Source organism: Streptomyces sp. NPDC033270 (assembly GCF_055576575.1).
Genome location: NZ_JBVIRA010000014.1, coordinates 146,387 through 202,997, shown reverse-complemented (window position 1 = coordinate 202,997; position 56,611 = coordinate 146,387). Strand labels below are relative to the sequence as shown.

The window sequence follows — 56,611 nt, the reverse complement described above, 5'->3', positions numbered from 1 at the left end:
CCGCTCCGGGCTCAGTCCTCGTCGGCCGGCGCCGTGCCGGCCGTCAGCTCCGCGATCAGGTCCTCCTCGGTGGCGCCGCGTCGCCAGTAGCCGGTGAACTTGACGGCCCTGCGGTCGATTCCGCGCTCGCCGACCAGGTGCCGGCGCACCGCCTTGACGGTCCCCGCCTCCCCGGCGATCCAGGCGTACGGCGTGCCGTCGGGCAGCTCGGCGGCGCGCAGGGCCTCCAGTACCGGCTCGCCGTGCGCCGCGGCCGCCGGGTCGCCGACCAGCCAGGTGATCTCGGCGTCCGCGAAGGTCGGCAGCTGCTGACGGTCGTTCTCGTGGCCGATCTCGATCCAGACCTTGGCCCGGGTGCCGGGGGAGAGCCAGGACAGGATGCCGGCGATCGCGGGCAGCGCGGTCTCGTCGCCGGTGAGCAGGATCCAGTCGGTGCCGGCCGGCGGGCGGAAGTCGACGCCGCCGTTGTCCTCGACGACCGGGGCGAGGACGGTCAGCCGGTCGCCGGGGAGGGCCCGGGCGGCCCAGCGGGAGGCCGGGCCGCCGGCCGTGGCGACGGCCTCGGGACCGGCGCCGTGCAGGGCGAAGTCGACATCGAACTCCTCCGCGTCGGGGCGCTGTTCGCGGATCGTGTACGAGCGCATCACCGGGCGCTCGGCCGGGTCCTGCGCCCGCCAGGCGGTGTACCAGCCCTCGCTCATGTCCTCGAAGACCGGCCGGTCCTGGTGGGGCTGCGGCAGAAAGAGCTTGAAGCGCTGGTCACGACCGCCGGACGCCAGCTCGTGGAGCCGGTCGCCGCCGAAGGTGACCCGCACCATGGAGGGGCTGAGTCGCCGGGAGCGTACGACGTGCACCTCGAAGAAGCGGAACGGCGCGGTGGCGGGGGCGGCGGTCGTGGTCATACGGGAACCTCCCGGGACGGTGGTGGGGTGGGGGAGCGGCCGCGGTGGAACGCGGGGCCGGTGGGCGCCGGTCCACCGCGGCCGTACGTCAGTTGGCCTTCTTGGCGCCCTCGATCGCCTTGGTCAGCGATTCGAGCAGCGGCGCGGCGCCGGCGTAGGAGAAGCGCGGCTCGCTGGACCAGGGGGTGATCTGGCCGGCCTTGACGGCGGGGAGCTTGGCCCAGGAGGGCTTGGCGGCCAGGTCCTTGGGCTGGAGGGTGGCCGTCCGGTTGTCCAGCAGGAGCACGTCGGCCTTGTACTTGTCGGCGTTCTCCCAGCTCAGGCTCTCGAAGTAGCCGCCCTTGTCCAGGTGGTCGGGGACGACCAGGTCGACGCCGAGGGACTTGTAGTACATGAGGTCGGCGTTGATGCCGGGGTTGGAGGCGTAGAAGAGGCCGGGGCTGCCGGAGCAGGCGAGCACCTTGACCGGGTGGGACTTGGCGGCCCGGCGCAGCGCCTCGGAGGCCTTCTCGAAGCGGGCCTTGGCGTCGGCGACCTTCTTGGCCTTGAGGTCGGCGCCGAGCGACTCGGCCAGCTCGGCGTAGCGCTCGATGATCTTGACGAGCGGGACGCGGGCGGAGGTGATGGCGACGGACTCGGCCAGCTTGGCGATCTTGTCCTTGCTGGTGTCCGGCACGAACCACAGCGCGTTCGGCTCGTACATGTTGGTGACCAGTAGTTCGGGGCGCAGGGCCGCGTACTTCTCCACGTTGAACTGGTTGTAGGCGTTGCCGAGGACGGTGACCTTGTCGACGTCGAGGTCGCCGGCCTGCGGGTCGGGCTTGCCGTTCTTGAGCTTGGTGGGCCCGAAGACGCCGACTATCTGGTCGTCGATACCGAAGTCGTGCAGTGCGGCCGCGGTGCCGGTGAAGGCGACGATGCGCTGCGGGGTGCTCTTGAGGGAGACCTTCTGCCTGCGGTCGTCGGTGAAGGACCAGGGGCCGCCCTTGCCGCCGCCGGCACCCGCCGAGCCCTTGTCTCCACCGCACGCGGCGAGCAGGGCGCCGATGCCGACGGCACCGCCCGCGGCGAGGATGCCGCGGCGGGACAGGGTTACGCTTCGGGAGGTGCTCATGGTGGGTGTGCTTCTCTCTGGGAAGGGCCTGCGAGATGAGGGAAGGGCCTGCGAGTTGAATGTGAGGGTAGGCTAACCTAACCATCGTGTTGGTTGACAGTCCCCCCGAAGCAACAACGGCTCCCGCCTCCGCGGCACCCCGACGACCCCATGCCATGCGCTCCGCGGGCCTGCTCGCCTCCGTCGCCGTCCTGGCCGTCGTCACCGTCCTCGGCATCGCCGTCGGCGCCAAGGAGATCCCTCTCGACCAGGTGTGGCACGGGGTGTTCCACTACTCCGGCTCCGACACCGACGTGGTCGTCCGCGATGTGCGCCTGCCCCGCACCCTGCTGGGTCTGATCGTCGGCGCCGCCCTCGGCCTGGCCGGCACGGTCATGCAGGCGCTGACCCGGAACCCCCTGGCCGACCCGGGAGTTCTGGGCATCAACGCCGGAGCCTCGGCCGCCGTCGTCTCCGCCATCAGCTTCCTCGGCGTCAGCTCACTGATCGGCTATGTGTGGTTCGCGTTCGCCGGCGCCGCGCTGGTCTCCGTCGCGGTGTACGTCCTCGGCGGCACCCGCGGCGCCACCCCCGTACGCCTCGCCCTCGCCGGCACCGCGCTGACCGCGGTCCTCACCGGCTACCTCAACGCGGTCAACCTGATGGACACCGCGGCACTGGACAAGATGCGCTTTTGGACGGTGGGTTCGCTGGCCGCCGCCACCCTGCCCACCGTCACCCAGATCGCGCCGTTCCTCGCGGTCGGCGGCGTCCTGGCACTGCTGATCGCCCGGCCGCTGAACGCGATCGCGCTCGGCGACGACCAGGCGCGGGCGCTCGGCGCCCGGCTGACCCGCACCCGGGTGCTGGCGATGCTCGCCGTCACCCTGCTGTGCGGCGGGGCGACCGCCGCCTGCGGCCCGATCGTCTACGTCGGCCTGATGGTTCCGCATGTCGTACGGGCCATCACCGGGCCCGACATGCGCTGGATCCTGCCGTACTCCGCGGTGCTCTCACCGGTGCTGCTGCTCGGCGCGGACGTCCTGGGGCGGGTCGTGGCGCGGCCCGGAGAGCTGCAGGTCGGCATCGTCACGGCCGTCGTCGGCGGCCCGGTCTTCATCTATCTCGTACGGCGTCGGAGGATGGCCCAGCTGTGAGTACGACCGTCAAGCCCGGGCAGGGCCCCGGCAAGGGAAGCGGGACCGGGGCGGTCCGGACGGTGCGGGCCGTGCGTACGGCGGGCGGGCTCTCGCTGCGCCTGGACGTGCGCGCCGTCGTCGTCGGACTGCTGCTGCTGGCCCTCGCGCTGGCCGCCGGCATCGCGCTGATCGGCTCCGGCGACTACCCGATGAGCCCGGCCGAGGTGGTCGCCACGCTGGCCGGCGGCGGCGACGCCGGCCAGCAGTTCGTCGTCCAGGACCTGCGGCTGCCGCGGGTGCTGGTGGGACTGCTGGTGGGCGCCGCGTTCGGGGTCGCCGGGGCGGTCTTCCAGACCGTCACCCGCAACCCCCTGGGCAGCCCGGACGTCCTGGGCTTCGCCCAGGGCTCGTCCGTCGGCGCGCTGACCGCCATCGTCTACTTCCAGGCCGGGACCTTCGCGGTCGCCGCCGGTGCGGTCGCCGGCGGACTCGTCACCGGACTCGCCATCTTCCTGCTCGCCTGGAAGGGCGGCATCCACGGCTACCGCTTCGTGCTCGTCGGCATCGGAGCCGGCGCCATGCTCTACGCGATGGTGCTCTACCTCATGACCAAGGCGAACATCGTCGAGGCGACCCAGGCCACCACCTGGATGACCGGTTCCCTCAGCGGCCGCGACTGGGACCAGGTCTGGCCGCTGGCCGCCGTCTGCGCCGTCTGCCTGCCGCTGGTGCTGTGCTACGGGCGGCCGCTGCGGATGCTGGAGATGGGCGACGACGCCGCCTACGCGCTGGGCGTACGGGTCGGCCGGGTCCGCGTCGTGGTGCTGCTGGCCGCGGTCGTGCTCGTCGCCTCCGCCACCGCGGCGGCCGGGCCGATCTCCTTCGTCGCGCTCACCGCGCCCCAACTGGCGCGGCGGCTCACCCGCTCGCCCGGCCCCAACCTGGTGCCCGCCGCCCTGATGGGCGCCGTACTGCTGGTCGCGGCGGACTGGTCGTCACAGCAGCTCTTCGGCGCCGACCAGCTGCCGGTGGGCGTGCTCACCGGAGTCCTCGGCGGCGGCTATCTGCTGTGGCTGCTGGCCACGGAGCGCCGGGCGGGGCGGATATGACACGCGGCGGGGCGGGCAGGGCATGCGGCGGGGCGGGCACGGCACGCCCGAGGCGGCGCCTACGGGCCGGTGCCCGTCCACCGGCACCGGCACCGGACCGGCGGCAGCCGGGCAGCAGCAGCGACACGACAACCCCAGGAGTTTCGAAGTGAGCCGTCTCACGGCCGAGAACGTCACCCTCGCCTACGACCAGCGGGTCATCGCCGAGAACCTCTCGGTCGCCATCCCCGACCACTCCTTCACGGTCATCGTCGGCCCGAACGCCTGCGGCAAGTCCACGCTGCTGCGCGCCCTGTCGCGGATGCTCAAGCCGGCCGCCGGATCGGTGCTGCTGGACGGCTCCGCGATCTCCTCGCTCCCGGCCAAGAAGGTCGCACGGACCCTGGGGCTGCTGCCGCAGTCCTCGATCGCCCCGGACGGCATCACGGTCGCGGACCTGGTGGCGCGCGGCCGCTACCCGCACCAGGGACTGCTGCGGCAGTGGTCCGCCGACGACGAGCGGATCGTCCAGGAGTCGATGGCGGCGACCGGCGTCGGCGCGCTGGCCGACCGCTATGTCGACGAACTGTCCGGCGGGCAGCGGCAGCGGGTGTGGATCGCGATGGCGCTCGCCCAGCAGACGCCGCTGTTCCTTCTGGACGAGCCGACGACATACCTGGACATCCAGCACCAGATCGAGGTGCTGGACCTGTGCGCGGAGCTGCACGAGGAGCAGGGACGCACGCTGGTCGCGGTGCTGCACGACCTCAACCACGCCGCCCGCTACGCCACCCACCTCATCGCCATGAAGGACGGTGCGGTCATCGCCCAGGGCGCGCCGGCCGACATCGTCACGGCGGAGCTGGTTGAGCGGGTCTTCGGACTGACCTGCCAGGTCATCGACGATCCGGAGACCGGGACCCCGCTGGTGGTGCCGGCGGCGCGGAAGCCGCGCACGCCGCGTACGGGCGCCGGGGCGGCGACCGGCAGGAGCGCGGCGACTACAGCAGCGTCCTGAGGCGCAGCAGGTCGCGCAGGCCGGCCTCCAGCTTCACGCGACCGCTGCCCCAGGCCTTGGCGAAGTTCAGCTGCCCGTCGACCAGCGCGACCAGATCGTCGCCCGCCATCGTCAGGCGGATCTCGGCCTTGCTCGGCGGCGGGCCGGGGACGCAGGTCACGTCCTGGACGGTGCCGCCGGCCAGCCGTCCGAGGAACGTCACATCGAGGTCCGTGATGCGGCAGCTGAGCGAACGGTCGAGGGCGGCGGCGCTGCGGACACTGCCGTCGGCCGAGGACAGGTTCTGGGCCAGCCGGTCGAGCGCGGCACGGCACTGGTCGAGAGTTGCCATCGTGACCGACGATACGCCAGGTCGCGGGCGGCTCGTTCGTCCGTGACCCCGCTCGTCGAGGTAGCGTCGGGGCATGCAAGAGCCGACGTCCGGCCCGGAGCCGGAGGTCCCCGCGGGGGCCGTGGGGAGCGAGCCAGCGGAGCCCGTAACGCCTGGGCCGGCGGAGCCCGTATCGCCCGGGGAGTCCGAGACCCCGGCCGCGCCCGATGGGCCGCGGCCGCTGGGGGTGGGGGTGGTGCCCACCGGCCAGGCCGCGGTCGACGCCGGGCTGCGCCGACTCGCCGACGCCGACCACCTCCCGTCGAGCGGGCACCTTCAGGTGTACGAGGATGTCCACCGTGGGCTGCGCGATGTGCTGGCCGGTCTCGACCAGCACCCCGGGCCGCCCGCCCCTTCCTCGACGACGTACGACAACAGGAGCTGAACCACAGGTGGCAGGAGTGGCACGACGCCGACTCGACGCGGAGCTGGTGCGCCGCAAGCTGGCCCGTTCGCGCGAGCACGCGAGCCAGCTGATCGCCGCGGGCCGGGTGACCGTCGGCGGCGCGACCGCGACCAAGCCGGCCACCCAGGTGGAGACCAGCGCGGCCGTGGTCGTGCGCGCCGACGAGAGCGACCCCGACTACGTCTCGCGCGGGGGCCACAAGCTCGCGGGGGCGTTCGCCGCCTTCGTGCCGCTCGGCCTGAAGATCGAGGGCCGGCGGGCGCTGGACGCGGGCGCCTCGACGGGTGGCTTCACCGACGTTCTGCTGCGGGCCGGCGCCGGTCATGTCGTCGCCGTGGACGTCGGATACGGACAGCTCGCCTGGTCGCTGCAGAGCGATGAGCGGGTCACCGTGAAGGACCGCACCAACGTACGCGAGTTGACGCTCGAGCAGATCGACTCCCGGCCCGTCGACCTGATCGTCGGCGATCTCTCCTTCATCCCACTGGGGCTCGTACTGCCCGCGCTGGTGGGCTGCGCGGCGCCGGACGCGGACCTCGTGATGATGGTCAAGCCGCAGTTCGAGGTCGGCAAGGAGCGGCTGGGCAGCGGCGGAGTCGTGCGCAGCGCACAGCTGCGGGCGGAGGCGGTGTGCGCCGTCGCGAACCGGGCGGCCGAACTGGGACTTGGCGTACTTGGAGTAGTTGCCAGCCCGCTGCCTGGACCTTCCGGGAATGTCGAGTACTTTCTGTGGCTGCGCGCCGGGGCGCCTGCACTCGACCCGGCGGATGTCGACCGTGCAGTGGCGGAGGGGCCTCGTTGACCACAACCCAGGCAGTTGAAGGCAGCGCAGCACACGAGAACACCGGAGCCGAGCGGACGGTGTTCCTGCTCGCACACACCGGCCGCCCCGCGGCCATCCGCAGCGCCGAACTCGTCGTCCAAGGGCTGCTGCGCAGCGGGATCGGCGTACGGGTGCTGGCGGAGGAGGCCGCGGATCTGCCGCTGCCGCCGGAGGTCCAGCGCGTCGACTCCGAGCAGTGCGCCGCCGAGGGCTGCGAACTGCTGGTGGTCCTGGGCGGCGACGGCACGCTGCTGCGCGGCGCGGACTTCGCCCGGACGTCCGGGGTGCCGATGCTGGGCGTCAATCTCGGCCGGGTCGGCTTCCTCGCGGAAGCCGAACGCGATGACCTCGACAAGGTCGTCGACCGGGTCGTCACCCGTGCCTACGAGGTCGAGGAGCGGATGACGCTCGACGTCCTGGTCCGCAACAACGGCAGTGTCGTGCACACCGACTGGGCCCTCAACGAGGCATCGGTGGAGAAGGCCGCACGCGAGCGGATGCTGGAGGTGGTGACGGAGGTCGACGGGCGGCCCGTCTCGCGCTTCGGCGGTGACGGCGTGGTCTGCGCGACCCCGACCGGTTCGACCGCGTACGCCTTCTCGGCCGGCGGTCCGGTGGTCTGGCCCGAGGTCGAGGCCCTGCTGATGGTCCCGATCAGCGCGCACGCCCTCTTCGCCAAGCCGCTGGTCACCTCGCCCCGCTCCGTCCTCGCGGTCGAGGTGCAGCCCAAGACCCCGCACGGTGTGCTGTGGTGCGACGGCCGTCGCAGCGTCGAACTGCCCGCCGGCGCCCGCGTCGAGGTCCGCCGCGGCGCCGTCCCCGTGCGCCTGGCGCGTCTGCATCATGCCTCCTTCACAGATCGTCTGGTCGCCAAGTTCGCCCTCCCGGTGGCGGGGTGGCGGGGGGCGCCGCACTAGGGCACCGGGGCCCGCCCGGCGCGGGCCCCGCCCGGGGCGCCTCAGTGGCGGCCCCGTGGGGCCGGGTGTGCGAGGAGCTTCCTGGCGCGGGTGAGGGCGGAGTCCTGCCGGGCGGAGAGCTCCTCCTCGGTGAAGACCGGTGTGGGGACGGCCGGGGGTATGCCCGGGCCGTCGAAGGTGCGGCCGTCGGAGGTCAGGAACTCCTCGTTGGGCAGGCCGAAGGTCCAGCCGTTCGGGAGCCTGCGGTCCAGAATGTCGGAGAAGACGCCCTGGGTGTTCTCGCCGATGCGTGTGGGGGCCGGGGAGCGGCCCATCAGGGACTGGGTGAAGGTCTCCCCCGCGCTGATGGTCAGTCGGCCAGTGAGGACCGCTATCGGGCCGGTGTAGACCGGGCCGTGGTACGGGCGGATGCGGGCCGGCTGAGGGGTGGTGAACCTGCCCGGGTCGCGGGGGTCGTTCCGTGCCCGCTTGCGGTAGGCGGCATAGGGGCGGTCGGTCAGCCGTGAGGCGATGCGCAGGCCCAGCGGATCGGCACCGCCGCCGTTGAGCCGTACGTCGACGATCAGGCCGCGCAGGGCCGCCGGGCCCTTTGTGCGGGCCCTGGTGAACACCGAGTTCAGGGCGCGGTCCAGCTCGGCCACATCGCCGGCGTAGTCGCCCTTGTCGGTGTAGCCGGCGAACTGGGTGACACGGAAGTAGCCGATGCGGCCGGGGAGATCGGCGTAGGTCAGCTTGCCCTGGGCCCAGTGCCGCTGGACGGTACCCGGGCCGAGGTGCGCGGCGATCGCCTTGTCGATACGGGCGGTGGATTCGGGAGTGGGCAGGACGGTGCCGGGGCGTTTGCCCGCGAACCACCGGTCGGGGCCCGCCACGACCCGGGTGTGCGCGTCGTGCAGCGGCTCGATCATCTTCCGGAACACCGCGAGGAGTTCGCCGTCGGTGGTCCTGGCGGTGATGCGGGGGCGGTAGCGGTCGCGGACCGCCGCCCAGTCGATCTTCTTCGCGCCGAAGAAGGGGTAGTTCTCGGCATAGGTCTGCCACAGGACGTCGAAGGCCGCCCGGGGGTCGCGCGACGGGCGCTGTGCGCAGCGGGCCGGCAGCGCGTCGATGCGGTGCAGCGCCCGCCGGCCGACGGCGTCCTCCACGGTCAGCCGGGCCCGGCCGGCGCCCGCCGGGGCCACGGTGATCGGGGCCGAGTCCGGGACCGAGAAGCGGCTGCGGCCGGCCGCGTCCGGGGCGCCGGTGCGGGTGCCCTCGACGGCCCCGGGAAGGCAGCTCACCGCGGTGGTCTCGTACGTCCGCAGGCCGCGGCCCTTGATCGTGACGAGAGTGCCGTAGCCGTCCATCCGCCAGACGCCCTCCAGCGAGCCGGCCGCGGCGCGGGCGGACCGGTCGGCGGCGGGGTCTTGTGGGGCGGCGCCGGCCTCCGTGCCGGAGCGGTCCGCGCGGGCCGGGCCGGCACAGGCCGCGGTGGCGGTCAGCGTGGCGGCGACGGCCACCGCGGCGAGCGGCAGCAGCGGCGAGCGGCGGGGGCGGCCGAATCGGTGGTCGGTGCTGGATCGGTCGTTCATGGGGGCGTACCTCGTGGTGGGTTTCATGCCGAGGCCAGGGTTTCCGTGGCGCGGCGGCGCAGGACGATGTGGACGGGCAGGCCGGTCGCGAGCAGCGCGAGCAGCAGGGTGCCGCCGGCTATCGCGCCGGCCGTCGTCCAGGGCAGATACGGCAGCGCGTCGCCGAACGCCTTCTGCAGCAGCGGAGCGAGGGTGAACAGCGCGATGGCCGTACCGAGAACGAGGGCGGTGCCCGCGACGACGGCCGCTTCCCAGGCGGCCATCGCCCGCACCTGGCGCGGAGGCGAGCCGACCAGCCGCAGCAGCGCCAGATCGCGGCGGCGCTCGGCGGTGATCATGGCCAGGGTGTTGGCCGCGGCGATGGCGGCGAAGCCCGCGTACAGACCCGTACCGAGGTAGTCCAGCCACACCTCGCCGGCCGGGCCGGCGGATCCGGTCCGGTGCTGGGCGGTGGTGTGCACCGCGATCTTCGTCGTGCCGAACGCCACCACCAGGACCAGCGGGACGACGGCGGCGGAGAAGCGGCGGGACTGCGTCGTGACGTTCTGCATCGCCAGCCCGGCGGCGCTGCCGAACCGGCCGATAAGCCGGGACACCAGCCAGGCGGCCGGACCGATGAGGCGCGGCCCCAGCAGCCCCACACCCACGCAGAAGAGCAGCAGCACCAGGAAGGCCCCCTGGCCGGCCTCCTCGGCGGACTGGCCGGCGAGCAGCCGGGAGAGGAGCACGCCACCCGCCATCGCCGCGAGCCCCAGGGGCAGCCTCAGCAACCCCAGCTTCCGCCGGCCCGCCGCCGCCTCCTCGAGCGCCGGCGCGGGGCGCAGCGCCGCGAACCGGCTCGCCGCGAGCACTCCGGCGATCGCGGAGGTCACCACCGCCACCGCCAGGCACACCGGCAGCGCGGCCCAGCCGAACCGGAAGGGAACCTCATGGGGAACGAGGCCATGGTCGACCATGCCGTCGAACCACCAGCGCGCCAGCCCCGCGCCCAGTGCCCAGCCGACCAGCGCCGAAGGGGCGGCGGCCGCCACCGCCTGCGCGGCGGTCGCCCGCCGGATCTGCCAGGGGCGGGCTCCGATCGAACGCAGCATCGCGAACTCGCGATGCTGCTGGGCGACGGCCGTGCCCATCGTCGAGGCGACCACGAAAATCGACATATAGACCGAGCCGAGGAGGAGGACGAGAGCCATGTCCCCGACGCCGTGGGCCGCCATCGCCCGTCGCGCGGCGGGCGGGACGTCCTCCGCGCCCGTCGCGGTCAGCATCGTCATCGAGGCGCCGATCACGGTCGCGGCGAACAGCGTCGCCACCGCCGTCCCCGTGAATGCGGGCCGGTGACCCCGCAGCGCCGCCCGCGCCAATCCGCTGGACATGAGCACACCTTTCGTTTCGCACTGTGATCAGCGTGATGGCTGAGCGTGATCACGCACCATGAGGAATCCACCCGTCTTTGGGTGGGGTTTTCCGCAGTACGGGGCGAAGGAGGAAGGGGGAGGCCGTCGCGGGGCGGCCCCGGGACCTCGTAAGGTCTTACCCGTGTTGGAGGAGATGCGGATCCGGTCCCTGGGCGTCATTGACGACGCCGTTGTCGAGCTGTCCCCGGGCTTCACGGCGGTGACCGGCGAGACGGGCGCGGGCAAGACCATGGTCGTCACCAGCCTCGGCCTGCTGCTCGGCGGCCGCGCCGACCCCGCCCTGGTGCGGCTCGGCGCCAAATCGGCGGTGGTGGAGGGCAGGATCAGCGTCGGCGCCCAAGCCCCCGCCGCGGTACGGGCCGAGGAGGCCGGCGCCGAGCTGGACGACGGAGCGCTGCTGATCAGCCGTACGCTCTCCGCCGAGGGCCGGTCACGTGCCCACGTGGGGGGCCGCTCCGTACCGGTCGGGCTCCTGGGGGAGTTGGCCGACGACCTGGTCGCCGTGCACGGCCAGACCGACCAGCAGGGCCTGCTGCGGCCGGCCCGCCAGCGCCAGGCCCTGGACCGCTACGCCGGGGACGCGGTCGCCGTCCCGCTCGCCAAGTACACCGCCGCCCACCGCCGGCTGCGCGCCGTCGCCACCGAGCTGGAGGAGCTGACCACCCGGGCCCGGGAACGCTCCCAGGAGGCCGATCTGCTGCGCTTCGGTCTCGACGAGATCGCGGCGACCGAGCCGCAGCCCGGTGAGGACACCGACCTGGCCGCCGAGGCCGAGCGGCTCGGGCACGCCGAGGCGCTGGCCTCCGCCGCGACCGCCGCGCACGCCGCGCTGGCCGGCAACCCCGAGGACCCCGAGGGCGTCGACGCCACCACCCTGGTCGCCGGTGCGCACCGCGCGCTGGAGGCCGTACGAAGCCACGACCAGGAGCTTTCCGCGCTCGCCGAGCGGCTCGGCGAGATCGGGATCCTGATGGCGGACGTGGCGGGCGAGCTGGCCAGTTACGCCGACGGCCTGGACGCCGACCCGTTGCGGCTCGCCGCGGTCGAGGAGCGCCGCGCCGCCCTGAACCACCTGACCCGCAAATACGGCGAGGACATCGCGGCGGTTCTGGCGTGGTCGGAGCAGAGCGCCGGCCGGCTCGCCGAACTGGACGGCGACGACGACCGGATCGGTGAGCTGACCGCGGAGCGCGACGCGCTCCGGGCCGAACTGGGCGAGCTGGCCCAGGCGTTGACCGACGCCAGGACGGCTTCGGCGGAGCGCTTCGCGGCCGCGGTCACCGCCGAACTCGCCGAACTCGCGATGCCGCACGCCCGTGTGACCGTCGAGATCCGCCAGACCGAGGTAGCCGAGGACGCCGACGGGATCGAGGTGGGCGGCCGCACCGTGGCCTACGGACCGGCCGGTGCCGACGAGGTCGAACTGCTCCTCGCCCCGCACCCGGGCGCACCGCCCCGGCCGATCGCCAAGGGGGCGTCCGGCGGTGAGCTGTCCCGGGTGATGCTCGCCGTCGAGGTGGTCTTCGCCGGCTCCGACCCCGTACCGACGTACCTCTTCGACGAGGTCGACGCGGGCGTCGGCGGCAAGGCGGCCGTCGAGGTCGGCAGGCGGCTGGCCAGGCTCGCGAAGTCGGCGCAGGTCGTGGTCGTCACACACCTTCCGCAGGTCGCGGCGTTCGCGGACCGGCAGCTGTTGGTGGCCAAGACGAACGACGGGTCGGTCACCAGGAGCGGTGTCACCGTCCTGGAGGGCGAGGAGCGGGTCCGCGAACTCTCCCGGATGCTGGCCGGCCAGGAGGACTCCGAAACGGCTCGCGCCCATGCGGAGGAACTGCTCGAAACGGCGCGCAAGGGTAGCTAGCGGACACGCCCTGGGGTGGCGGCAGTTGAGGTCGGCACGGTGCCGGGCGAGGGGAGCGACATGGCGGCGGTGGCAGGCGGCAGGGTGCTGGGGCGGATCTCGGCGCTGCTCGGGGCGGCGGGGGCGACGCGGGCCGCATACGCAGTGCTGAGGAGCCGTCCGCCCGGTGGCGCCGTCCTGTGGGAGCGCAAGAACTACGCCGGCCGGACCGTGAACCTGCACGCGGGGCTCGCGACGACCGCCGGCACCGCGCTCGCCGCCGCCACCGCGCCGGGCCTGCCCGCCCGCACCCGGACCGCGACGGCGCTGGCCGTACTGGCCGCCGGGGGCTGCGGGGCGTACGACGACGTCTTCGGCGCGGACGACCCCCGGCGGGGCTTTCGGGCGCACCTTTCGGCGCTGCGGGAACGCGAGGTCACCAGTGGTGCGGTGAAGCTGTTCGGGATCGGTGCCGCCGGGCTCGCCGCCGGGGCTCTGCTGAAGGAACGCCCGGCCGACAAGCTGCTGGCGGGCGTGGTGATCGCGGGCTCGGCCCATCTGGTGAACCTCCTGGACGTCCGTCCGGGCCGGGCGGCCGGCGCCGTACTGGCCATCGGGGCGCCCGGACTGCTGCGGCGCGGGCCTGCGGGAGCGCTGTCCGCCGCTCCCATGGGCGCCGCGGCCGCCGTCGCCGGGGACGACCTGGGCGAGCGCACCATGCTCGGGGACGCCGGAGCGCACGCGCTCGGCGCGGCCCTCGGGCTCGCCATCGTGACGGCGAACGGCCGTCGCGGACTGGCCGCGCACGCCGCCGGGCTGATCGCCGCCGCGGCGGCCGGGGACCGCGTCAGCCGGGCGGCCGCGGCGCTCTGACGCCTCGCGCCTCGCGTCCCCTCCACCGGACCGTCGATCGGCCGTCGGCCCACCGACCGTCCCTACGGACCGGGGTCGGGCGCGCCCCGGGGAACGGCGTGCGCGCCCCGTATCGCCGCGGCCGGCGCACTCCGGAGGGGCGACTCACCCGAAGGGACCGTTGACCCGCGCGGGCGGTTTGTCGCCCATGTGGGTGATCCGGTGAGCGCTGGGGTGAGACTTCCCACCGGAACGGCGGGCGGACGGTGCCGAATTGACGGCGCCGGGCTGGCATCCTGGGGCGCGGTGCGCAGTTCCGCGTGCGTGCGCCGTGCCGCTGCCCGTCTGTCCGGGCGGGCCGGTGGTCGCCCGGCCGCGTGCCAGAGCGTCCCGCAGCAGGGGGCCGACCTGCCGGTACGGCCCCTCCCGCCCCCACCCCCGACCCAGGAGCCCCGACCACGTGATCAGTACCCCGACCTCGACGCACGGGCTGTCGCCGCTGCGCACGGTCCAGGTGCTGGGGCACGGCAGCGCAGGCAGCGCGGCACATGTCCGCTCACTGGCCGACGGGCTGGTCGCGCGCGGCGTACGGGTGACCGTCTGCGCCACACCGGAAGCCGAGGCAGCCTACGACTTCACCGGCGCCGGGGCGCGGTACGTGCACGTTCCCCCGCGGACGGATCCCGCGAGTGTGGCGTTGCTGCGCAGCGCGTGCTGGGATGCCGACCTGGTCCATGCGCACGGCCTGCGGGCCGGTCTGCGCGCCTCGATGGCACTGCGCGGACTGCGCGGCCCCAGGGTAGGGCGACGGGTCCCCCTGGTCATCACCTGGCACACCAAGGCGCACACCGAGGGCGCGCGAGCCGGGCTGGTGCATCTGATGGAACGGCGGGTGGCGCGGGCCGCCGCCGTGGTCCTGGGCGCCTGCTCCGACCTCGTGGACCGGGCGCGCGAGCGGGGCGCCCGCGACGCACGGCTCGCGCCGGTCGCGATTCCACGTCCCCGGTCCGATGGCGCGCCGCCCGAGCCGGAGGACCACGACCGCACGCGCCACAAGGAGCGCGCAGAACTGGGCGCGGTGGACCGCCCGTTGCTCCTCGCGGTCGGCCGCCTCGACCACAGCCAGGGCCATGACCTGCTGCTGGACGCGGCGCACGCGTGGTGCGCGCTCGATCCGCAGCCGCTGGTGGCCATCGCCGGGGAGGGCGACCAACGGGCCGCGCTGCAGCGGCGGATCGACACCGAGCAGCTGCCCGTCCAACTACTGGGCCGCCGCGACGACGTGCCCGGACTGCTCGCCGCCGCCGACCTGGTGGTGCTGCCCAGCAGGTGGGAGGCGCGCTCGCTGATCGCCCAGGAGGCGCTGCGCGCCGGGGTGCCACTGGTCGCCACCGACACCGGGGGCACCCGGGAACTGGTCGGCCGGGCCGCGGAACTGGTCCGCTACGGGGACGCCAGCGCCATGGGCCGTTCCGTTCTCGCGCTGCTCGGCGATCCCGCGCGCCGGGACGCGCTCGCGGCCGCGGGCCGTCTCCAGGCGGCCGGCTGGCCGAGCGAGAACGACACCGTCGCCCAGGTACTCAGCGTCTACGACGAGTTGACGCAGCCGATCCAGCCGCTCTAGCGCCTGCCCGAGGGGGCAGGGTCGGAAAGGCTAGGCGCGCCTTCCCGGGACGTTCACGACGGGCAGCAGCACACCTGGGTGCCCCTCAGGCCTTGTCCGTATGGCGCCGGGCGCGCAGCGCCAGCCGCAGGCCCAGAACCGTCTGCGGATCGTCCAGTTCGGTGCCCAGTAGTTGGGCGATGCGGGCCAGTCGGTCGTACAGGGTCTGGCGGTTGACGTTGAGGTCGCGGGCGGTCTCGGCCTTGCGGCCGGCGCTGGCCAGATAGGCCTCCAGGGTGGGCAGCAGCGGCTGGCGGGCACCGCGGTCGTGGGCGAGCAGGGGACCGATGGCGCGCTCCACGAAGTCGGTGAGCACACCCTGCTCGCCGTGTTCGCGCATCCGCCACAGCAGCAGTTCGATGTCGAGCCGGCGGGCGTCGTACCAGGGCTGCTCCGGCAGGCCCTGGGCCGCGGCCGCGGCCTGTGCCGCATGGCGCAGGCCGGGACCCGCCGCCGCCCAGTCGCCCGCAGTGCCGACGACGACCACCGGGCGGTGCGCGGTCGGCCGGTCCAGGCCCGCGCGGACGACACCGGCCCGCAGCGCCTCGGCGATCCGGTCGGCGAGCGCCTCGCGATCCTGGCCGGCGCGCAGCGCCACGAGCACCGGGACCCTGCCCTCCACGGGACGTACCCCGAGGAGCACCGGCGCCCCCGGGGCGGCGAGCTCCTCACGCAGGGCCTGGGCGAGCAGCGCCCAGCTGCCGGGGGTGGGCAGGCCGGCGGGCAGCCGCATGACGACCGGGAGGACGGGGTCCGAGCCGGGGCGGAATCCCAGCAGGCGGGCCTGTGCGGGCGCCTCGGCCGCGGAGATCCGGCCCTCGGCCAGGTCGGCGAGGAAGTCGCCGCGTCCCCGGGCGGCGAGCACCTCCTCCTGGCGGGACTGGAGCATGACGACGGCGAGCAGGTCGGCGGCGCGCTCGGCGGCGATCCGGTGCACCGGCGCCACGGGGGCGTTGACGGGCAGCAGGACGAGACGGGCGCGGACCGCGTCGGGGCCGTGGCCGCCGCCGGGCACATCGATGCGTACGCCGCGCTCGCGCAGGCCCTCCCAGGCCAGCAGGGGGTCGGCGTCCGCGGGCCCGCTGCCCTCGGTGCCGGTCTCCGGGCCCGCCGCGTACAGCGGGCTGCCGTCGGGGGCCTCCAGACAGAGCGGGTTGCCGGTGAAGACGGCCAGCAGCCGCAGCACCTCCGGGGCGCCGCCCCCGCGCAGCAGGACGTCCGTACAGCGGCGCAGGATCTCGTCGGCGCGCCGCAGCAGCGCGTAGTGGCTGTTGATGATCTCGGTGTGGATCGCCTCGGTCACCGTGACGTACGGGACCTCGCGGTGCAGCTGGATCAGCGGCAGGCCGCAGTCCCGGGCGGCGTCGACCAGCGCCGAGGGCAGCGATTCGAAACGGGAGCCCAGCTCCACGACGAGAGCGGCGATCTCGCGGTCCGCGAGTTTGCGGATGAAGGCCCGCTGCTCGGAGGGCCGGGCGCCCAGCCCCAGGCCGGTGGTCAGCAGCAGCTCGCCGCCCTTGAGCAGCGAGGCGATATGCGGGACCTCGCCCGCGTGCACCCATCGCACCGCGCGGTCCAGGCGGTCCCCGCCGGCCAGCACCTCCGGCAGCCCGCGCCGCAGTGCGGGCAGCTCCAGCGCCCTGCGTACCGTGATCTCGGCTTCGATCTGTGCTTCCGGCCCCATGGCGAGGAACGCTACCCGTAGTCCGCTATCCGGAGTCGCACGGTACGGCGCGTGGGCGGGCGCCCGGCGGCGTTCCTCGACCCGGCCGGGGGTGGTCCGGCCGCTGCGTCCCGCCACTCACCCCTTCACCCCGTCACGTCGACTCCCGCACCACCAGCCGCGCCTCCGTGATCACCGGCGCCAGCTCCGCCACGCCCGCCCCCTCCGCACCCGCCGCACCTTCGACCCCACCCGCCCTGCGCGGGTCCAGCAGCCGCAGCAGCAACCGGGCCATCAGCCGCCCCATCTCCTCCACGTCCTGGCGGACCGTGGTCAGCGGGGGATCCGCCCAGGCCGCCGGCTCCAGGTCGTCGTAGCCGACCACGGCCACATCGTCGGGGACCCGCCGCCCGCGCGCCCGCAGCGTGCGCAGGGCGCCGTTCGCCATCAGGTCGGAGCAGACGAAGACGGCGTCCAGGTCCGGTGCCGCGTCGAGGAGCCGGGCCATGGCGCGTTCGCCGCCCTGCGCGGTGAACCCGCCGTCCGCGATCAGCCGGGGGTCCGGCTCCGGCGCGCCCAGCGCCTCCCGGTAGCCGTCGAGCCGGTCCAGCGCCGAGGTCTGGTCGAGCGGCCCGGTGATCACCGCGATCCGGCGGCGGCCGCGGTCGAGCAGATGGCGTACGGCCTGGCGGGCCCCGTCGCGGTTGTCGGTGTCGACGTACAGCGGCCCTGGCGCCCGGTCGGCGCCCGCCCAGCCGGGCCGGCCACCGTAGACGGTGGGCAGGCCGGCGCGCTCGGCCATGGCGGGCAGCGGGTCGTCGTGGTGCAGCGAGAACATCAGCGCGCCGTCGACATGGCCGGCCGACAGATAGCGGCCGATGCGGTCGTAGTCGGCGCGGTGCTCGACGAACATCAGCAGGAGCTGGGTGTCGGCGGCGGCCAGCGCGCGGCTGATGCCGCGAAGTTGGCGGCCGAAGAAGGGGTCGGTGAAGACCCGGGTCTCCGGCTCCGCGATGACCACGGCGACCGCGCCGGTGCGGCGGGTGACCAGCGTGCGGGCCGCGCTGTTCGGTACGTAGCCCAGCTCGCGCACCGCCTCTTGGACCCGCTCCTGGACCACCGCCCGTACGCCCGCACCGCCGTTGACGACGCGGGACACCGTCGCGCGGGAGACCCCGGCGCGCGCCGCGACCGCCTCCAGCGTCGGCCGTGGGCCGTTGGGCTCAGACACCATCGAACTCCTTTTTCCACGCGGTGACTTGACGGTGTGCCGTCGAGTCGGCAGGGTTCACAGCACACGATATGAGAGCGCTCTCACGCCGGGTACCCCCACGGAACTCCTCACGACCCCCCACTGTGCCGAGGAGAGAATGTCATGAGCATGAGAAAACGGTCCGGCATACGGGCCGGATACCTCACCAGAGCGGTGCTCCGCACCGCGAGCGCCGCACTCGTCACCACCTGTGCCCTCACCCTCCCGACGGCCTCCGCGGCGTCGGACCTGCCGTCCCGAGCCAAGGCCGAGGGCGCCCCCGCCCGCTTCGAGGAAGTCTGGCGTACGGACTTCGACGGCGCCGCCGGATCGCGCCCCTCCGCCGACGACTGGATCACCGACACCGGTACCGGTTACCCGGGCGGCCCGGCCAACTGGGGCACCGGCGAGCGCCAGACCTACACCGACCGCCCCGAGAACCTTCAGCTCGACGGCGCCGGCCACCTCAAGATCACCGCGCTGAAGGACGGCGCCACCTGGACCTCGGGCCGTATCGAGTCCCGGCGCAGCGACTTCGCCGCCCCGGCCGGCGGCAGGCTGCGGATCGAGGCGAGCATCCGGATGCCCGACGTCTCCGGTGCCGACGCGCTCGGCTACTGGCCGGCCTTCTGGACGCTGGGCGCCGACTACCGGGGCAACTACTGGAACTGGCCGGGCATCGGCGAGTTCGACATCATGGAGAACGTCAACGGGATCAACAAGGTCTGGGGCGTGCTGCACTGCGGCGTCAACCCCGGCGGGCCGTGCAACGAGACCCAGGGCAAGGGCAACTCCCGCGCCTGCCCGGACAGCGCCTGCCAGGCCGGCTTCCACACCTACGCGCTGGAGCTCGACCGCACCGACAGCGCCGCGGAGTCGCTGAACTGGTACGTCGACGGTCAGCGGTTCCACACCGTCGGCGCCTCCGAGCTGGGCGCCGACACCTGGGCCAAGGCCACCCACCACGGCCACTTCCTGCTGCTCAACCTCGCGATGGGCGGGGCCTTCCCGGACGGCGTCGCCGGCTCTGCCACCCCCACCGACGCCACCCGGCCCGGTGGCTCGCTCCTCGTCGACCATGTCGCCGTCTTTGTGCAGCCGTCCGCGAAGGCCCGTACGGGCCACGGGACCGCCGCCGCACCCGCCCCCGCCGACCGGCGCACCACCCCGCAAGGAGTCAGCTCGTGATCACTCGCCGCAGCCTGCTCGGCTCTCTCGCCGCCGGCGCCGCGACCGCCTCCGGATTCGCCCTGGCCGGCCGTGCGAGCGGCACCCCCGGAGTGGCCCGCAACGCCTCACGGGACATACGGACGGCCGCGACGGTCCCCCTGAATATCCTCAACAACTCGGGGGCCTACGGCAATTCCTCGGTCTGGATCTATATCGTCGGCAACGACGGGACCCAGCAGGTGCATGTCACCCCGGGCGGCGCGCTCAAGCCCGTCGCGCTGGCCGACAACGGTCCGGACGGCTTCACCGACTACGCCATACCGCTCGCCGCCGGCGGCACCACGACCCTCCAGCTGCCCCAGATGTCCGGCCGGATCTACACCGCGCTCGGCGGCAAGCTGAAGTTCAAGGCCGTCGAGGACGGCAACGGCAAGGCCGCGCTCGCCTATCCGGCGGGCTGGGTCTCCGGCGACCCCAACTACGACGTGCTGCACGACTGCGCGGAGTTCACCTACAACTCCGGCGGGATGTACTGCAACACCACCATGGTCGACATGTTCAGCGTCCCGCTGGCGATCAAGCTCTCCGGAGCCAAGGAGCAGACCACCGGCACGCTCAAGGACGGCGCCCGCGCCAAGATCTTCGCCGACGTCCGGGCCGCCGAAGGCTTCGACCGCCTGGTCATCGGCGACCGGCGGGTGATCGCCCCCGGCCACGGCCTGGACAGCGGGCTGTTCGCCGAGGACTACCTCGCCCCGGCCATCGACGAGGCCTGGTCCGCCTACGCGACCAAGGACCTGACCGTCACCACCAACGCGGGCGCCTTCACCGGCCGGGTCACCGGCGGCCGGCTCACCTTCAAGGTCCCCCAAGGCCTTGAGGGCCGGGGAGGTGCCCCCACCGGCACCGTCTCCTTCGACAAGCCGTCCACCCGCGACGTCCTCTTCTGCGACGGCACCCTCGCCGCCCCCAACGACGGCACCACCGGCCCGGTGGCCGCCGTCCTGGGCGCCGCCCTCAACCGCTCCACCCTGACCTCACACGCCGGCCAGCCCACCACCGACCCGGCCGCCTTCTACCAGCAGCGGCTGACCAACCACTACGCCAAGGCCATGCACGCCGCGACCCGGGACGGCAAGGCCTACGGCTTCGCCTTCGACGACGTCGCCGGCTTCGCCTCGTACATCGAGGACAGCGCCCCGAAGGAGATCACCCTCACGCTGACCCCCTTCTGACCCACACGTCGCGGCCGCCCCCGGAACCTGCCGGGGGCGGCCGCGAGGTGTCACATTTGCCCGGGCTAGCCCCCGTAGGCCCCGCTGGCCGTCAGCCGCAGCGCCGTGTCGATCAGCGGAACGTGGCTGAACGCCTGCGGGAAGTTGCCCACCTGGCGCTTGGCCCTGGGGTCCCACTCCTCCGCCAGCAGGCCCAGGTCGTTGCGGAGCGAGAGCAGCTTCTCGAAGAGCTTGCGGGCCTCGTCCACCCGGCCGATCATCGCCAGGTCGTCGGCGAGCCAGAACGAGCAGGCCAAAAACGCCCCCTCGTCGCCCTCCAGACCGTCCACGCCGACGCCCTCGCCGGCCGTCGGATAGCGCAGCACGAAGCCGTCCTCGGTGCCCAGCTCCCGCTGGATCGCCTCGATCGTGCCGATGACGCGCTTGTCGTCCGGGGGCAGGAAGCCCATCTGCGGGATCAGCAGCAGCGAGGCGTCCAGCTCCTGCGAGCCGTAGGACTGGGTGAAGGTGTTGCGCTCCTTGTCGTAACCCTTCTCGCAGACGTCCCGGTGGATCGTCTCGCGCAGGTCCTTCCAGCGCTCCAGTGGGCCGTCGACGTCACCGGACTCGATCAGCTTGACCGTGCGGTCGACCGCGACCCAGGTCATGACCTTGGAGTGCACGAAGTGCCGGCGCGGGCCGCGGACCTCCCAGATGCCCTCGTCCGGCTCGTCCCAGTGCTTCTCCACCCACTGGATCAGCTTGAGCTGGAGCAGCGAGGCGTAGTCGTTACGGGCCAGCCCCGTCATATGCGCCAGGTGCAGCGCCTCGGTGACCTCGCCGTAGACATCGAGCTGGAGCTGGCCGGCGGCGCCGTTGCCGACCCGCACCGGGCGTGAATTCTCGTACCCGGGAAGCCAGTTGAGCTCGTTCTCGCCCAGCTCCCGCTCGCCGGCGATGCCGTACATGATCTGCAGGTTGTCCGGGTCGCCGGCCACCGCGCGCAGCAGCCACTCCCGCCAGGCCCGCGCCTCTTCGCGGTAGCCGGTGCGCAGCAGGGAGGACAGGGTGATCGCCGCGTCCCGGAGCCAGGTGAAGCGGTAGTCCCAGTTGCGGACGCCGCCGAGGCACTCCGGCAGCGAGGTCGTCGGCGCCGCCACGATCCCGCCGGTCGGCGCGTACGTCAGCGCCTTCAGCGTGATCAGCGAGCGCACCACCGCGTCACGGTAGGGACCGTGGTACGTGCAGTGCTCGACCCACTCGCGCCAGAACTCCTCGGTGGCCTCCAGCGACCCCTCGGGGTCCGCGACGGCCGGCTGCTGGTGGTGCGAGGGCTGCCAGCTGATCGTGAACGCGATCCGCTCGCCCGGCGAGACGGTGAAGTCGGAGAAGGTCGTCAGGTCCTTGCCGTAGGTCTCCGCCTCGGTGTCCAGCCACACCGAGTCCGGGCCGGCGACCGCGACCGTACGGCCGTCGACCTTGTGCACCCACGGCACCACCCAGCCGTACGCGAACCGCATCCGCAGCTCCGAGCGCATCGGGACGCGTCCGCTGACGCCCTCCACGATGCGGATCACCTGCGGCGCGCCGTCGCGCGGCGGCATGAAGTCGATCACTCGGACGGTACCGCGCGGAGTGTCCCACTCGGATTCCAATACGAGTGAATCGCCGCGATAGCGCCGGCGGTCCGCCGGCCGCGGTTCGGCACCGTTGACCGGCCCGATCCGCCAGAAACCGTGCTCCTCTGTGCCCAGCAGTCCTGCGAAGACCGCCGGCGAGTCGAAGCGGGGCAGGCACAGCCAGTCGACCGTCCCGTCCCTGCACACTAGAGCGGCGGTCTGCATATCGCCGATAAGTGCGTAGTCCTCGATGCGCCCGGCCACGTGCATCTCCCGTCGAACTGGAGTCACGCCCCCCATGGGACGTTGTGAATCGGTCCGTCCTGCCCATGAAACGTCGCCGAGCAGCGGGACCGGAAATCGGGCGGGGGTGGTGCCTTCCCGGACGGCTCGTTGCGAGTGTCCGAGCAGGATACGACGCACGCGGGTGATCCGCGCGACGCTCGCGACGAGTGAGGTGCTCCGATCGGGTGGCCTCCGTCACGTGACACGGTCAAGGAGGCCCCGCGCACGATTGCCGCTGCGTGGCCGGGAGCGACCATGGCCGGTCGCTGATAGCCTGGTACCCCGTGGACCGGTGGGCACGAGAACCCCCGAACCGCAGCGACGGCACCCCTGAAAACTCCGGACGGCGCCGCCTCGCACCTCTCCACCTCGCGACCACGGGAGCTCCCTCTTGGCCATGCCGCCCAAATCCTCGACGACCAAGCACCTCTTCGTCACCGGGGGCGTCGCCTCCTCGCTGGGCAAGGGGCTCACGGCCTCCAGCCTGGGTGCCCTCCTGAAGGCGCGGGGCCTGCGGGTCACGATGCAGAAGCTCGACCCGTACCTGAACGTCGACCCCGGCACGATGAACCCGTTCCAGCACGGCGAGGTCTTCGTCACCAACGACGGTGCCGAGACCGACCTGGACATCGGTCACTACGAGCGGTTCCTCGACGTCGACCTCGACGGCTCGGCGAACGTCACCACCGGCCAGGTCTACAACACCGTGATCGCCAAGGAGCGCCGCGGTGAGTACCTCGGCGACACCGTGCAGGTCATCCCGCACATCACCAACGAGATCAAGCACCGCATCCGGCGGATGGCGACCGACGACGTCGACGTCGTGATCACCGAGGTCGGCGGCACGGTCGGCGACATCGAGTCGCTGCCGTTCCTGGAGACCGTCCGCCAGGTCCGCCACGAGGTCGGCCGGGACAACGTCTTCGTCGTGCACATCTCGCTGCTCCCCTACATCGGCCCGTCCGGTGAGCTGAAGACCAAGCCGACCCAGCACTCGGTCGCGGCGCTGCGCAACATCGGTATCCAGCCCGACGCGATCGTGCTGCGCGCCGACCGCGAGGTGCCCACCGCCATCAAGCGCAAGATCTCGCTGATGTGCGACGTGGACGAGGCCGCGGTGGTCGCCGCCATCGACGCCCCGTCGATCTACGACATCCCCAAGGTGCTGCACGCCGAGGGACTGGACGCCTACGTCGTGCGCAAGCTGGACCTGCCGTTCCGCGATGTGGACTGGACCCAGTGGGCGGACCTGCTCGACCGCGTCCACAACCCCGACCACGAGGTCAAGGTCGCGCTGGTCGGCAAGTACATCGACCTGCCCGACGCCTACCTCTCGGTCACCGAGGCGCTGCGGGCCGGCGGCTTCGCGAACAAGGCCCGGGTCAAGGTCAAGTGGGTCGCCTCCGACGACTGCAAGACCCCGGGCGGGGCCGCCGCCCAGCTCTCCGACTGCGACGCGATCTGCATCCCCGGCGGCTTCGGCGACCGCGGTGTGGACGGCAAGGTCGGCGCGATCACCTACGCCCGCGAGAACCGCGTCCCGCTGCTGGGCCTGTGCCTGGGCCTGCAGTGCGTGGTCATCGAGGCGGCCCGCAACCTGGCCGGTATCGAGGGTGCCAACTCCACCGAGTTCGACCCGGCCGCCGCCCACCCGGTGATCTCCACGATGGCCGAGCAGATGGACATCGTCGCAGGTGAGGGCGATATGGGCGGCACGATGCGGCTCGGTATGTACCCGGCCAAGCTGGCCGAGGGCTCGATCGTCCGCGAGGTCTACGGCGACCAGCCGTACGTCGAGGAGCGCCACCGCCACCGCTACGAGGTCAACAACACCTACCGCGGTGAGCTGGAGAAGAAGGCCGGGCTGCAGTTCTCCGGCACGTCGCCGGACAACAAGCTCGTCGAGTACGTCGAGTACCCGCGCGAGACGCACCCCTACCTCGTCGCCACCCAGGCGCACCCGGAGCTGCGCTCCCGCCCGACCCGCCCGCACCCGCTCTTCGCCGGGCTGGTGAAGGCCGCGGTCGCGCGGAAGACGGGCGCCGCGAAGTAAGCGGTCCAGCGGCGGATACGGTTGCCGGGGTACGGCCTCCCTCTGGAGGTCGTGCCCCGGTTTCTGCGTTGGTCGAGCTTGTGCACATACAGAGAGGACGTCGCGCCATGGCGATCAAGGACACCCCGGAGGAGTGGACGGTCACCGCGACCACGACGCCGTTCACCGGGAACAAGACCAGCGTGCGCACCGACGAGGTGGTCATGCCGGACGGCACCACGGTCACCCGCGACTACCAGGTCCACCCCGGTTCCGTGGCCGTACTCGCCCTCGACGGCGAGGGCCGGGTGCTGGTGCTGCGCCAGTACCGCCACCCCGTACGCCACAAGCTGTGGGAGATCCCCGCCGGGCTGCTCGACGTTCCCGGTGAGAACCCGCTGCACGCCGCGCAGCGCGAGCTGTACGAGGAGGCGCACGTCAAGGCCGAGGACTGGCGGGTGCTGACCGACGTCTACACCACGCCCGGCGGCTGCGACGAGGCGGTGCGGATCTTCCTGGCCCGCGATCTGTCCGAGGCCGAGGGGGAGCGGTTCGAGGTCTTTGAGGAGGAGGCCGACATGGAGCTGGCGCGGGTGCCGCGCGAGGAGCTGGTGCGCGGCGTGCTCGCCGGTGAGCTGCACAACACCTGCCTCGTGGTGGGGGTGCTGGCGCTGATCGCCGCCGAGGGCGGTGCGGGGCTCGACGCGCTGCGGCCGGCCGACGCGCCGTGGCCGGCCCGTCCCTTCGAGGCCTGAGCGCCGGGCCGCCCGACCCGGCGGCGTACCGGTCGGATGATCCGCCGATCCGATCGGGTGACCCAACCGACGTGCTCCGCACGGGACGTGACGGGGCGTGAACTACGCTCGACGGCGACCCCGTCCGCGCTCGCGGGCGGGCTCGTACGCGCAGGTGGACGGAGCGTGACCGGTGACGGATCAGGCGGTGGGCGGGGAGCACCTCCCGCCGGAGACGGCGGGCCTGCCCGCCGCGGCGGTACCGGGCCGGCCGGATGCCGGGCCCCGTCGGGACGAGGCCACCGCCCGCCCCGCCGTCCCGGCGCCCCACCCCAAGCCCGCCACCCCCTTCGAGCAGAGCGGACCCGCCGCCGCGCGGCCGGCCACGGGGTTCGCCGGCCGCCGCCGTGAGCTCAAGGAACTGCGCGCCGACATCGCCCGGGCCGGTCTGGACACCCTCTCCGGACGCAAGGGCCCGCGCAGCCGGGTGCTGCTGATCGCCGGACGCCCCGGCTCCGGCCGTACGGCGCTCGCCGAGGAACTGCTGCGCGAGCTGGCCGACGGCTACCCCGACGGGGTGCTGCGGGCGACGCTGACCGGGCCGGGCGCTCGGCCGGCCGACACCGGGCGCACCGCCCGCGACCTGCTGGCCGACCTCGGCGAGGACGCCCCGCCGGGCGCCGCGGACGACGAGCTGACCGAGCGGCTGCGCGGTGCGCTCGCCGGGCGCCGGGCACTGCTGTTCCTCGACGACGCCCCGGGCGCCGACGAGGTCGAGCCGCTGCTGCCGGACGCCCCGGACTGCCTGGTGCTGGTGGTCTCCCAGGGGCCGCTGACCGGCATTCCGGACGTCCGCCCGTGCGCCCTGGGTGGCCTGGACAGCGCGGCCTGCGTCGAGGTCCTCGCCCGCTACGCCGGACCGACCCGGATCACCGTCGACCCGCGGACCGCCGAGAGCGTCGCCGAGGTCTGCGGTGGCCAGCCCGCCGCGCTGGTCCTGGCCGGTGCCTGGCTCGCCGCCCGCCCCAAGTCCTCGGTCGCCGATCTGCGGCAGGCGCTGGACGCCGTCTGGCTGCCCGAGGACCTGCCCAGCGGCGCCCGCCCGCTGTTCCGCGCCTTCCACCTCGCCCACGCGGCGCTGCCGCCGCCCGCCGCGCGGATACTGCGGCTGATCACCCTGGCACCGGGCGGCCTCGTGGACGCGCAGATCGCCTCCGCGCTGGCCGGCTGCTCGGTGGCCGCGGCGGCCACGGCGCTGGGCGACCTCGCCGCGCTCGGCCTGCTGCGGCCGATTGCCGCCGGGGACGACGCGGACCCCGGCACCCGTACGCCCGACGCCGCGCTGCTCCCGCAGTACCGCCTCCCCGGCTGCCTCGATGAGCTGGTGCGCGCACTGCTCCGGGAGCACGAACGGCCGGCCGAGATCCAGCTGGCCCGCGCCCGGATGCTGGAGCGGACCGTACGGCTGCTGCAGTCGTGCCGGGCGATGGGCGAGCCGGACAACTCCCCCGCCCGCCAGCAGGTCGCCGGGCTGCCCCGCTCGCTCCGCTTCAGCTCCCCGAGCGCCGCCGCGCAGTGGCTGCGCAGCCGTCGCGGCGCGCTGCTCGACGCCGCCCGGATCGCCGTCGCGGACGGTGAACTGGACACCCTGGACCGGCGGTTGATGGCCGCGCTGACCAGGACGCTGCTCGCGCACCGGGGTGCGAAGGCCGCGGCGCCCGACCTCTATGCGCTGCACGGGCTCGTCCTGGAGGTCGCCGAGCGGCGCGGGCTGGCGCGCGAGAAGGCCGCCGCGCTGCTGAACCTCGCCGATCTGGACGGCCAGGCGGGCCGGCCCGCTCAGGCGGCCGCCCGCTACCGGGGCGCGCTGGAGGCGGCCCGTTCGGTGAAGGACCCGGTGGCCACCGTGCGGGCGCTGGAGTCGCTGGGGGACACCTACACCGAACTGGGCGACTGGCAGCGGGCCGCCGACTGGTTCGGGCGGGCGCTGGAGCTGCGGCTCGCCCGCGGCGAGGCCGGTGCGGCGGCGCGGCTGCACGGCCGGATCGGCGGTGTGTACGTCTGCGCGGGGCGGTGGGGCGAGGCGCTCAAGGAGTGGCGGGCGGCCGCCAGGACGCATCGCCGGCTCGGCGAGACGGCCGGCCAGGCGCGGGCGATGGGGGAGGTGGCCCGGGTCCAGGAGTGCGCGGGACGGCCCGAGGAGGCGTTGCGGACCTGCCTGGAGGCCCTCGAAACCGCCCGGAAAGCGGACGACGGACGGCTCCAGGCGACGCTCCAGCTGCGGATTGCGGACACCCTCGAACGGCTCGGAGACCCGGCAGCGGCAGGGGTCCATCGCGCCGTCGGGGAGCGTCTCCTCGAAGATCACCCGGAGTGACCTGCGAAATCGGTAGTGCCTCTGGCAGAAATTAATGCTTTGCAAGGCTAGACAAGAGCAGGTCCTTCAATAGACTGGCTGGGCCGCGTACGGCGCGGTCAGTTCCGTCATGCATCGCATGAGGGGATAATTCCTCCTGCACCCTCTCATTCAAGGACCGTGATCGACGTGAAGGTCGGCATCCCCCGCGAGGTTAAGAACAACGAGTTCCGCGTGGCCATCACGCCCGCCGGAGTCAACGAACTCGTCCGCCACGGCCACCAGGTCTTCATCGAGAAGGACGCCGGTCTCGGCTCGTCCATCACGAATGAGGAGTACGTCTCCGCCGGCGCCACCATCCTCGGCACCGCCGACGAGGTCTGGGGCACCGCCGACCTGCTGCTGAAGGTCAAGGAGCCGATCGCGGAGGAGTACCACCGCCTCCGCAAGGACCAGACGCTCTTCACCTACCTGCACCTGGCCGCCTCCAAGGAGTGCACGGACGCCCTGCTGGAGTCCGGCACCACCGCCATCGCCTACGAGACCGTCGAGACGGCCGGCCGCGCGCTGCCGCTGCTCGCCCCGATGTCCGAGGTCGCGGGTCGGATCGCCCCGCAGGTCGGCGCGTACCACCTGATGCGCCAGGCCGGCGGCCGCGGTGTGCTGCCCGGTGGTGTGCCCGGTGTCGCCGCCGGCAAGGCCGTCGTCATCGGCGGTGGCGTCTCCGGCTGGAACGCGGTGCAGATCGCCGTGGGTCTCGGCTTCCACGTCACCCTGCTCGACAAGGACATCAACAAGCTCCGCGAGGCCGACAAGATCTTCGGCACCAAGGTGCAGACGATCGTCTCCAACGCCTACGAGCTGGAGCGGGCCGTCGTCGAGGCCGACCTCGTCGTCGGTGCCGTCCTGATCCCCGGCGCCAAGGCCCCCAAGCTGGTCACCAACGAGCTCGTCGCCAAGATGAAGCCCGGAAGTGTCCTTGTCGACATCGCGATCGACCAGGGCGGTTGCTTCGAGGACTCCCGTCCCACCACGCACGCCGAGCCGACCTTCGAGGTCCACAACTCGGTCTTCTACTGCGTCGCCAACATGCCCGGCGCGGTGCCGAACACCTCCACCTACGCCCTCACCAACGCCACGCTGCCCTACATCGTGGAGCTGGCCAACCGCGGCTGGGCCGAGGCGCTGCGTCGTGACCCGGCGCTGGCCAAGGGCCTGAACACGCACGACGGCAAGGTGGTCTACCAGTCCGTCGCCGAGGCCCACGGTCTCGAGCACGTCGAGCTGCGCACCCTCCTCGGCTGAGGTCGCGTCAACGAAGCGTGTCAACGCTGCACATCCGGCCGGGCCTTGGCGACAGGGCCCGGCCGGTCGCATGTGTGCGCCGCGAGGTGGGCCGTTCCGGAACGTCGTCTCTCAACTCGCCGCGAACGTAACCCTTTAACCGATTCGCGTACCCCCGAAACATCGGTCCGATACTGCTTGCGCCCTTGACATCGGGGGGTCCGGTTACCGACACATCGTGCCGGGTCCGGTGGATTGTGTTGCTGCGGACGCCCGACACGCCATAGAGTCGCCAACCGTCGGCATGGTGCCACGCTGACCTATCGATAAAGTTTCCTGGTCACATCCAAGGAGGTAAGACGACTTGTGAATGAGTCGACATTTACTCCCGGAGGTGGTCACCCAGGAGCGGTTGCACGGGGCCAGGGTCCCTCGGGGCTCGAGGCTGTCGGCTCCGTCGCGGTCCACACCTTCGCAACGCACCAGAGCATTTCCACGACAGCCCACCAGAGTATGGACGGCCATCACGTGAACGCCATGGCCGGCGACCGGGGCAGTGGAGAACCCGCCCGTCTCGCCGACTACGACGACCTGCCCGAGGGGCACTTCTACGATCCGGACGCGGAGTACGAGCCGGACCCCGAATACGCCGCGACGCTCGCGCCGGACGCCGCGCGCCAGCGCCGCGAACGCGTCGGCCCGACCGGACGCCCGCTCCCCTACTTCCCCATCCCCGGCCCGCTCTCGGAGCACGGCCCGGCGAAAATCATCGCGATGTGCAACCAGAAGGGCGGGGTCGGCAAGACCACCTCGACCATCAACCTGGGTGCCGCACTCGCCGAATACGGACGACGGGTGCTGCTCGTCGACTTCGACCCGCAGGGTGCCCTGTCGGTCGGACTCGGCGTCAACCCGATGGAGCTCGACCTGACGGTCTACAACCTGCTCATGGAGCGGGGCATGTCGGCCGACGAGGTGCTCCTGAAGACCGCGGTCCCCAACATGGACCTGCTGCCCAGCAATATCGATTTGTCAGCGGCAGAGGTGCAGTTGGTCAGCGAGGTCGCCCGCGAGTCGACCCTGCAGCGCGCCCTGAAGCCGCTGCTGGCCGACTACGACTACATCGTGATCGACTGCCAGCCCTCCCTCGGTCTGCTCACCGTCAACGCGCTGACGGCGGCTCACAAGGTCATCGTGCCGCTGGAGTGCGAGTTCTTCGCGCTGCGCGGTGTCGCGCTGCTCACCGAGACGATCGAGAAGGTGCAGGAGCGGCTCAACCCCGAGCTGGAGCTGGACGGCATCCTGGCGACGATGTACGACTCCCGTACGGTGCACAGCCGCGAGGTGCTGGCGCGCGTCGTCGAGGCCTTCGACGACCACGTCTACCACACCGTCATCGGCCGTACGGTCCGCTTCCCCGAGACCACGGTCGCGGGCGAGCCGATCACCACGTACGCCTCCAACTCCGTCGGTGCCGCCGCCTATCGCCAGCTCGCCAGGGAGGTGCTCGCCCGGTGTCACGCCGAGTGAGTTTGCCGGGCGCCGACGAACTGTTCCGTACCACCGGGGGAGTGGGGCTGCAGCCCTCCAGCCCCCGTCGCACCACGAACGGTCCGGCGGCCGCGGCCAACGGCGAGGCGACCCGTGTGCCCGCGCCGGCCGGCGAGCCCGAACCGGCGTCGGAGACGCCGGAGGCGGCCACCGCCGTCCGGCAGCGGCGCCCCGGCAGCGGCGGCTCGGACACCCCGGCGACGGCCGGCGACGGCGGACCGGCCACCCCGCCCCGGGTGCCCGCGGTCGCCTCCCCGGCCGAGCACAGCGGCCGCGAGGCGGACGGTGACGGCGCCAAGGGCCACCGCGCCCAGGCGGGCCAGTCCGGCCCGTCGGGTCCGGACGCCGCCGCGGCCGCCGTACAGGCCGGCGGCCAGGGCCGCCGTCGCGGCGGCGGCCGCGGCGCCAACCGCCGCCCCAGCGGCCGGGAACGGCACGACGAGAAGATCACCGTCTATGTCTCCGCCGAGGAGCTCATGGACCTGGAACACGCCCGCCTGGTGCTGCGCGGCGAGCACGGCCTGGCCGTCGACCGCGGCCGGATCGTCCGCGAGGCGGTCGCCGTCGTCCTCGCCGACCTGGAGTCGCGGGGCGACGCCAGCATCCTGGTACGGCGGCTCCGCGGCCGCTGAGGCGGTACCCGGGCGGCGGCGCCGCGGTGCAAAAACGTCTCGCCGGGTGGGGCTCGGCCGCGTCGGGGCCGGTCGACGGCCCTTGCGCGGGCGACGCGGGATAGCCTGCCTTCTTCGCGGGTCATCCCGCGCGTGACCAGCCCGTCGCCCCCGGCACGGGACCGCAGCACCATGGACCGCGATGCCGACGACCAACGACGACACCCCCGCGCCCCGCGCCCGCAGACCTCTCGGGCGCGGGCCGGGTGCGGGGCCGGTGGCGGACGAAACACCTGTCGTCCACGAGACGCCGGTTTCGGACGAGGCGCCTGTGGCACCGGAGGCACCGGAGCCGGCGGCTGCGCCTGAGGCGGCGGACGAGTCCGAGGCGACGGCTGCGGAGCCGGCGGCCGCGCCGGAGCCGGTGGACGAGGCCGAGGCCGCCGGTGAGCCCCAGGAGGCGGCCGCCTCCGAGAAGGCTCCCCCTGAGGGCGGCGACACGACCTTCACCCTGCGCCTCGACAACTTCGAGGGCCCCTTCGACCTCCTGCTGCAGCTGATCTCCCGGCACAAGCTGGATGTCACCGAGGTCGCGCTGTCCAAGGTGACCGATGAGTTCATGGCGCACATCCGGGCCATGGGGCCGGACTGGGACCTGGATCAGACCACCGAGTTCCTCGTCGTCGCGGCGACGCTGCTGGATCTCAAGGCCGCCCGGCTGCTGCCCGCGGCCGAGGTGGAGGACGAGGCGGACCTCGCGCTCCTGGAGGCCCGTGACCTGCTCTTCGCCCGGCTGCTGCAGTACCGCGCCTACAAGCGCATCGCGGACATCTTCAGCGGCCGGCTGGCGGACGAGGCGCGCCGCCACCCCCGTACGGTCGGACTGGAGCCGCACCACGCCGAGCTGCTGCCCGAGGTCGTCATCAGCATCGGGGCCGAGGGCTTCGCCAGGCTCGCGGTCAAGGCGATGCAGCCCAAGGCCAAGCCGCAGGTCTACGTCGAGCACATCCACGCCCCGTTGGTGAGCGTGCGGGAGCAGGCCGCGGTGGTGATGGCGCGGCTGCGGGAGGCGGGCGAGACCACCTTCCAGGAACTGGTCGCGGACGCGCCGGACACCCTGACCGTCGTGGCGCGCTTCCTGGCCCTGCTGGAGCTCTACCGGGAGCGGGTGGTGATCCTGGACCAGGAGGAGGCCCTGGGGGCGCTGACGGTGCGCTGGACGGGCGCGCAGGGGGCCGAGCCGGTGGTCACGGACGAGTTCGACCAGGAACCGTCGCAGCGCGCCGTGGAGGCGGAGCGGGACGGGCGAGCGGAAGAGGAGCGGGCATGAGCGGCACGGCCGGTGGCGAGGCGTACGACATCACCGAGGCCGGTGCGGACGGCGGCGGCCGCGAGGCCGACTCCGCGGCGCCGACGGGGGCGCTGGGCGTCGCCGAGCTGGCGCTGAAGCCCGCGCTGGAGGCCGTCTTGATGGTCGTCGACGAGCCGGCGACCGAGGAGCACCTGGCCAGGGTGCTGCAGCGGACCCGGCGCGCGGTCGCGGTCGCGCTGCGCGAGCTGTCCGACGACTACGCCCGCGAGGGCCGCGGTTTCGACCTCCGCCTGGTGGCCGGCGGCTGGCGCTTCTACTCCCGTGCCGAGTACGCGGACGCGGTGGAGAGCTTCGTCCTGGACGGCCAGCAGGCCCGGCTCACGCAGGCCGCATTGGAGACTCTGGCCGTGGTCGCGTACCGTCAGCCGGTCAGCCGTTCCCGTGTCTCGGCCGTTCGCGGAGTCAACTGTGACGGTGTGATGCGCACGCTCCTCCAGCGCGGCCTGGTGGAGGAGGCGGGGACGGAACCTGAAACAGGTGCGATCCTGTACAGGACGACGAATTACTTTCTGGAGCGGATGGGCCTGCGTGGCCTGGACGAGCTCCCTGAGCTCGCACCGTTCCTCCCGGAGGCGGACGCGGTCGAGGGTGACTCCGCGGAAGGTATCCCGTCGTTCGACGTAGACGACAGCGGCGACTCTCAGACGGATCATTGATGCGAAGCAGCGGCAGGAACAACAGGGACAGCGGGCGCGGCAACTACCGCGGCGCGGGCAACAAGAAGGACGAGAAGCAGCAGCGCTCCGGCCGCCCCCGCCCTGAGGAGCGCCGCTACGACGTGGGCGGCACCGGTGGCACCGGTGGCGCCGGCGGGACCGGCGGCTCCTCGGAGCGGAAGGACGAGCGCCGGGGCGGCGGCAGCCGGGGCGCGGCGGCCCGCGGCGGCGCCAAGGGCGGCCCCCGTACGGGCGCCGCCTCCAAGGGAGCCCGTCCGGGCGGCAAGGGCGGCGGTCCCCAGCGCGGCCGCGGCCAGGGGCCCGCGCGGCCGCGCGAGTACGACGCCCAGGTCGAGGAGCGCAACCGCGCCCGGCACAACAAGCCGCAGGTCAAGACCCCCAAGACGTTCGGGGACCAGGAGGGCGAGCGGCTGCAGAAGGTGCTGGCCAGGGCCGGTATGGGCTCGCGGCGGGCCTGCGAGGAGCTGATCGACCAGGCGCGGGTCGAGGTCAACGGCCGCATCGTCACGGAGCAGGGCGTCCGGGTCGACCCGGAGAAGGACGAGATCAAGGTCGACGGCCTGACGGTCGCCACCCAGTCGTACCTCTTCTTCGCACTGAACAAGCCGGCCGGTGTCGTCTCCACGATGGAGGACCCGGACGGCCGCCAGTGCCTGGGCGACTACGTCACCAACCGCGAGACGCGGCTGTTCCACGTCGGCCGGCTGGACACCGAGACCGAGGGCATCATCCTGCTCACCAACCACGGTGAGCTGGCGCACCGCCTGACGCACCCGCGCTACGGCGTCAAGAAGACCTACCTGGCCGCCATCCAGGGCCCGCTCCCGCGCGACCTGGGCAAGCAGCTCAAGGACGGCATCCAGCTGGAGGACGGCTACGCCCGCGCCGACCACTTCCGCGTCGTGGAGAACACCGGCAAGAACTACCTCGTCGAGGTGAGCCTCCACGAGGGGCGCAAGCACATCGTGCGCCGGATGCTCGCCGAGGCCGGCTTCCCCGTCGACAAGCTGGTGCGGACGGCCTTCGGCCCGATCGCGCTGGGCGACCAGAAGTCGGGCTGGCTGCGCCGGATGACCAACACCGAGGTCGGCATGCTGATGCGCGAGGTGGAGCTGTAGCGGCTGTCGCCGCCGGGGTCCGCCACTGGGCCCCGCGGGCGACTCCCGGCGCGCTGATCGGGCTGGCGCTCGGTGACGCGCTCGGCTTTCCCACCGAGTTCCACGACGTGTCGGCCATCTTGGCCAAGTGCGGCCCGTGGCGGCGGATGGCGCTGCCCGACCCCGCATTCGTCACCGACGACACCCAGATGACGCTGGCACTGGGGCGCGGGCTGCGTACGGCCATGGCGGGCGGCGAGCCGGCCGCGGAGCGCCTCGTACGCCCGGTGCGCGAGGAGTACGTCGCCTGGTGGCGCTCGCCCGACAACAACCGGGCGCCGGGCGGCACCTGCCTGCGCGCCTGCGAGCTGCTCAGCGACCCGGACCGGCCATGGGCCGAGGCCAGTCAGATGGGGTCGAAGGGCTGCGGGGCCAACATGCGGGTCGCGCCGGTCGCCCTCGCGCCGGGACTGACTCCCGAGCAGCGCTCCGGCGCCGCCCAGCTGCAGTCGGCGCTGACCCACGGGCACCCCACCGCGCTCGCCGCGAGCGATCTGACCGCCCGCGCGGTGCGCGCCCTCGCGGACGGCGCCCGGCCCGCCGAGCTGCCCGGCCTGCTGCGCGCGTACGCCCACGGGCGGCGCACCGTCTACCGGGAGGACTGGCTCGGCGATCTGTGGCGGGGCGGCCAGGACGCGTCGCCGACCGCGTTCACCGCCCGCGGCTGGGACGAGTGCCTGGGCGTCCTGGACCGGCTGGAGGCGGCGCTCGCCGCACCGGACACCGAGGCCGATCCGTGCCTGGCCACCGGCGCCGGCTGGATCGCGGAGGAGGCGCTGGCCACCGGACTGCTGTGCTTCCTGCTCTTCCCCGACGAGCCGCTCACCGCGCTGCGCCGGGCCGCCTGTACCTCCGGCGACTCCGACTCGATCGCCTGCCTCACCGGGGCCTTCGCCGGTGCCCACCTCGGTGCCGGTGCCTGGCCTGAGGAGTGGGCCGCCCGGATCGAGTACCGCGATGAGCTGCTGGCACTCGGGGCGGCCTGGGACGCCTGAGACCCCGGGCCCGTCAGGCGGCCCCGGACGCCGAGGAAGCTCCTTGGCCAAGGGCCGAGGTCCGCCGGGCCCGGAACAGGAAATCGGCGACCCGGGCCCGGTCCGGCTCGGCCGGCAGCGGTGAGCCGGACACCGCCGCCTCGGCCTCCTCGGACAGCCGCGCCATCCGCCGCTCGACCACGTCCCAGGCCACCTCGCCGCGCCGGACCGCCAGCAGCTCCTCCCGTTCGTCGCCGACGTCCAGCGTCAGCGCGCCCGTACGGAGCAGATCCCGCGAGCAGGCCAGCAGACGCAGCAGGTGCATGGCGGGCTTCCAGCGGGGCGCGCCGTGCCGTTGCAGATCGGCCCGCAGCTGTTTGAGCTGCCCGGTGGCGTAGCCGGCGAAGGTGCGGTGGACCTGGCGGGACAGGAACGCCCCGCGCAGCGCGAGCAGCTCCCGTCCGGTGCCGTCGAGGCGCTCGACGAGGGGGGAGTGCAGGCACTCCAGGACGGTGGGGTTGGCGCGCAGCGCCAGCTGGCAGAAGCGTTCCAGCTCCCAGGAGAACTCCTCCTCGCGGGGCCCCTCCACATGGGTCGGCGGCTTCTCGAAGCCCCAGAAGAGCCTGGTCGGGGCGAGGTACACCCCGCGCCGGTCGGTGTCGCTGCTCGCGGTGGCCAGCCCGAAGGCGCGCGAGCCCATCACGCACGCGTAGATGGTGTGCTCGGCGACCAGGGAGTGGCCCGATTGGCCGGTGGCTGCGGACATGGCGGCGATTGTGACCGGGGAAGGGGCGATGTGTCACCAGGTTTGCGCGCCGGGCGCGGGGCCGGCACCCGGCCGATCACCGCCGGTGCGCGGCCGGTCGCCGCACTCGCGCGCCGCCCTCCCGGCCCGCTGTACGGTCACCCGTCGTGTACGGAATGTCAGTGCGGCTGGTTACGCTGATCAGTGCGTGCACAGGTGCGTGAACGCGGCACACGACGCAAGGGGAGCAGTGACGTGGCGGTACGAGCGGTCCGCGGGGCCGTCCAGCTGGAGCGGGACGACGCCGAGCATATGCAGGAGCAGGTCGGCGAGCTGCTCACCGCCGTTCTGGAGCGCAACGGGCTGCTCGTGGACGACCTGATCAGCGTGTGGTTCACCGCCACCCCGGATCTGCACAGCGACTTCCCGGCGGCCGCCGCACGCGCCCTGGGCATCACGGACGTCCCGCTGATCTGCGCCCAGGAGCTGGCCGTCACCGGCGCCATGGAGCGCGTGGTGCGGGTGCTCGCCCATGTCGAGACCGACCTGTCCAAGGCCGGGATCGCCCATGTCTACCTCGGCGCGGCCGCGGCGCTGCGAAAGGACATCGCGCAGTGAGGACCGCACTCGTCATCGGAACGGGCCTGATCGGCACGTCGGCCGCCCTCGCGCTCCACGCACGGGGCGTGCAGGTCTTCCTGGAGGACCACGACCAGGCCCAGGCCCTGACGGCCGCCGCGCTCGGCGCGGGTGTCGCCGAGGCGCCCGCGGGGCCGGTCGACCTGGCCATCGTGGCCGTGCCGCCGGCCCATGTCGCGGCGGCGCTGGCCGACGCCATACGGCGCGGCGTGGCCCGCGCGTACATCGACGTCGCCAGCGTCAAGGGCGGCCCGCGCCGCGAGCTGGAGGCGATGGGCTGCGATCTGACCGGCTACCTCGGCACGCACCCCATGGCCGGAAAGGAGCGCTCCGGTCCGCTGGCCGCCACCGCCGACCTCTTCGAGGGCCGCCCCTGGGTGCTCACCCCGACCCGCGACGGCGACACCGAGGTGCTCAACCTCGGCCTGGAGCTGGTCGCGCTGTGCCGGGCCGTCCCCGTGGTGATGGACGCGGACGCTCACGACCGCGCCGTGGCCCTGGTCTCGCACACCCCGCAGCTGCTCTCCAGCCTCGTCGCCGCCCGCCTCAAGGGCGCCGACGAGACCGCCGTCCGGCTGTGCGGCCAGGGCATCCGGGATGTGACGAGGATCGCGGCCTCCGATCCGGCGATGTGGATCGACATCCTGTCCGCCAACCCCGGCCCGGTCGCCGACGTGCTCGCCGAGATCGCCGCCGATCTGGACGCGACCGTACGGTCCCTGCGCGCCCTGGAGTCCGCCGACGAGGACAAGCGCGGCAGCGGTGCCGGCGGTATCGAGGACGTGCTGCGACGCGGCAACGCCGGGCGCGAGCGGGTCCCCGGCAAGCACGGCGCCGCCCCGGCCGTGTACGAGGTCGTCGCGGTCCACATCGGCGACCAGCCCGGCGAGCTGGCCCGGATCTTCGCCGACGCCGGCCGCGCCGGGGTCAACATCGAGGACGTCCGCATCGAGCACGCCACCGGTCAGCAGGCGGGCTTCATCCAGCTCATGGTCGAGCCGCAGGCGGTGCCGGGGCTGACCGCGGAGCTGCGGGAGCGGGGCTGGTCCATCCGGCAATGAGACCGTGGACGGCGCCGTGCGGGTGAGCCAGTAACCTTGTGCGAGGCCCTCATGGCCTTGGACCCCCGCCCCGTGTAACAAGAAAGGTGTTCGTCACCGTGGAAACCGCCGCTCGGACCGCCCCGGCTGCAGTGATTGTCGCCATCGACGGCCCCGCAGGCACGGGCAAGTCCAGCACGTCCAAGGCCGTCGCCGCCAAGCTGGGATTCGGCTACCTCGACACCGGTGCCCAGTACCGCGCGATCACCTGGTGGATGCTGAGCAACGGCATCGACGTCCAGGACGCGACCGCGGTGGCCGACGCCGCCGCCAAGCCCGTGATCGTCTCCGGCACCGACCCGGCCGCCCCGACCATCACGGTCGACGGTCTGGACGCCGCGGGCCCGATCCGCACCCAGGAGGTCACCGCCGCGGTCAGCGCCGTCAGCGCGGTCCCCGAGGTGCGGGCCCTGATCACCGACCTGCAGCGCTCCATCGCCGCCGCGGCGCCGCGCGGCATCGTCGTCGAGGGCCGGGACATCGGCATCACGGTTCTGCCGGACGCCGACCTCAAGATCTTCCTGACCGCCTCCCCCGAGGCCCGGGCGGCCCGCCGCAGCGGTGAGCTCAAGGGCAAGGAGGCCACCGACCTGGCCGCCACCCGCGAGGCGCTGATCAAGCGGGACGCCGCCGACTCCTCCCGCAAGACCTCCCCGCTGGCCAAGGCGGACGACGCGGTCGAGGTGGACACCACCGAGCTGACGCTGGAGCAGGTCATCGAGTGCGTGGTCACCCTCATTGAGGGCGTCAGCGCCGAAAAGGCGGGACTCGCGCGGTGACCGACCGGGGCGGGGCGCCGAGCGCAGCCGGCGCCGGGGCCGGGCAGCCGTCCGGCATCCCGAGCGCCGCGGGTGCCGTGGTCGGCCGGCGGATCGGCATCGGCCTGATGTACGGCCTGTGGCGACCGCGGGTGCTGGGCGCCTGGCGGGTGCCGTCGTCCGGCCCGGTGATCCTCGCCGTCAACCACTCGCACGGCATCGACGGCCCGATGCTGATGGGCACCGCGCCCCGGCCGGTGCACTTCCTGATCAAGAAGGAAGCCTTCGTCGGCCCGCTGGACCCGTTCCTGCGGGGCATCGGGCAGCTGAAGGTGGACCGCAGCACCGCCGACCGCAAGGCGATCACCGACGCGCTCGGGGTGCTGGAGCGCGGCGGGGTGCTGGGGATCTTCCCGGAAGGCACCCGCGGCGAGGGCGACTTCGCCTCCTTGCGGGCGGGCCTGGCGTACTTCGCGGTGCGCTCCGGGGCGCCGGTCGTGCCGGTGGCGGTGCTCGGCGGCAAGGAACGCCACAGCCGGTTGATGTCGGCGGTGCCGCCGCTGCGGGCCCGTATCGACGTCGTCTTCGGCGACGCCTTCGAGGCGGGCGACGGCACGGGGCGGCGCACCCGCAAGGCGCTCGACGAGGCGACGGTGCGCATCCAGGAGCGGCTCACCGCCCACCTGGCCGAGGCACGGCGCCTGACCGGGCGCTGACCCACACTTGAGTGGTGGACCGCGGACGAGCGGCCCACCACTCGCGAAGACCACGCGGCGGCAGCCGCACATTGAATGCGTGAGGAACGGACTTCATGAACGACCAGATCCCCACCGGCGACGAGCACGGTGCGCTTGGCGACGCCGAGTACGCGGAGTTCATGGAGCTCGCCGCGCAGGAGGGCTTCGACCTCGAGGAGGTCGAGGGCGACATCGCCGCGGCCGGCCACGGCCCGCTGCCCGTCCTCGCCGTCATCGGCCGCCCCAACGTCGGCAAGTCGACACTGGTGAACCGCATCATCGGCCGCCGCGAGGCGGTCGTCGAGGACAAGCCGGGCGTCACCCGCGACCGCGTCACCTACGAGGCCGACTGGAACGGCCGCCGCTTCAAGGTCGTCGACACCGGCGGCTGGGAGCAGGACGTGCTCGGCATCGACGCCTCGGTCGCGATGCAGGCCGAGTTCGCCATCGAGGCCGCGGACGCGGTCGTCTTCGTCGTCGACGCCAAGGTCGGTGCCACCGACACCGACGAGGCCGTCGTCAAGCTGCTGCGCCGCGCCGGCAAGCCGGTGGTCTTGGTCGCCAACAAGGTCGACGGCCAGTCCGGCGAGGCCGACGCCGCCATGCTGTGGTCGCTGGGCCTCGGCGAGCCGCACCCGATCTCGGCGCTGCACGGCCGGGGCACCGGCGACATGCTCGACGCCGCGCTGGAGGCGCTGCCCGAGGCGCCCGCGCAGACCTTCGGCCAGACCGTCGGCGGCCCCCGCCGGATCGCGCTCATCGGCCGTCCGAACGTCGGCAAGTCCTCGCTGCTGAACAAGGTCGCCGGTGAGGAGCGGGTGGTGGTCAACGAGCAGGCCGGCACCACCCGCGACCCGGTCGACGAGATGATCGAACTGGGCGGCAAGACCTGGAAGTTCGTGGACACCGCCGGTATCCGCCGCCGGGTGCACCTCCAGGAGGGCGCCGACTACTACGCCTCGCTGCGCACCGCGGCGGCCGTGGAGAAGGCCGAGGTCGCGGTCGTCCTGATCGACGCGGGGGAGTCCATCAGCGTCCAGGACCAGCGGATCATCACGATGGCCGTGGAGGCCGGACGCGCCCTGGTCATCGCCTACAACAAGTGGGACACCCTCGACGAGGAGCGCCGCTTCTACCTGGAGCGCGAGATCGAGCGGGACCTCGTCCAGGTCCCGTGGGCGATGCGGGTGAACGTCTCCGCGCGCACCGGCCGCCACATGGAGAAGCTGGTCCCGGCGATCGAGACCGCGCTGGCCGGATGGGAGACCCGCATCCCCACCGGGCGGCTGAACGCCTTCCTCGGCGAGATCGTGGCCTCCCACCCGCACCCGATCCGCGGCGGCAAGCAGCCCCGCATCCTCTTCGGCACCCAGGCCGGCACCAAGCCCCCGCGCTTCGTGCTGTTCGCCTCCGGCTTCCTGGAGGCCGGCTACCGTCGCTTCATCGAGCGCCGCCTGCGCGAGGAGTTCGGTTTCGACGGGACGCCGATCCACATCTCGGTGCGGGTGCGCGAGAAGCGCACCAAGAAGAAGTAGCGAGCGGGGCGTCCCGGCCCACCGGGACGCCCCGGGCGCCGGAGCGGCCGCCTGGCGGGACGCCGGCCCGGGAGGGGCTCAGCGGCCGTGCTGGCGGCCGTCGCGCTGGCCGGGCGGCAGCGCCGGGACGTGGCCGCGCGGGTGGTACGGCTGGCGGCCCACGACCTCCCAGTGGCCCGTGGAGGCCGTCGTACGGCCCCAGTTTCCCGTGCCGCGCAGCGTCTCCGAGGTCTCCGGCTCGTCCGAACGGTCCCCGGGCAGGGCCCGGAAGGAGCGGCGGTATTCGGCGTACAGCGCGTCATAGATCGGGGTGGCCGAGCCGCGGTCAGTCGTGTGCGTCGGCCCGTGGTCGTGCGACGGGCGCATGCCGGGGATCTGGTGGGAGTACGGGGCGCGGGAGGAGGGGTCGTATGCGTGCACGTATGTGCCAACGACCCCGATGGCCGCGGGATGCGGCTTTCCTGTGGAAATGGCTGATCGCGAGGGCGGACCGGCCGAATCGGCGGTCCCGCCCCCGCGATCGGGTGGCACGGGAAGGTCAGGTGCCGGCCAGCGGCATCGCCGCGGCGACCAGGGCGTCCCGCGCGGCGGCCTCCTCCAGCGCCTGCCGCATCAGGTCCTCACGGGGCTGATGGCCGATGGTGCCCGCCGGTGCGGCGTACATCAGGACCGTCCGGGCCTTGTTGGCGGCGGCGCGCCAGCCGTCGGAGACCGCCAGCGGCTGGTGGGCCTGCCACCAGGCGGCCTGGCTGCCGGCGCTGCCGGGCTGCAGGACGGCGTGCAGCTTGCCCATGGCCAGCAGCGCGGACCAGCCCGGGTTGAGGGCGGGGAGCCGGTTCATGTCCTTCACCGGCTGGAAGCCCTGCTCCATCAGGAGCGGAAGGAAGTCGTCGCTCAGACCGGCGGAGCCCGGGCGGGCGATCGGGCCGTCCGGCTCCACCACCAGGGCGGGGCGCAAATCGTTCTCGATCAGCACCAGACCGCAGGTGATCCCGAGGGTCGCCTGGCGCTCGTTGGCGGGGGCCGGGCCGGTCGGCGCGGCGTCCGGTCCGGGAGCACGGGCGGCGGGGTCCTCGCCGGTGATGGAGCGCACGGCCCCCTGGAGCTGCTCCTCCGACACCGGGACGACCTGCGAGGGGATGCAGGTGGCGTGGGCGAACGCGAGCACCGCGGTCTCCTCGCCCACGAACAGGACGGTGCTGGTGCGCTCCTGCTCGCTGTCGCCCGGGGTGCGGCAGGAGGTGCAGTCGTAGCTGCCGGGGGCGTCGCCACCGGCCAGCAGGCGGTCGGCTTCTTCGTCGCCGATCTCGGCGCGAACGTCGTCGCTGACGTCGAGCATGCGCGGCACGGGTGGCTCCTCGATCTCTGTGCGTCTGCCGGGCGGTCTCCCGGCTCGTACAAGGACAACGGGTGACCTGCGGCAGGAGTCACGCGACGACGGGAACAGAATCGAACCAATCCCCGCACAGCGGAAAACCAAGGAAAGGCGCCCAGGAACCGGTCACTTACCGCCAGCTTTCGCGTAGAAGGTGGCGCAGTTGGCGGCGTTTTGTACACCGGAGCGGGTGGGACCGGGGCGTGGAGGGCGCGGCGCGGCGGTCGGCGGCGGACGGCTGCTTACCGTCACCGGCTATGTCGGACAACTCTTCGGCGCCACGGCGCCGCGTGGGATCCACGGGGCTGCTCACCGCGGTGGCCGCGGCCGTGGTCCTGTGCCTCCCCGGTGGCGCCGCCGCGGGCGCGGGGCCGGACGGCGGTGGCGGTGGCGGCGGTGGCGACGGTGGCGGCGGGAAGAAGCGGCACGCCTGCGCCGACGACCAGTGGCCCTGGGGCTGCCTCGCCCAGTGCGAGAGCAGCGGCGACTGGCGCACCAACACCGGCAACGGCTACTACGGCGGCCTGCAGTTCTGGCAGCCCACCTGGGAGGCGTTCGGCGGGCTCCGCTACGCGCGGCGGGCCGACCTCGCCACCCGCGACGAGCAGATCCACATCGCCAAGAAGGTGCAGGCCGCCCAGGGCTGGGGCGCCTGGCCCGTGTGCGCCAGGCGCTACGGCCTGCTCCCCAAGGCCCGTACCTATGTCGTACGGCGCGGGGACACGCTCGGCGAGATCGCCCGCACCCACCACGTCAAGGGCGGCTGGCGGTCGCTCTACAAGGCCAACAGGGCGATCGTGGGCGGCAACCCCAACCGGCTGCGGGTCGGCACCAGGCTGGTGCTTCCCGGGCCGGCCGGCCCCGGCCACAAGGGGCAGCACCAGCATGCGGCCTCGGAGGAGGGATGGGAACTGTGGCCCGAAGGTTCCCTGCTTTCGCTACCGATGCCCTAACTCTTTCGGAACATCTTGGCGAAAGCCCCCAACCTGGAACCCCGTTTCGCGGTCTTCCCCTGCAGTGAACAGGACGCGTCGTGCCATCGGGAGGGGAGCGCGACGTCGTCCGCGGGCAGCGCGGGAACGACCGGAAGACCAGGGGACGCGGGGACGGATGCACATCTCATTCCTGATTCACAACGCATACGGGATAGGGGGGACGATCCGCACGACGTTCAATCTGGCCCGCACGCTCGCCGAGCGGCACGACGTCGAGATCGTCTCCGTGCTGCGCCACCGCGACGCCCCGGTCTTCGACCTCGGCCCCCGCGTCGCGCTGCGGCACCTCGTGGACATCCGGGAGTCCGGCCCGGACGGCGCCGACCCCGCGCACGCCCGTCCCGCCAGGGTCTTCCCCGCCGCCGAGGGCCGCTTCGCCCAGTACAGCGAGCTCACCGACCGCCGGATCGCCCAGCATCTGCGGCGCACCGAGGCGGACGTGGTGGTCGGGACCCGGCCCGGACTCAATGTGCACATCGCCCGGCAGACGCGCCGGGGGCCGGTCCGCATCGGCCAGGAGCATCTGACCCTGGACACCCACAGCCGGGCGCTCAAACTGGCGCTGCGCGGCGCCTATCCGCGCCTGGACGCGGTCACCACCGTCACCGAGGCCGACGCCCGGGCCTACCGCAGCGGGCTGCGGCTGCCCGGAGTGCGCATCGAGGCGGTGCCCAACAGCGTGCCCGCGCCCGCCCTCGCGCCCTGCGACGGCAGCGGCAAGTGGGTGGTCGCGGCCGGCCGGCTCGCCCGGGTCAAGCGCTATGACGTCCTCATCCGGGCCTTCGCGCAGGTCGCCGCGGAGCGCCCCGACTGGCGGCTGCGGATCTACGGCGGCGGGGCCGAGAAGGCCGCGCTGCGGGCTCTGATAGACGAACTCGGCCTGTACAACCACGTCTTCCTGATGGGCCCGGCCAACCCCTTGGAGCCCGAGTGGGCCAAGGGCTCGATCGCCGCGGTCTCCTCCAGCCTGGAGTCCTTCGGGATGACGATCGTCGAGGCGATGCGGTGCGGTCTGCCGGTCGTGGCCACGGACTGCCCGCACGGGCCCGGCGAGATCATCGCCGACGGGGTGGACGGCAGGCTGGTGCCGGTCGGCGACCCGCAGGCGATGGCCGGCTCGCTGCTCTCGCTGATCAACGACGACGACGCCCGCAAGCGGATGGGCCGCGCCGCGCTGGCCGCGTCCGCCCGCTTCGACCCCGACCGGGTCGCCGGCCGCTATGAGGCCCTCTTCGACGAGCTGCTGGCGCGCCGACGGGCCAACCGGCTGCGTGGCGGGCTGCATCGCGCCCGGGGCGCGCTGCTCAGCGGCGCCTATGCCACCAAGGACGCGGCCCGCACCGTGCTGGGAGGGGTGCGGACGGCATGACCGGGTCGAGCCAGTTGACCGCGACCGGAGACGAGACGAAGGAGTCGGCCGCCATCGATCAGGAACCCACGGCCGCGGCGGGCGCGGGCGGCGAAGGCGGTGAGCGGCGTTCCGCCGCGCCGCGGGGGCGGGCCGGCGGGGCGAGTGCGCCCGGCGAACTGCGGGCGGACTGCATCGCCGACTCCGCGGGCGGCCTCACCTTCGATCTGACCGCCCCCGAGGGCACCCCGGCCGCCTGGAGCGCGGCGCTGGTGCTGCGGCTGCGCGGCGGCGACGGCGCGGACGACGAGGTGCGCCTGCCGCTCGGCCCGAACGGCGCCGGCCGGCTGCGCGCCGTGCTGCCCAGCACCGTCGCGCTCGCCGAGGGCCGCTGGAACGCCTACGCGGACCTGGGCGACGGCCAGGACCCCCGGCGCCTGCTGCCCGGCGTCAACGATCTGCGCTCGCTGGTGGACCGCCGTCCACTGGCGGGCATCGGCCGGCTCGGCGTACGGATCCCCTACGCGACCAAGTTCGGCAATCTCGCGCTGCGCAGCTGGCTGCGCGGGCCGCACGCCGAGGCCGGCGACATCCACGTGGGGCCCGACGGCATGACGGTCTCCGGTCGGCTCTACGGTGCCGTCCCGGCCGCCGGCGCCCGGGCCGAGGCCCGCGCCCGGCGCATACCCGGGCGGCCGGGCGACGTCCCGGCCGCCGTCACCGTCCCGCTGACCGTCGACGGCCCGGAGTTCGGCTTCACGCTGCCCTACGAGGAACTGGCCGCCCACTGGGAGCGGGGCAGCGAACCCTGGGACCTGTGGCTGCGCCCCGCCGACGGCGCCCGGCCGGTCCGGATCGCCCGCCTGCTGGACGATGTCGCGGACAAGAAGCAGGTCTTCAGCTACCCGGCGCTGCCGGTGCGGTGCGCGGCCGGCCAGGTCAGGGTCGGCCCGTACTACACCCTCGACAACGACCTGGCCGTACGGGTCACCGGACCGGACGGGAGCTGACGGGGCGTCCGCTGCGGTGGCCCGCGCACGGCGGCCACCGGCGGCGGCGCCCGACGTCGGTCCGCGTGCTCGGCCGCGGGGCGGCGCGGATCCGGAGCCCGAGGGCCGGTGGCCGGAGGGGTGGGCCGACGGGCGGACGCCGGGGGAGGGGCGGCGGGCCGCGCTCTGGGCGATGTGCGGGAAATGTGTGCGGAGTGTGTCTCGTTGGCCAATTTCCGGACGGTCGATAAACGGCGTCGGGTAAAGGGAATCCGTCGTTGCCGGCGGGTTGATTTCCGAACCGGCGTGCGTCGCGTCGCCCGGTGCGCAGGTGCTCGTTCCGTATTTGATCAAGGTGGAATTAGGCCGGTTTTATATTCCACCCGGTTGCCCCATCGCACGGCGCGTACGGGTGACGGAAGTTCCGGCAAACGCCCGAACCTGTGCTGTGACACAAGTGTGACCATCGACGGACCGGAAAGACACCGAGGTGTGCGACCGACGGGCCTTCCGCGGGCCGGAACGGGCGCCTACGGTGGCTGACATGTCTGATCTACCGAACCTTCCGAACAACCCGCAGGACGACATCGGGGCGTATGTCGGCCTCGACCGGCAGGACGCCGAGGAGCGGGCCAGGGCACGCGGCTGGACCACCGTCCGCTCGTTGCCGCCGGGCGCGATCATCACCATGGAGTACCTCGCCGGCCGTCCCAATTGTGGGGTGGGGGGGGGGGCGGTGAACCGAAACTGACGGGGCGAATCCCCCCGCGCGAACAACCAATCCCCCGCCCCCTCCAGGGGGGAGCGCCCGGGGCCTTGGCTTGCGGGGCGGGGGTGTGCGTACCGGCCCCGCGGTCGGTGGGGGCCGGTCAGCCGCCGGAGTTGCGGCCGCGCCCGGACGTCGGGCTCAGCGGCGTGGTGCGTGGGACGCGGTCCGCGTGCGGCGGCCGCCGGCTGCCGCCCGCCGGCGTGACCGGGGTGCGCTCCGAACGGATGGTGTACGGGCGCGAGGGGTGGTGCGGCCAGCTCTCCGGGGCGTGGCCGGCGGAGCGGCCGCCGGTGCCGGCGCCGATCGTCTCGCGTACGAGCACCTCGCCGTCGGAGGCGATGCGCTGGCGGGAGACCCCCGGGGCCAGCGAACCGGCCGGCAGCGGGCCGCGCAGCGAATCGGGGCGCAACCGCAGCCACAGCCGCAGCAGGATGCCCATGAGGCGGTCCTCCACCCAGGTGATGCCGGGCTCCAGCCAGGGCATCGCCAGCAGCACCAGCAGCCCCGCGGCCCAGCCCAGCAGCACATCGCTGACCCAGTGCGTACCGAGGTAGACGGTCGTCATGCCGACGCCCAGCGCGCCCAGCGCGGCGATCACCGACAGCGTGCGGCGGCGCAGCGGGGTGGTCGCCAGATAGGCGAGCACGCCCCAGGTGACCACGGCGTTCGCGGTGTGGCCCGAGGGGAATATGTCGCCGCCCAGCCACATCTCGTTGGCGCCGACGGTCGTCGCGTAGTGCGGGCCGAGCCGGCTCATGCCGAGCTTGGCGGCGCCCACGGTGATGTTGAGCAGCAGCAGCGAGGCGCCGAGCACCAGCAGGGGGTGGAGGTTGCGCTGGCGCCAGCAGCGCCAGCCGAGCCAGGCCGCCACCGCCACCGCGGTCGGGCCGCGCTGGCCCAGCACCACGAAGTAGTCGAGGAAGGCATGGAGCTCCGGCCACTGCTTGTACGGCCGGAAGAACATGACTTGCCAGTCGAAGGCGACCAGCCATGAAGTGGTCAGCACTCCGACCACGATCGCCGCGTACACCGCCAGCGTGCCGCCGAACAGCCATTGGCGGGTCCGGGTCATCTGCGGTGGCCGGGCGCGATCGGTCGGGCGCTCCTCCATCTGGTCGAGCTTCTCATCGGTACGCACTCAATCGACGTTACCGCGTGTGATGTAGGTGCTTGGTCAAACTGTGCGGTTTGTAATGACGATGTGATGTGGAATGCGTCTCAAACGAGGCTTCGCCTCAGGGATTTGGATGGGAATTCATAGCGATTCCCAATCCCTTCCGGACACTCTCGTGTCGGCGTGCTCAGCGCTTTATCTGCTTTTCTCCCGCGGAGTTTATCCGTCATTTGCCCGGGCGCCGTGTGATGTTTCCCCCGGGACGCGGGCCACGGAGCGGGATCTTCCGGTCGGCGTGACCGGAAGATGATCAAGGGGGTCCCGATCCGTTCAGCCAGAACGCCCCGTAGACCGCCGATCCCGCGGCCACCAGCCCGATGAGCAGCCGGCGCGGCGCCGGGCGCCAGTTGGCGAGCCCCGCCGCCAGCGGCAGCAGCAGCGGGTAGGCCGGCATCATCAGCCGCGGCTTGGAGCCGAAGTAGCCCTTGGCGGTGAGCGCGAGCAGCAGTACCAGCCCGCCGTAGACCGCCAGCGGCGGCGGCTGGCCCCGTCGTACGCCGCGCACATACAGCCAGACCACCAGGCCGACGCCGGCGAGCAGTGCGAGGCCGGCCGCGAAGGCGGGGCCCGACAGCAGGTCCGCCACGAAGGCGCCGAACGCGACACCGCCGTCGAAGCCGTTGCCCCAGCCGCCCTGGACGTCCAGATAGCCGGTGGGCGAGCCCTGCCGCACGCCCACCCACAGGAAGAAGCCGCACCAGCCGAGCGGCGCCAGCAGCACGCCCGTCAGCATTCCCCGGTGCCGGCGCAGCGCCGCCCGCAGCCGCATGCCGCCGGCCCGCTCCTGCCGCAGGGTGACCACCGCGGTGATCCACACGGCCGCCACCACCGCCGCACCCACCGGCCGGGTCAGCCCGGCCAGTGACGCCAGCACCCCCGCGCTCACCCAGCGCCCGGTCAGTACGCAGTACAGGCTCCAGGCGGCGAGCGCGGTGAACAGCGACTCGGAGTACGCCATCGACTGCACGACGCCGACCGGCAGCGCGGCCCACAGTGCCGCCAGCGCGATCCCGGCCCGCGGCCCGTGCAGCCGCTCACCGGTCGCGTACAGCGCCCAGGCCGCGCCCAGCGACGCCAGCCAGGCCACCGCCATCCCGGCGTCGGCCGGCGACAGCGGCGAGAGCGCCGACAGGCCCCGCTCCAGCCACGGCAGCAGCGGGAAGAACGCCAGGTTGGAGTGGACGTCGCCGCTGGGCAGCTGGACGGCGTAGCCGTAGCCCTGCTCGGCGACGCGGGTGTACCAGAGGGAGTCCCAGCGGGCGGTCAGCAGGGTGTGCCAGTTCTTGCCGTCGGCGGCCGGCCAGAGGGCGAGCACGGCCAGGCCGAGCAGCCGGATCGCCGCGTACGCGGCCAGCGCGGGCGCGGCACGGCGCAGCGCGGCCCGTACGGCGGGGCCCTCGCGCAGTATCCGGCCGGGAACCCCGACCGAGGCAAGGTCGTTCATCCGGACGATTATCCAGGTGGCCGAAGAACGTCCACCGACCGCGGGTGGGGGAACGGACGGCGCTGCGATGAGCGTCTCATCGTGAGGTGAGCCACGCGGCACCTTCGGCGACTCGCGTAGTCTGACGTCTCAACTCGCCCGTGCCGCCGGTTCCACCGGGGCGTTTTTCGCGCCCTGATCCGTGGCCGCGAGAGCATGACTGGAGGTGCTATGTCCGGGACGACCGCGTCCGGCAGTGGACGGACGGCTGGTGTTCCCCGGCTTTCAGGCGGCGGTGTGAACCGCTGGACCGTGCTGATCGTGCTGTGTGTCAGCCTGCTCTTCGTCGCACTGGACACCACGATCCTCTACGTCGCCGTGCCCTCCGTCACCGAGGACCTGCGGCCGGGACCGGTCGAGCTGCTCTGGATCGTGGATGTCTATCCGCTGATCGCGGCCTCGCTGCTGATCCTCTTCGGCACCCTCGGTGATCGCGTCGGCCGCCGCCGCATCCTCCTGCTCGGCTACGGCCTCTTCGGCCTGGCCTCCGCCGCCGCGGCACTCGCGCCCAACCCCCAGATCCTCATGGTGGCCCGCGCCCTGCTCGGCATCGGCGGCGCGATGATCATGCCCGCGACGCTGTCGATCCTGCGGCAGGTCTTCCCCGACCGGCGCGAGCGCGCGGTCGCCATCGGCGTCTGGAGCGCGGTGGCCGCGGTCGGCGCCGCGGTCGGCCCGGTCCTGGGCGGCTTCCTCGTCGAGAACTTCTGGTGGGGCTCGGTCTTCCTCATCAACATCCCGATGATGGCCGCGATGCTGCTGATAGGCCGGTGGCTGCTGCCGGAGTCACGCGGTGAGCGCAACGGCCCCTGGGACGTGATCGGCGCGGTCGTCGCGGCGCTCGGCGTGCTGGGCATCGTCCTCGGCGTCAAGCGGATCGGCAGCGGTATGGCCGTGGTGGGCCCGACCACGCTGCTGCCCATCGTCCTCGGCACCCTGCTGCTGATCCTCTTCGTACGGCGCCAGCGCCGGCGCGCGCACCCGCTGATCGACATGCGGCTGTTCGCCCGGCCCGCGTTCGGCACCTCCGTCGGCTGCATCGTGCTGGCCATGCTCGCGCTGGTGGGCCTGCAGCTGATCGCCGTCCAGTACCTCCAGCTGGTGCTCGGCCTCAGCCCTCTGGAGACCGGGCTGCGGATGCTGCCGCTGGTCTTCGCGGCGATGGCCGCCGGCCTCACCGGCTCGAAGATGCTGCAGGCCCTCGGCCCGCGTGCGATGGTCTCGCTCGGCTTCGTGCTGACCGCCGTCGCGGTGCTGTGTCTGACCGCGATGAGCAGCCAGGACCGCCCCTGGCTGCTGGCCTGCGGTTTCGTCCTGCTCGGCTTCGGTTTCCAGTCCACGCTGTTCGGGGCGTACGAATCGATGCTCAGCGAGGCCCCCGCGGAGCAGTCCGGCGGCGCCGCCGCCATCGGCGAGACCTCCTACCAGCTCGGCGCCGGCATCGGCGTCGCCCTGCTCGGCAGCGTGATGAACGCCGCCTACGCCCCGGGCCTGACAGATGTCGACGGCGTCCCCGGCAAGGCCTCCGCCTCGGCCGCGCACTCCCTGGGCGAGGCCTACAAGGTGGCCGCGGGCCTGAGCGGAGCCGCCCGGGACGCGCTGCGCGAGGCCGCGCGTGACTCCTTCGTGCGCGGGCTGCACGTCACCCTCGTCGCCAGCGCGCTGCTGCTGCTGGTCGGCGCCGCGATCGCGCTGCGGCTGCCGCGCCGTGCCGCGGAGTCCACGGAGCGGGCGGAGACCGAGGGCGAGACCACCCAGGGCGAGGGCGCGGTGTCGGGCGCCGGCGAGCCCGCCCCGGCGAGGTCCGGCGGCTGAGCCGCACCGCGCGGCGGTGACCCTTGCCGCGCGGCACCCCGGGCCGTACCGTCGGACGCGCTATAACTACCACTGCTAGTTTTTCGCGCGAGCGCTGAACCCGCCGGAGGCCCGCCATGTCCGCACAGCCGTCCGCACAGTCCTCGACGGTCCCGCCGTTCGACCCCGGCGACCCCCTGGGCATCGACGATCTGCTCACCGACGAGGACCGTGCGGTCCGCGACACCGTCCGCCGGTGGGCCGCCGACCGCGTCCTGCCGCATATCGCCCAGTGGTACGAGGCGGGCGAGCTGCCTGGTATCCGCGAACTGGCCCGCGAGCTCGGCTCGATCGGCGCGCTGGGCATGTCCCTGAAGGGCTACGGCTGCGCCGGCGCCTCCGCCGTCCAGTACGGGCTGGCCTGCCTGGAGCTGGAGGCCGCCGACTCCGGCATCCGCTCGCTGGTCTCCGTCCAGGGCTCGCTCGCCATGTACGCCATCTGGCGCTTCGGCTCCGAGGAGCAGAAGCAGCAGTGGCTGCCCCGGATGGCGTCCGGCGAGGTGATCGGCTGCTTCGGCCTGACCGAACCGGACCACGGCTCCGACCCCGCGGGGATGCGCACGTACGCCAAGCGCGCGGGCACGGACTGGGTGCTCAACGGGCGCAAGATGTGGATCACCAACGGCTCGGTGGCCGGTGTCGCGGTCGTCTGGGCCGGGACCGACGAGGGCATCCGGGGCTTCGTGGTCCCGGCCGGCACCCCGGGCTTCTCCACCCCGGAGATCAAGCACAAGTGGTCCCTGCGCGCCTCGGTGACCAGCGAACTCGTCCTGGAGGACGTACGGCTGCCGGCCGATGCGGTGCTCCCCGAGGTCACCGGACTGCGCGGCCCGCTCGGCTGCCTCAGCCACGCCCGCTACGGCATCGTGTGGGGCTCCATGGGCGCCGCACGCGCCAGTTTCGAGGCGGCGCTGGACTACGCGAAGGTCCGCGAGCAGTTCGGCAAGCCGATCGGGGGCTTCCAGCTCACCCAGGCCAAGCTCGCCGACATGGCCGTCGAACTGCACAAGGGGATCCTGCTGGCCCACCATCTGGGGCTGCGGATGGACGCGGGGCGGCTGCGCCCCGAGCAGATCAGCTTCGGCAAGCTGAACAACGTACGGGAGGCGATCGAGATCTGCCGCACGGCGCGCACGATCCTCGGCGCCAACGGCATCTCGCTGGAGTACCCCGTCATGCGGCACGCGACCAACCTCGAATCGGTGCTCACCTACGAGGGCACCGTCGAGATGCACCAGCTGGTGCTGGGCAAGGCGCTCACCGGCCTGGACGCCTTCCGGTGAGCGGCCCCGCCCGCTAACTCTGGTTGAAGAATCCGCCGTTGCGGTGGTCGTGGGTCTCTCCGCTGAGCACCTTGTAGTCGGCGGGGGTGAGCAGGAAGACCCGGGTGGCCACCCGCTCGATCGATCCGCGCAGGCCGAAGGTCAGGCCGGCCGCGAAGTCCACCACGCGCTTGGCGTCGGCGGGCTCCATGGACGTCAGGTTGACGATCACCGGGACGCCGTCCCGGAAGAGCTCGCCGATGCCGCGGGCGTCCCGGAAGCTCTCCGGGGTGACCGTGGCGATGCGGGTCCCCTGGTCCTGGGCGGTCGCGTCGGCCACTCGGACCCGGGGGTCGGTCACCCACGGGCTGCTGCCGCCCGAGTCACCGGCATGGGGTCCCTCGGCGTAGTCGTCGTCGTAGTAGCGCTCGTCATCACTGTCGTCGACGAGGCCAAGCCAGGCACTCGCCTTGCGCACCGATCCCATTGACGCCTCCTCTCACCCGCGGTGTCTGCGTGTCCGCCCCTATCGTCGTCCATGAGGCGGAGGGTGTGCCAAGTGGATAGCCGCCGCACGGGGGGTTCGTGACACATCTGGTGCAAAGAGGGTGGCGCGCCATCAGCTTCCGCGCCCTGTACGGGAACTGACAGTATGAAGAACATCACGGTCGGTACCCGATCGAGTGATATCGAGTGATGACGGCAATTGGCCGGTGCGCGAGGGGCGCGCGGCTCACTTGATCTCCGGCGGGCTGATCTGCGACGTCGCGATCGCCGAGGCGCCGGTGCCCACTTCTCCAGGGGGGCGGAACCGAATCGTCCGCTGATGCGTCCCATCGCCGACCGAGGGGGTCAGCGCCGCCCCGGCAGCCGTCAACGAGGCTGCCGGGGCGGAGTGTTGGGGGGCGGTGGCACGGCGGCCGGCCGGGTGCCGGGGCGAAACATTCCCGACGTCCCTCTTGCGCGGCGGGGTCGGGGCGCCCGAAACTCCGCTCAGCGCTTGTCAGGGGCACGCTGAAACGAACGTGCGGATTCCCGCGTGCCCTTCGGCTGCGCCTCACCGGGCCGCTCACCCGCGGCCCCCCGATCCCCCTCGGAGGAATCAGTGAGGAACGAGCGCACCACCCCCCGCAGCGGCGTAGCGAGACGCACCCGGCTGATCGCCGTGGCGTCCGGACTGGTGGCCGTCGGAGCCATCGCCATCCCGACCGCCAACGCCCAGAACCCCGCCCCCGCCAAGACGTTCAGCGCCGCCCAGCTCACGGCCGCCGGCAACGCGGTACGCGCCGCGGACGTCGCCGGCACCGCCTGGCGGGTCGACAGCGCGACCCACACCCTGGTCGTCACCGCCGACCGCACCGTCTCCCAGGCCGAGATCGCCACAATCGAGCGGGCCGCGGGCGGCAACGCCGCGGCGGTCCGCATCGACCGGATCGCGGGCACCTTCCGCAAGTTCGTCTCCGGTGGCGACGCCATCTACGCCCCCAGCTGGCGCTGCTCGCTGGGCTTCAACGTCCGCAGCGGCAGCACCTACTACCTGCTGACGGCCGGTCACTGCACCGACGGCAATCCGCCGTGGTACACCAACTCCTCGCACACCACGAGCATCGGCCCGACCGCGGGATCCAGCTTCCCGGGCAACGACTACGGCATCGTGAAGTACACCAACACCTCCGTGGCCCACCCCGGGACGGTCGGCAGCCAGGACATCACCAGCGCCGGCACCCCGAGCGTCGGCCAGACGGTCACCCGCCGCGGCTCGACCACCGGCATCCACAGCGGCAGGGTCACCGCGCTGAACGCCACCGTCAACTACGGCGGCGGCGACATCGTCTCCGGACTCATCCAGACCACCGTCTGCGCCGAACCCGGCGACAGCGGCGGCCCCCTCTACTCCGGGAGCACGGCGCTCGGCCTCACCTCCGGCGGCAGCGGCGACTGCACGTCCGGCGGCACCACCTTCTTCCAGCCCGTCACCGAGGCGCTCAGCGCGTACGGCGTGAGCGTCTACTGACGCCGACCGGCTGATATCCGTTCCTGCGCACCGCCGCGATCCCCAGGCCTGGGTCCGGTGATGCGGGGCCCCCGTCCTTCCCCGAGCTCTCGACTCCGGTCGAGCAGGGGAGACCCCAATGCGGACGGGGGCCCGACCGCGTCCGCCGCGCGCCTCGACCCCCCTCCGGGCCGGGCATACCATGGGAAGCAAGCCCGAATCGGACGGCATACGGCACACATCAGGGAGCCGTGATGGTCGAAGAACTGGTGACGGCGGGGGTGGGTCTGGCGTGCGCCGGCGCGGTGTACTTCGTTGCCGCGGCGCGCGTGGTCAAGCAGTACGAACGCGGGGTGGTGCTCCGGCTGGGCCGGCTGGCGTCCGCGGTGCGGGAACCGGGCTTCACCATGATCATTCCGGGCATCGACCGGATGCGTAAGGTCAACATGCAGATCGTCACGATGCCGGTGCCCGCCCAGGAGGGCATCACCCGCGACAACGTCACGGTCCGGGTCGACGCGGTGGTCTACTTCAAGGTCGTGGACGCCGCCGACGCGGTCGTCCGGGTCGAGGACTACCGCTTCGCGGTCTCCCAGATGGCCCAGACCTCGCTGCGGTCGATCATCGGCAAGAGCGAACTGGACGATCTGCTGTCCAACCGCGAGAAGCTCAACCAGGGGCTGGAGCTGATGATGGACAGCCCGGCCATCGGCTGGGGGGTCACCGTCGACCGGGTGGAGATCAAGGACGTCTCGCTGCCGGAGACGATGAAGCGCTCGATGGCCCGCCAGGCGGAGGCGACCCGGGACCGGCGCGCCCGGGTGATCAACGCCGATGCCGAGCTGCAGGCGTCCAGGAAGCTGGCCGAGGCCGCCGCGGCGATGTCCGACCAGCCCGCCGCGCTGCAACTGCGGCTGCTGCAGACCGTGGTGGCGGTCGCCGCCGAGAAGAACTCCACCCTGGTCCTGCCCTTCCCCGTGGAGCTGCTGCGGTTCCTGGAGCGCTCCGGGCTGCAGGCCCAGGCGCAGACCGCGCAGGCCGAGGCGGCGGCCGGACGACAGAGCGCGCGGCAGCCGGCCGCCGGGGCCGCCCCGAAGGAGCCGCGCCCGGCCACCGAGGAGCCGCGCCCGCCCGCCGCGGGCGGCCTCGACGCCGAGGCCGACGGTGTGCTGTCGGTGCGGCTGGAGGAGCTCCCGGAGGCGGAGGAGCTGCCGTGAGCGGTAGCGCACGCCTGTAGGCACGGCTCCCGTCGGACACGACCTGGGCCCCCTCTCCTCGTCGGAGGGGGCTGTTTTCCGGCCAGACGCGGTCCTCACACTTCGCGCACCGCCGCGATCCCCGCATGCCCGCTGATGTCCGCACTCAGGAGCGCGGTACGCGCATATCGGTGTGGTGGCGATGTGATGAAAACGTGAACTCCCGGACGTGAGACCGGAACTCGGTCTTGTGCACGAGTGAGACGGATGGGAATACTCGGCTCCGCACGTTGGCATGGACGCGACTCCCCCGAGGCGCTACTCCGCGGGGCGGATCCATCCGTGTCCCGAACCTCACTCTCCGGGCCCGTGCCACTCCCCACAGTCCGGGCCCATCCCCCCACGGGAGGCTCTGAGTTGAAGCATCGACGCATACCCAACCGGCGCGCCGTAATGGCGGCCGCGGGAGCGCTCGCGCTCGCCGCCACCGCCACCGTCACCCTGGCCAACGCCAACGCGGCCCCCGCCCCCACGGTGGCCAAGCTGAGCTCCGCCGCGGCGACCACCCTGGCGTCCCAGCTCAAGACCGGCACGGCCGGGGCGTTCTACGACGCCAAGGCCGAGAAGCTGGTGGTCAACGTCGTCAGCCAGGCGGCGGCCGAGACCGTACGGGCCAAGGGCGCAGAGGCCAGACTCGTCAAGCACACGCTGGCGCAGCTCGACTCGGCCCGGCAGACACTGAAGTCCAAGGCGACCATCCCCGGGACCTCCTGGGGCATCGATCCGCGGAGCAACAAGGTCGTGGTGACCGCCGACCGCACGGTCAAGGGAGCCGAGCTGGGCCGCCTCGCCCAGGTCGCCAAGTCCCTCGGCGACAAGGTCGAACTCCGCCGCAGCAAGGGCGAGTTCACCCCCTTCATCGGCGGCGGCGACGCGATCTGGGGCAGCGGCGCCCGCTGCTCGCTCGGCTTCAACGTCGTCAAGGACGGTCAGCCCTACTTCCTGACGGCCGGCCACTGCGGCAACGCCGTCCAGAGCTGGTCGGACAAGCAGGGCGGCTCGGAGATCGCGACCACCGAGAAGTCCAGCTTCCCCGGTGACGACTACTCCCTCGCCAAGTACACGGGTGACACCCCGCACCCGAGCGAGGTCGACCTCTACAACGGCAGCACGCAGAAGATCACCAAGGCCGCGGAGGCCACCGTCGGCGAGAAGGTGCAGCGCAGCGGCAGCACCACCCAGGTGCACGACGGCACCGTCAAGGCGCTGAACGCCACCGTCAACTACCAGGAGGGCACCGTCGAGGGCCTGATCCAGACCGACGTCTGCGCCGAGCCCGGCGACAGCGGCGGCGCGCTCTTCGACGGCGAGTCCGCGCTCGGCCTGACCTCCGGCGGCAGCGGCGACTGCTCCGGTGGCGGCGAGACCTTCTTCCAGCCGGTGCCGGAGGCCCTGGAGGCCTACGGCGCGCAGATCGGCTGACAGGTACGGCGCGCCGTGCCCACGGCATGGCAGCGGGCCACCGAAAACACCCCTTGCTCTTGGGGAGGGATGCCCCCCCGGCGTCGCCGTCCTCCACACCCGAAATTTGCGCTCCCCCCCGCGAAACCA

General features: G+C 72.9%; 49 protein-coding genes. 35 read left to right on the top strand and 14 right to left on the bottom strand.

All coding sequences use genetic code 11. The features are described 5' to 3' along the window. Window positions 1-11 precede the first annotated feature (11 nt). On the bottom strand, window positions 12-902 hold the full coding sequence (locus ACZ5XZ_RS21125) for a siderophore-interacting protein (protein WP_468980162.1): 891 nt from the start codon (window positions 900-902) through the stop codon (window positions 12-14). 88 nt (window positions 903-990) lie between these two features. Further along, the gene (locus ACZ5XZ_RS21120) at window positions 991-2,016 is read right to left on the bottom strand and encodes an ABC transporter substrate-binding protein (protein WP_468980160.1); all 1,026 of its coding nucleotides are present in this window, start codon (window positions 2,014-2,016) and stop codon (window positions 991-993) included. Window positions 2,017-2,171: 155 nt separating this feature from the next. Here ACZ5XZ_RS21120 and ACZ5XZ_RS21115 point away from each other — a divergent pair, with 155 nt between their 5' ends. The 3 genes from ACZ5XZ_RS21115 to ACZ5XZ_RS21105 all read left to right on the top strand — a co-directional run bounded on the left by ACZ5XZ_RS21115 (window position 2,172) and on the right by ACZ5XZ_RS21105 (window position 5,240). Next, window positions 2,172-3,152 (top strand): FecCD family ABC transporter permease, encoded by a 981-nt coding sequence (locus tag ACZ5XZ_RS21115; RefSeq protein WP_468980157.1) that lies wholly within the window; start codon window positions 2,172-2,174, stop codon window positions 3,150-3,152. After that, a complete protein-coding gene (locus ACZ5XZ_RS21110; RefSeq protein WP_468980156.1) occupies window positions 3,149-4,243 on the top strand; it encodes a FecCD family ABC transporter permease in 1,095 nt (364 codons plus the stop codon). Before ACZ5XZ_RS21115 ends, ACZ5XZ_RS21110 begins: the two co-directional genes overlap by 4 nt. A 148-nt stretch (window positions 4,244-4,391) precedes the next feature. Continuing rightward, entirely contained in the window at window positions 4,392-5,240 is an 849-nt protein-coding gene (locus ACZ5XZ_RS21105) for an ABC transporter ATP-binding protein (protein WP_468980154.1), read from the top strand. On the opposite strand, the gene ACZ5XZ_RS21100 is transcribed toward ACZ5XZ_RS21105, so the two are convergent. Further along, on the bottom strand, window positions 5,224-5,571 hold the full coding sequence (locus ACZ5XZ_RS21100; protein WP_468980152.1) for an SCP2 sterol-binding domain-containing protein: 348 nt from the start codon (window positions 5,569-5,571) through the stop codon (window positions 5,224-5,226). The genes ACZ5XZ_RS21105 and ACZ5XZ_RS21100 overlap by 17 nt on opposite strands. A 235-nt stretch (window positions 5,572-5,806) precedes the next feature. On the opposite strand from ACZ5XZ_RS21100, the gene ACZ5XZ_RS21095 reads away from it, so the two are divergent. The 3 genes from ACZ5XZ_RS21095 to ACZ5XZ_RS21085 are packed head-to-tail and all read left to right on the top strand — an operon-like array spanning window position 5,807 to window position 7,756. Then, window positions 5,807-5,995, top strand: coding sequence for a hypothetical protein (locus ACZ5XZ_RS21095; protein ID WP_468980149.1), 189 nt, complete (start codon window positions 5,807-5,809; stop codon window positions 5,993-5,995). Between the two features lie 7 nt (window positions 5,996-6,002). Then, the gene (locus ACZ5XZ_RS21090) at window positions 6,003-6,818 is read left to right on the top strand and encodes a TlyA family RNA methyltransferase (protein ID WP_468980147.1); all 816 of its coding nucleotides are present in this window, start codon (window positions 6,003-6,005) and stop codon (window positions 6,816-6,818) included. Continuing rightward, on the top strand, window positions 6,815-7,756 hold the full coding sequence (locus ACZ5XZ_RS21085; protein WP_399144493.1) for an NAD kinase: 942 nt from the start codon (window positions 6,815-6,817) through the stop codon (window positions 7,754-7,756). The genes ACZ5XZ_RS21090 and ACZ5XZ_RS21085 overlap by 4 nt, the downstream gene beginning before the upstream one ends. Before the next feature lie 41 nt (window positions 7,757-7,797). Here ACZ5XZ_RS21085 and ACZ5XZ_RS21080 read toward each other — a convergent pair whose 3' ends face one another. Next, on the bottom strand, window positions 7,798-9,327 hold the full coding sequence (locus tag ACZ5XZ_RS21080; protein ID WP_468980145.1) for a S41 family peptidase: 1,530 nt from the start codon (window positions 9,325-9,327) through the stop codon (window positions 7,798-7,800). Window positions 9,328-9,350: 23 nt separating this feature from the next. After that, the gene (locus ACZ5XZ_RS21075; RefSeq protein WP_468980141.1) at window positions 9,351-10,700 is read right to left on the bottom strand and encodes an FtsX-like permease family protein; all 1,350 of its coding nucleotides are present in this window, start codon (window positions 10,698-10,700) and stop codon (window positions 9,351-9,353) included. A 175-nt stretch (window positions 10,701-10,875) separates the two neighbouring features. Between ACZ5XZ_RS21075 and recN the strand changes: the two genes are divergently transcribed. The 3 genes from recN (at window position 10,876) to ACZ5XZ_RS21060 (ending at window position 15,058) form a co-directional block, all read left to right on the top strand. Then, on the top strand, window positions 10,876-12,603 hold the full coding sequence (recN, locus tag ACZ5XZ_RS21070) for a DNA repair protein RecN (RefSeq protein ID WP_468980193.1): 1,728 nt from the start codon (window positions 10,876-10,878) through the stop codon (window positions 12,601-12,603). A 60-nt stretch (window positions 12,604-12,663) separates the two neighbouring features. Continuing rightward, window positions 12,664-13,455, top strand: a complete 792-nt coding sequence (locus ACZ5XZ_RS21065; RefSeq protein ID WP_468980190.1) for a hypothetical protein — start codon at window positions 12,664-12,666, stop codon at window positions 13,453-13,455. A gap of 439 nt (window positions 13,456-13,894) precedes the next feature. Then, on the top strand, window positions 13,895-15,058 hold the full coding sequence (locus ACZ5XZ_RS21060; RefSeq protein ID WP_468980139.1) for a glycosyltransferase family 4 protein: 1,164 nt from the start codon (window positions 13,895-13,897) through the stop codon (window positions 15,056-15,058). An 85-nt stretch (window positions 15,059-15,143) separates the two neighbouring features. On the opposite strand, the gene ACZ5XZ_RS21055 is transcribed toward ACZ5XZ_RS21060, so the two are convergent. Together ACZ5XZ_RS21055 and ACZ5XZ_RS21050 are read right to left on the bottom strand one after the other, a co-directional pair. Then, window positions 15,144-16,781 carry a PucR family transcriptional regulator gene (locus tag ACZ5XZ_RS21055; protein WP_468980137.1) on the bottom strand — a complete coding sequence of 546 codons (1,638 nt, stop codon included), beginning with the start codon at window positions 16,779-16,781 and terminating at the stop codon, window positions 15,144-15,146. A 133-nt stretch (window positions 16,782-16,914) separates the two neighbouring features. Beyond that, window positions 16,915-17,994: a LacI family DNA-binding transcriptional regulator gene (locus ACZ5XZ_RS21050; RefSeq protein WP_468980135.1), complete on the bottom strand. Its 1,080-nt coding sequence runs from the start codon at window positions 17,992-17,994 to the stop codon at window positions 16,915-16,917. A gap of 141 nt (window positions 17,995-18,135) precedes the next feature. Here ACZ5XZ_RS21050 and ACZ5XZ_RS21045 point away from each other — a divergent pair, with 141 nt between their 5' ends. Beyond that, the gene (locus tag ACZ5XZ_RS21045; protein WP_468980133.1) at window positions 18,136-19,200 is read left to right on the top strand and encodes a glycoside hydrolase family 16 protein; all 1,065 of its coding nucleotides are present in this window, start codon (window positions 18,136-18,138) and stop codon (window positions 19,198-19,200) included. After that, on the top strand, window positions 19,197-20,417 hold the full coding sequence (locus ACZ5XZ_RS21040) for a beta-1,3-glucanase family protein (RefSeq protein WP_468980131.1): 1,221 nt from the start codon (window positions 19,197-19,199) through the stop codon (window positions 20,415-20,417). Before ACZ5XZ_RS21045 ends, ACZ5XZ_RS21040 begins: the two co-directional genes overlap by 4 nt. A gap of 65 nt (window positions 20,418-20,482) precedes the next feature. Here ACZ5XZ_RS21040 and ACZ5XZ_RS21035 read toward each other — a convergent pair whose 3' ends face one another. Beyond that, window positions 20,483-22,285 carry a glycoside hydrolase family 15 protein gene (locus ACZ5XZ_RS21035; RefSeq protein WP_384491422.1) on the bottom strand — a complete coding sequence of 601 codons (1,803 nt, stop codon included), beginning with the start codon at window positions 22,283-22,285 and terminating at the stop codon, window positions 20,483-20,485. A 412-nt stretch (window positions 22,286-22,697) separates the two neighbouring features. Here ACZ5XZ_RS21035 and ACZ5XZ_RS21030 point away from each other — a divergent pair, with 412 nt between their 5' ends. From ACZ5XZ_RS21030 to ACZ5XZ_RS20985, 10 genes are all read left to right on the top strand, one after another. Further along, entirely contained in the window at window positions 22,698-24,353 is a 1,656-nt protein-coding gene (locus tag ACZ5XZ_RS21030) for a CTP synthase (protein WP_468980129.1), read from the top strand. A 107-nt stretch (window positions 24,354-24,460) separates the two neighbouring features. Further along, complete coding sequence (locus tag ACZ5XZ_RS21025; protein WP_468980126.1) at window positions 24,461-25,087, top strand: NUDIX domain-containing protein; 627 nt, start codon at window positions 24,461-24,463, stop codon at window positions 25,085-25,087. Window positions 25,088-25,259: 172 nt separating this feature from the next. Then, entirely contained in the window at window positions 25,260-27,443 is a 2,184-nt protein-coding gene (locus tag ACZ5XZ_RS21020) for a tetratricopeptide repeat protein (protein ID WP_468980124.1), read from the top strand. Between the two features lie 168 nt (window positions 27,444-27,611). Next, a complete protein-coding gene (gene ald / locus ACZ5XZ_RS21015; RefSeq protein ID WP_468980189.1) occupies window positions 27,612-28,727 on the top strand; it encodes an alanine dehydrogenase in 1,116 nt (371 codons plus the stop codon). 492 nt (window positions 28,728-29,219) lie between these two features. Continuing rightward, window positions 29,220-30,236, top strand: coding sequence for a ParA family protein (locus ACZ5XZ_RS21010; RefSeq protein ID WP_393494890.1), 1,017 nt, complete (start codon window positions 29,220-29,222; stop codon window positions 30,234-30,236). Then, the gene (locus ACZ5XZ_RS21005; protein WP_468980186.1) at window positions 30,233-30,889 is read left to right on the top strand and encodes a hypothetical protein; all 657 of its coding nucleotides are present in this window, start codon (window positions 30,233-30,235) and stop codon (window positions 30,887-30,889) included. Before ACZ5XZ_RS21010 ends, ACZ5XZ_RS21005 begins: the two co-directional genes overlap by 4 nt. Window positions 30,890-31,070: 181 nt before the next feature. Beyond that, window positions 31,071-32,198 carry a segregation and condensation protein A gene (locus ACZ5XZ_RS21000; RefSeq protein WP_468980121.1) on the top strand — a complete coding sequence of 376 codons (1,128 nt, stop codon included), beginning with the start codon at window positions 31,071-31,073 and terminating at the stop codon, window positions 32,196-32,198. Next, the gene (gene scpB / locus ACZ5XZ_RS20995) at window positions 32,195-32,896 is read left to right on the top strand and encodes an SMC-Scp complex subunit ScpB (protein ID WP_468980120.1); all 702 of its coding nucleotides are present in this window, start codon (window positions 32,195-32,197) and stop codon (window positions 32,894-32,896) included. The genes ACZ5XZ_RS21000 and scpB overlap by 4 nt, the downstream gene beginning before the upstream one ends. Beyond that, entirely contained in the window at window positions 32,896-34,035 is a 1,140-nt protein-coding gene (locus tag ACZ5XZ_RS20990) for a pseudouridine synthase (protein WP_468980118.1), read from the top strand. The genes scpB and ACZ5XZ_RS20990 overlap by 1 nt, the downstream gene beginning before the upstream one ends. Window positions 34,036-34,088: 53 nt before the next feature. Further along, window positions 34,089-35,069: an ADP-ribosylglycohydrolase family protein gene (locus tag ACZ5XZ_RS20985; RefSeq protein WP_468980184.1), complete on the top strand. Its 981-nt coding sequence runs from the start codon at window positions 34,089-34,091 to the stop codon at window positions 35,067-35,069. Window positions 35,070-35,082: 13 nt separating this feature from the next. Here ACZ5XZ_RS20985 and ACZ5XZ_RS20980 read toward each other — a convergent pair whose 3' ends face one another. Continuing rightward, entirely contained in the window at window positions 35,083-35,814 is a 732-nt protein-coding gene (locus tag ACZ5XZ_RS20980; RefSeq protein ID WP_468980116.1) for a nucleotidyltransferase domain-containing protein, read from the bottom strand. A gap of 234 nt (window positions 35,815-36,048) precedes the next feature. Here ACZ5XZ_RS20980 and aroH point away from each other — a divergent pair, with 234 nt between their 5' ends. The 5 genes from aroH (at window position 36,049) to der (ending at window position 40,562) form a co-directional block, all read left to right on the top strand. After that, the gene (gene aroH, locus ACZ5XZ_RS20975) at window positions 36,049-36,411 is read left to right on the top strand and encodes a chorismate mutase (RefSeq protein ID WP_468980114.1); all 363 of its coding nucleotides are present in this window, start codon (window positions 36,049-36,051) and stop codon (window positions 36,409-36,411) included. Continuing rightward, entirely contained in the window at window positions 36,408-37,493 is a 1,086-nt protein-coding gene (locus ACZ5XZ_RS20970) for a prephenate dehydrogenase (RefSeq protein ID WP_468980113.1), read from the top strand. Before aroH ends, ACZ5XZ_RS20970 begins: the two co-directional genes overlap by 4 nt. 86 nt (window positions 37,494-37,579) lie before the next feature. Then, window positions 37,580-38,311 (top strand): (d)CMP kinase, encoded by a 732-nt coding sequence (gene cmk / locus ACZ5XZ_RS20965; RefSeq protein ID WP_468980110.1) that lies wholly within the window; start codon window positions 37,580-37,582, stop codon window positions 38,309-38,311. Between the two features lie 107 nt (window positions 38,312-38,418). Continuing rightward, window positions 38,419-39,006, top strand: coding sequence for a lysophospholipid acyltransferase family protein (locus ACZ5XZ_RS20960; RefSeq protein WP_468980181.1), 588 nt, complete (start codon window positions 38,419-38,421; stop codon window positions 39,004-39,006). A gap of 95 nt (window positions 39,007-39,101) precedes the next feature. Continuing rightward, on the top strand, window positions 39,102-40,562 hold the full coding sequence (der, locus tag ACZ5XZ_RS20955) for a ribosome biogenesis GTPase Der (protein ID WP_468980108.1): 1,461 nt from the start codon (window positions 39,102-39,104) through the stop codon (window positions 40,560-40,562). A gap of 78 nt (window positions 40,563-40,640) precedes the next feature. Here the strand turns inward: der and ACZ5XZ_RS20950 are convergent, their stop codons facing one another. Together ACZ5XZ_RS20950 and ACZ5XZ_RS20945 are read right to left on the bottom strand one after the other, a co-directional pair. Next, window positions 40,641-40,982: a hypothetical protein gene (locus ACZ5XZ_RS20950; protein ID WP_384439668.1), complete on the bottom strand. Its 342-nt coding sequence runs from the start codon at window positions 40,980-40,982 to the stop codon at window positions 40,641-40,643. Window positions 40,983-41,100: 118 nt separating this feature from the next. Next, window positions 41,101-41,910 (bottom strand): hypothetical protein, encoded by an 810-nt coding sequence (locus tag ACZ5XZ_RS20945; protein ID WP_468980105.1) that lies wholly within the window; start codon window positions 41,908-41,910, stop codon window positions 41,101-41,103. 284 nt (window positions 41,911-42,194) lie between these two features. Between ACZ5XZ_RS20945 and ACZ5XZ_RS20940 the strand changes: the two genes are divergently transcribed. From ACZ5XZ_RS20940 to ACZ5XZ_RS20925, 4 genes are all read left to right on the top strand, one after another. After that, on the top strand, window positions 42,195-42,890 hold the full coding sequence (locus tag ACZ5XZ_RS20940; RefSeq protein ID WP_468980104.1) for a transglycosylase family protein: 696 nt from the start codon (window positions 42,195-42,197) through the stop codon (window positions 42,888-42,890). Window positions 42,891-43,047: 157 nt separating this feature from the next. Next, window positions 43,048-44,301 (top strand): glycosyltransferase family 4 protein, encoded by a 1,254-nt coding sequence (locus tag ACZ5XZ_RS20935; protein ID WP_468980101.1) that lies wholly within the window; start codon window positions 43,048-43,050, stop codon window positions 44,299-44,301. Beyond that, on the top strand, window positions 44,298-45,290 hold the full coding sequence (locus ACZ5XZ_RS20930) for a hypothetical protein (RefSeq protein ID WP_468980098.1): 993 nt from the start codon (window positions 44,298-44,300) through the stop codon (window positions 45,288-45,290). Before ACZ5XZ_RS20935 ends, ACZ5XZ_RS20930 begins: the two co-directional genes overlap by 4 nt. A gap of 523 nt (window positions 45,291-45,813) precedes the next feature. Further along, complete coding sequence (locus ACZ5XZ_RS20925) at window positions 45,814-46,020, top strand: proteinase inhibitor I78 (RefSeq protein WP_468980096.1); 207 nt, start codon at window positions 45,814-45,816, stop codon at window positions 46,018-46,020. Between the two features lie 118 nt (window positions 46,021-46,138). On the opposite strand, the gene ACZ5XZ_RS20920 is transcribed toward ACZ5XZ_RS20925, so the two are convergent. Next, complete coding sequence (locus tag ACZ5XZ_RS20920; protein WP_468980094.1) at window positions 46,139-47,176, bottom strand: phosphatase PAP2 family protein; 1,038 nt, start codon at window positions 47,174-47,176, stop codon at window positions 46,139-46,141. 286 nt (window positions 47,177-47,462) lie between these two features. Beyond that, window positions 47,463-48,656 carry a hypothetical protein gene (locus ACZ5XZ_RS20915; RefSeq protein ID WP_468980091.1) on the bottom strand — a complete coding sequence of 398 codons (1,194 nt, stop codon included), beginning with the start codon at window positions 48,654-48,656 and terminating at the stop codon, window positions 47,463-47,465. A gap of 210 nt (window positions 48,657-48,866) precedes the next feature. On the opposite strand from ACZ5XZ_RS20915, the gene ACZ5XZ_RS20910 reads away from it, so the two are divergent. After that, window positions 48,867-50,510: an MFS transporter gene (locus tag ACZ5XZ_RS20910; RefSeq protein WP_468980089.1), complete on the top strand. Its 1,644-nt coding sequence runs from the start codon at window positions 48,867-48,869 to the stop codon at window positions 50,508-50,510. Between the two features lie 116 nt (window positions 50,511-50,626). Beyond that, entirely contained in the window at window positions 50,627-51,832 is a 1,206-nt protein-coding gene (locus tag ACZ5XZ_RS20905) for an acyl-CoA dehydrogenase family protein (protein WP_468980087.1), read from the top strand. A gap of 13 nt (window positions 51,833-51,845) precedes the next feature. Here the strand turns inward: ACZ5XZ_RS20905 and ACZ5XZ_RS20900 are convergent, their stop codons facing one another. Beyond that, complete coding sequence (locus ACZ5XZ_RS20900) at window positions 51,846-52,298, bottom strand: cell division protein SepF (RefSeq protein WP_384435803.1); 453 nt, start codon at window positions 52,296-52,298, stop codon at window positions 51,846-51,848. Between the two features lie 618 nt (window positions 52,299-52,916). Here ACZ5XZ_RS20900 and ACZ5XZ_RS20895 point away from each other — a divergent pair. The 3 genes from ACZ5XZ_RS20895 (at window position 52,917) to ACZ5XZ_RS20885 (ending at window position 56,482) form a co-directional block, all read left to right on the top strand. Further along, entirely contained in the window at window positions 52,917-53,825 is a 909-nt protein-coding gene (locus ACZ5XZ_RS20895) for a S1 family peptidase (RefSeq protein WP_468980084.1), read from the top strand. Window positions 53,826-54,058: 233 nt separating this feature from the next. Then, complete coding sequence (locus tag ACZ5XZ_RS20890) at window positions 54,059-55,021, top strand: slipin family protein (protein ID WP_468980082.1); 963 nt, start codon at window positions 54,059-54,061, stop codon at window positions 55,019-55,021. Between the two features lie 396 nt (window positions 55,022-55,417). Beyond that, on the top strand, window positions 55,418-56,482 hold the full coding sequence (locus ACZ5XZ_RS20885; RefSeq protein ID WP_468980080.1) for a S1 family peptidase: 1,065 nt from the start codon (window positions 55,418-55,420) through the stop codon (window positions 56,480-56,482). The last annotated feature ends 129 nt before the right edge of the window (window positions 56,483-56,611 follow it).

What these genes read in the sequence shown, in the direction of transcription:
- scpB (WP_468980120.1), top strand. Translation starts at nt 32,195, where the DNA reads ATGAGCGGCACGGCCGGTGGCGAGGCGTACGACATCACCGAGGCCGGT.
- ACZ5XZ_RS20935 (WP_468980101.1), top strand. Translation starts at nt 43,048, where the DNA reads ATGCACATCTCATTCCTGATTCACAACGCATACGGGATAGGGGGGACG.
- ACZ5XZ_RS21100 (WP_468980152.1), bottom strand. Translation starts at nt 5,571, where the DNA reads ATGGCAACTCTCGACCAGTGCCGTGCCGCGCTCGACCGGCTGGCCCAG.
- ACZ5XZ_RS20960 (WP_468980181.1), top strand. Translation starts at nt 38,419, where the DNA reads ATGTACGGCCTGTGGCGACCGCGGGTGCTGGGCGCCTGGCGGGTGCCG.
- ACZ5XZ_RS21115 (WP_468980157.1), top strand. Translation starts at nt 2,172, where the DNA reads ATGCGCTCCGCGGGCCTGCTCGCCTCCGTCGCCGTCCTGGCCGTCGTC.
- ACZ5XZ_RS21000 (WP_468980121.1), top strand. Translation starts at nt 31,071, where the DNA reads ATGCCGACGACCAACGACGACACCCCCGCGCCCCGCGCCCGCAGACCT.
- ACZ5XZ_RS21080 (WP_468980145.1), bottom strand. Translation starts at nt 9,327, where the DNA reads ATGAACGACCGATCCAGCACCGACCACCGATTCGGCCGCCCCCGCCGC.
- ACZ5XZ_RS21025 (WP_468980126.1), top strand. Translation starts at nt 24,461, where the DNA reads ATGGCGATCAAGGACACCCCGGAGGAGTGGACGGTCACCGCGACCACG.
- ACZ5XZ_RS21030 (WP_468980129.1), top strand. Translation starts at nt 22,698, where the DNA reads ATGCCGCCCAAATCCTCGACGACCAAGCACCTCTTCGTCACCGGGGGC.
- ACZ5XZ_RS20910 (WP_468980089.1), top strand. Translation starts at nt 48,867, where the DNA reads ATGTCCGGGACGACCGCGTCCGGCAGTGGACGGACGGCTGGTGTTCCC.
- ACZ5XZ_RS21050 (WP_468980135.1), bottom strand. Translation starts at nt 17,994, where the DNA reads ATGGTGTCTGAGCCCAACGGCCCACGGCCGACGCTGGAGGCGGTCGCG.
- ACZ5XZ_RS20915 (WP_468980091.1), bottom strand. Translation starts at nt 48,656, where the DNA reads ATGAACGACCTTGCCTCGGTCGGGGTTCCCGGCCGGATACTGCGCGAG.
- ACZ5XZ_RS21055 (WP_468980137.1), bottom strand. Translation starts at nt 16,781, where the DNA reads ATGGGGCCGGAAGCACAGATCGAAGCCGAGATCACGGTACGCAGGGCG.
- ACZ5XZ_RS21125 (WP_468980162.1), bottom strand. Translation starts at nt 902, where the DNA reads ATGACCACGACCGCCGCCCCCGCCACCGCGCCGTTCCGCTTCTTCGAG.
- ACZ5XZ_RS21010 (WP_393494890.1), top strand. Translation starts at nt 29,220, where the DNA reads ATGGACGGCCATCACGTGAACGCCATGGCCGGCGACCGGGGCAGTGGA.
- recN (WP_468980193.1), top strand. Translation starts at nt 10,876, where the DNA reads ATGCGGATCCGGTCCCTGGGCGTCATTGACGACGCCGTTGTCGAGCTG.
- ACZ5XZ_RS21065 (WP_468980190.1), top strand. Translation starts at nt 12,664, where the DNA reads ATGGCGGCGGTGGCAGGCGGCAGGGTGCTGGGGCGGATCTCGGCGCTG.
- ACZ5XZ_RS21035 (WP_384491422.1), bottom strand. Translation starts at nt 22,285, where the DNA reads ATGCACGTGGCCGGGCGCATCGAGGACTACGCACTTATCGGCGATATG.
- ACZ5XZ_RS20980 (WP_468980116.1), bottom strand. Translation starts at nt 35,814, where the DNA reads ATGTCCGCAGCCACCGGCCAATCGGGCCACTCCCTGGTCGCCGAGCAC.
- ACZ5XZ_RS20930 (WP_468980098.1), top strand. Translation starts at nt 44,298, where the DNA reads ATGACCGGGTCGAGCCAGTTGACCGCGACCGGAGACGAGACGAAGGAG.
- ACZ5XZ_RS20890 (WP_468980082.1), top strand. Translation starts at nt 54,059, where the DNA reads ATGGTCGAAGAACTGGTGACGGCGGGGGTGGGTCTGGCGTGCGCCGGC.
- ACZ5XZ_RS20900 (WP_384435803.1), bottom strand. Translation starts at nt 52,298, where the DNA reads ATGGGATCGGTGCGCAAGGCGAGTGCCTGGCTTGGCCTCGTCGACGAC.
- ACZ5XZ_RS21045 (WP_468980133.1), top strand. Translation starts at nt 18,136, where the DNA reads ATGAGCATGAGAAAACGGTCCGGCATACGGGCCGGATACCTCACCAGA.
- ACZ5XZ_RS20925 (WP_468980096.1), top strand. Translation starts at nt 45,814, where the DNA reads ATGTCTGATCTACCGAACCTTCCGAACAACCCGCAGGACGACATCGGG.
- ACZ5XZ_RS21120 (WP_468980160.1), bottom strand. Translation starts at nt 2,016, where the DNA reads ATGAGCACCTCCCGAAGCGTAACCCTGTCCCGCCGCGGCATCCTCGCC.
- ACZ5XZ_RS20990 (WP_468980118.1), top strand. Translation starts at nt 32,896, where the DNA reads ATGCGAAGCAGCGGCAGGAACAACAGGGACAGCGGGCGCGGCAACTAC.
- der (WP_468980108.1), top strand. Translation starts at nt 39,102, where the DNA reads ATGAACGACCAGATCCCCACCGGCGACGAGCACGGTGCGCTTGGCGAC.
- ACZ5XZ_RS20940 (WP_468980104.1), top strand. Translation starts at nt 42,195, where the DNA reads ATGTCGGACAACTCTTCGGCGCCACGGCGCCGCGTGGGATCCACGGGG.
- ACZ5XZ_RS21075 (WP_468980141.1), bottom strand. Translation starts at nt 10,700, where the DNA reads ATGTCCAGCGGATTGGCGCGGGCGGCGCTGCGGGGTCACCGGCCCGCA.
- ACZ5XZ_RS20905 (WP_468980087.1), top strand. Translation starts at nt 50,627, where the DNA reads ATGTCCGCACAGCCGTCCGCACAGTCCTCGACGGTCCCGCCGTTCGAC.